At 40.5% G+C, this 57,671-nt stretch carries 53 protein-coding genes, 1 other RNA gene and 2 pseudogenes (1 of these 56 running past the window's edge); 31 read left to right on the top strand and 25 right to left on the bottom strand.

The features are described 5' to 3' along the window. On the top strand, positions 1–2,535 hold the 3' portion of the coding sequence (locus tag ABZP31_RS11570) for a DNA translocase FtsK (RefSeq protein WP_005027496.1). Its footprint begins 597 nt before the window's first position; 2,535 of the gene's 3,132 nt are visible here — the last part of the coding sequence; the start codon falls outside the window, past its left edge; it ends in the stop codon at positions 2,533–2,535. 64 nt (positions 2,536–2,599) lie between these two features. Here the strand turns inward: ABZP31_RS11570 and ABZP31_RS11565 are convergent, their stop codons facing one another. From ABZP31_RS11565 to ABZP31_RS11540, 6 genes are all read right to left on the bottom strand, one after another. Next, entirely contained in the window at positions 2,600–2,887 is a 288-nt protein-coding gene (locus tag ABZP31_RS11565) for a PA4642 family protein (RefSeq protein WP_005027494.1), read from the bottom strand. Positions 2,888–3,015: 128 nt separating this feature from the next. Continuing rightward, entirely contained in the window at positions 3,016–3,288 is a 273-nt protein-coding gene (minE, locus tag ABZP31_RS11560) for a cell division topological specificity factor MinE (RefSeq protein WP_005018909.1), read from the bottom strand. Positions 3,289–3,290: 2 nt separating this feature from the next. Further along, the gene (gene minD / locus ABZP31_RS11555) at positions 3,291–4,103 is read right to left on the bottom strand and encodes a septum site-determining protein MinD (RefSeq protein ID WP_005018911.1); all 813 of its coding nucleotides are present in this window, start codon (positions 4,101–4,103) and stop codon (positions 3,291–3,293) included. Between the two features lie 60 nt (positions 4,104–4,163). Next, the gene (gene minC, locus ABZP31_RS11550; RefSeq protein WP_005027492.1) at positions 4,164–4,865 is read right to left on the bottom strand and encodes a septum site-determining protein MinC; all 702 of its coding nucleotides are present in this window, start codon (positions 4,863–4,865) and stop codon (positions 4,164–4,166) included. A gap of 120 nt (positions 4,866–4,985) precedes the next feature. Then, the gene (locus ABZP31_RS11545; RefSeq protein WP_005018915.1) at positions 4,986–6,035 is read right to left on the bottom strand and encodes a hypothetical protein; all 1,050 of its coding nucleotides are present in this window, start codon (positions 6,033–6,035) and stop codon (positions 4,986–4,988) included. A 35-nt stretch (positions 6,036–6,070) separates the two neighbouring features. Then, complete coding sequence (locus ABZP31_RS11540; RefSeq protein ID WP_005018916.1) at positions 6,071–6,985, bottom strand: acyltransferase; 915 nt, start codon at positions 6,983–6,985, stop codon at positions 6,071–6,073. Between the two features lie 240 nt (positions 6,986–7,225). Between ABZP31_RS11540 and ABZP31_RS11535 the strand changes: the two genes are divergently transcribed. The 9 genes from ABZP31_RS11535 to ABZP31_RS11495 all read left to right on the top strand — a co-directional run bounded on the left by ABZP31_RS11535 (position 7,226) and on the right by ABZP31_RS11495 (position 16,366). Then, positions 7,226–7,855, top strand: a complete 630-nt coding sequence (locus tag ABZP31_RS11535) for an OmpA family protein (protein WP_005018918.1) — start codon at positions 7,226–7,228, stop codon at positions 7,853–7,855. A gap of 125 nt (positions 7,856–7,980) precedes the next feature. Further along, positions 7,981–10,020 (top strand): UvrD-helicase domain-containing protein, encoded by a 2,040-nt coding sequence (locus ABZP31_RS11530; protein WP_005018919.1) that lies wholly within the window; start codon positions 7,981–7,983, stop codon positions 10,018–10,020. A 39-nt stretch (positions 10,021–10,059) separates the two neighbouring features. Next, complete coding sequence (dut, locus tag ABZP31_RS11525; RefSeq protein WP_034686006.1) at positions 10,060–10,512, top strand: dUTP diphosphatase; 453 nt, start codon at positions 10,060–10,062, stop codon at positions 10,510–10,512. Positions 10,513–10,731: 219 nt separating this feature from the next. Continuing rightward, positions 10,732–12,156, top strand: a complete 1,425-nt coding sequence (locus tag ABZP31_RS11520; protein ID WP_248134912.1) for a phosphomannomutase/phosphoglucomutase — start codon at positions 10,732–10,734, stop codon at positions 12,154–12,156. Between the two features lie 10 nt (positions 12,157–12,166). Beyond that, positions 12,167–13,087: an acetylglutamate kinase gene (gene argB / locus ABZP31_RS11515; protein ID WP_005018923.1), complete on the top strand. Its 921-nt coding sequence runs from the start codon at positions 12,167–12,169 to the stop codon at positions 13,085–13,087. 143 nt (positions 13,088–13,230) lie between these two features. Then, positions 13,231–14,079: a class II glutamine amidotransferase gene (locus ABZP31_RS11510; protein ID WP_005406679.1), complete on the top strand. Its 849-nt coding sequence runs from the start codon at positions 13,231–13,233 to the stop codon at positions 14,077–14,079. A 284-nt stretch (positions 14,080–14,363) separates the two neighbouring features. After that, positions 14,364–14,810 carry a bacteriohemerythrin gene (locus ABZP31_RS11505; RefSeq protein WP_005404364.1) on the top strand — a complete coding sequence of 149 codons (447 nt, stop codon included), beginning with the start codon at positions 14,364–14,366 and terminating at the stop codon, positions 14,808–14,810. A 150-nt stretch (positions 14,811–14,960) separates the two neighbouring features. After that, a complete protein-coding gene (locus ABZP31_RS11500; protein ID WP_248134910.1) occupies positions 14,961–16,043 on the top strand; it encodes a hypothetical protein in 1,083 nt (360 codons plus the stop codon). Beyond that, positions 16,043–16,366 (top strand): RnfH family protein, encoded by a 324-nt coding sequence (locus tag ABZP31_RS11495; RefSeq protein ID WP_248134908.1) that lies wholly within the window; start codon positions 16,043–16,045, stop codon positions 16,364–16,366. Before ABZP31_RS11500 ends, ABZP31_RS11495 begins: the two co-directional genes overlap by 1 nt. Before the next feature lie 45 nt (positions 16,367–16,411). Here the strand turns inward: ABZP31_RS11495 and ABZP31_RS11490 are convergent, their stop codons facing one another. Continuing rightward, entirely contained in the window at positions 16,412–16,810 is a 399-nt protein-coding gene (locus ABZP31_RS11490; protein WP_111282133.1) for an outer membrane protein assembly factor BamE, read from the bottom strand. Positions 16,811–16,921: 111 nt separating this feature from the next. On the opposite strand from ABZP31_RS11490, the gene fur reads away from it, so the two are divergent. After that, positions 16,922–17,359 carry a ferric iron uptake transcriptional regulator gene (gene fur / locus ABZP31_RS11485; RefSeq protein ID WP_005018930.1) on the top strand — a complete coding sequence of 146 codons (438 nt, stop codon included), beginning with the start codon at positions 16,922–16,924 and terminating at the stop codon, positions 17,357–17,359. Between the two features lie 64 nt (positions 17,360–17,423). On the opposite strand, the gene ABZP31_RS11480 is transcribed toward fur, so the two are convergent. Together ABZP31_RS11480 and ABZP31_RS11475 are read right to left on the bottom strand one after the other, a co-directional pair. Then, positions 17,424–18,542 (bottom strand): PilT/PilU family type 4a pilus ATPase, encoded by a 1,119-nt coding sequence (locus ABZP31_RS11480; RefSeq protein WP_005018931.1) that lies wholly within the window; start codon positions 18,540–18,542, stop codon positions 17,424–17,426. 28 nt (positions 18,543–18,570) lie between these two features. Continuing rightward, on the bottom strand, positions 18,571–19,608 hold the full coding sequence (locus tag ABZP31_RS11475) for a type IV pilus twitching motility protein PilT (RefSeq protein ID WP_248134906.1): 1,038 nt from the start codon (positions 19,606–19,608) through the stop codon (positions 18,571–18,573). A gap of 123 nt (positions 19,609–19,731) precedes the next feature. On the opposite strand from ABZP31_RS11475, the gene ABZP31_RS11470 reads away from it, so the two are divergent. Further along, the gene (locus ABZP31_RS11470) at positions 19,732–20,427 is read left to right on the top strand and encodes a YggS family pyridoxal phosphate-dependent enzyme (protein ID WP_026444069.1); all 696 of its coding nucleotides are present in this window, start codon (positions 19,732–19,734) and stop codon (positions 20,425–20,427) included. 59 nt (positions 20,428–20,486) lie between these two features. Here ABZP31_RS11470 and ABZP31_RS11465 read toward each other — a convergent pair whose 3' ends face one another. Together ABZP31_RS11465 and ABZP31_RS11460 are read right to left on the bottom strand one after the other, a co-directional pair. Continuing rightward, positions 20,487–24,089, bottom strand: a complete 3,603-nt coding sequence (locus ABZP31_RS11465) for an AAA family ATPase (RefSeq protein WP_248123456.1) — start codon at positions 24,087–24,089, stop codon at positions 20,487–20,489. Next, positions 24,086–25,348 (bottom strand): exonuclease SbcCD subunit D C-terminal domain-containing protein, encoded by a 1,263-nt coding sequence (locus ABZP31_RS11460; RefSeq protein ID WP_248123461.1) that lies wholly within the window; start codon positions 25,346–25,348, stop codon positions 24,086–24,088. The genes ABZP31_RS11465 and ABZP31_RS11460 overlap by 4 nt, the downstream gene beginning before the upstream one ends. Positions 25,349–25,803: 455 nt before the next feature. On the opposite strand from ABZP31_RS11460, the gene ABZP31_RS11455 reads away from it, so the two are divergent. Together ABZP31_RS11455 and ABZP31_RS11450 are read left to right on the top strand one after the other, a co-directional pair. Beyond that, positions 25,804–26,259 carry an ABZJ_00895 family protein gene (locus ABZP31_RS11455; RefSeq protein WP_101161411.1) on the top strand — a complete coding sequence of 152 codons (456 nt, stop codon included), beginning with the start codon at positions 25,804–25,806 and terminating at the stop codon, positions 26,257–26,259. An 18-nt stretch (positions 26,260–26,277) separates the two neighbouring features. After that, the gene (locus ABZP31_RS11450) at positions 26,278–27,192 is read left to right on the top strand and encodes a TIGR01777 family oxidoreductase (protein ID WP_005018938.1); all 915 of its coding nucleotides are present in this window, start codon (positions 26,278–26,280) and stop codon (positions 27,190–27,192) included. A 10-nt stretch (positions 27,193–27,202) separates the two neighbouring features. Here ABZP31_RS11450 and ABZP31_RS11445 read toward each other — a convergent pair whose 3' ends face one another. Together ABZP31_RS11445 and hemB are read right to left on the bottom strand one after the other, a co-directional pair. After that, complete coding sequence (locus ABZP31_RS11445; RefSeq protein ID WP_248134904.1) at positions 27,203–28,336, bottom strand: FAD-binding oxidoreductase; 1,134 nt, start codon at positions 28,334–28,336, stop codon at positions 27,203–27,205. 15 nt (positions 28,337–28,351) lie between these two features. Further along, positions 28,352–29,365, bottom strand: a complete 1,014-nt coding sequence (gene hemB / locus ABZP31_RS11440) for a porphobilinogen synthase (protein ID WP_005027463.1) — start codon at positions 29,363–29,365, stop codon at positions 28,352–28,354. Between the two features lie 105 nt (positions 29,366–29,470). Between hemB and ABZP31_RS11435 the strand changes: the two genes are divergently transcribed. The 3 genes from ABZP31_RS11435 (at position 29,471) to ABZP31_RS11425 (ending at position 32,953) form a co-directional block, all read left to right on the top strand. After that, a complete protein-coding gene (locus tag ABZP31_RS11435; protein ID WP_034670996.1) occupies positions 29,471–29,971 on the top strand; it encodes a thioesterase family protein in 501 nt (166 codons plus the stop codon). 297 nt (positions 29,972–30,268) lie between these two features. Then, positions 30,269–31,417, top strand: coding sequence for an EmrA/EmrK family multidrug efflux transporter periplasmic adaptor subunit (locus ABZP31_RS11430; protein WP_005406605.1), 1,149 nt, complete (start codon positions 30,269–30,271; stop codon positions 31,415–31,417). A gap of 6 nt (positions 31,418–31,423) precedes the next feature. After that, on the top strand, positions 31,424–32,953 hold the full coding sequence (locus ABZP31_RS11425) for a DHA2 family efflux MFS transporter permease subunit (RefSeq protein WP_248134902.1): 1,530 nt from the start codon (positions 31,424–31,426) through the stop codon (positions 32,951–32,953). A 48-nt stretch (positions 32,954–33,001) separates the two neighbouring features. On the opposite strand, the gene glpK is transcribed toward ABZP31_RS11425, so the two are convergent. Then, complete coding sequence (gene glpK / locus ABZP31_RS11420) at positions 33,002–34,489, bottom strand: glycerol kinase GlpK (protein WP_248134900.1); 1,488 nt, start codon at positions 34,487–34,489, stop codon at positions 33,002–33,004. 129 nt (positions 34,490–34,618) lie between these two features. Here glpK and ssrA point away from each other — a divergent pair. The 4 genes and pseudogenes from ssrA (at position 34,619) to ABZP31_RS11400 (ending at position 36,787) form a co-directional block, all read left to right on the top strand. Further along, positions 34,619–34,977, top strand: a transfer-messenger RNA (tmRNA) gene (ssrA, locus tag ABZP31_RS11415). A 183-nt stretch (positions 34,978–35,160) separates the two neighbouring features. Beyond that, positions 35,161–35,634 (top strand): annotated as a pseudogene (locus ABZP31_RS11410) (tyrosine-type recombinase/integrase); the annotation flags it as partial. Between the two features lie 106 nt (positions 35,635–35,740). Beyond that, positions 35,741–35,959 (top strand): hypothetical protein, encoded by a 219-nt coding sequence (locus tag ABZP31_RS11405; protein WP_367156805.1) that lies wholly within the window; start codon positions 35,741–35,743, stop codon positions 35,957–35,959. A gap of 204 nt (positions 35,960–36,163) precedes the next feature. Further along, positions 36,164–36,787: an FMN-binding negative transcriptional regulator gene (locus ABZP31_RS11400; protein ID WP_248134834.1), complete on the top strand. Its 624-nt coding sequence runs from the start codon at positions 36,164–36,166 to the stop codon at positions 36,785–36,787. A 161-nt stretch (positions 36,788–36,948) separates the two neighbouring features. On the opposite strand, the gene ABZP31_RS11395 is transcribed toward ABZP31_RS11400, so the two are convergent. Beyond that, entirely contained in the window at positions 36,949–37,491 is a 543-nt protein-coding gene (locus ABZP31_RS11395; protein WP_248134833.1) for a cysteine hydrolase family protein, read from the bottom strand. A gap of 84 nt (positions 37,492–37,575) precedes the next feature. Next, positions 37,576–38,460, bottom strand: coding sequence for an MBL fold metallo-hydrolase (locus tag ABZP31_RS11390; RefSeq protein WP_248134831.1), 885 nt, complete (start codon positions 38,458–38,460; stop codon positions 37,576–37,578). 132 nt (positions 38,461–38,592) lie between these two features. Between ABZP31_RS11390 and ABZP31_RS11385 the strand changes: the two genes are divergently transcribed. Together ABZP31_RS11385 and ABZP31_RS11380 are read left to right on the top strand one after the other, a co-directional pair. Continuing rightward, entirely contained in the window at positions 38,593–39,570 is a 978-nt protein-coding gene (locus ABZP31_RS11385; RefSeq protein ID WP_248134829.1) for a GlxA family transcriptional regulator, read from the top strand. 36 nt (positions 39,571–39,606) lie between these two features. Beyond that, entirely contained in the window at positions 39,607–39,777 is a 171-nt protein-coding gene (locus ABZP31_RS11380; protein ID WP_248134827.1) for a hypothetical protein, read from the top strand. A gap of 883 nt (positions 39,778–40,660) precedes the next feature. On the opposite strand, the gene ABZP31_RS11375 is transcribed toward ABZP31_RS11380, so the two are convergent. Continuing rightward, complete coding sequence (locus tag ABZP31_RS11375) at positions 40,661–41,359, bottom strand: hypothetical protein (RefSeq protein WP_248134825.1); 699 nt, start codon at positions 41,357–41,359, stop codon at positions 40,661–40,663. Between the two features lie 87 nt (positions 41,360–41,446). Here ABZP31_RS11375 and ABZP31_RS11370 point away from each other — a divergent pair, with 87 nt between their 5' ends. From ABZP31_RS11370 to ABZP31_RS11360, 3 genes are read left to right on the top strand one after another with little or no spacing between them, the layout of a single operon-like run. After that, positions 41,447–41,794 carry a DUF2345 domain-containing protein gene (locus ABZP31_RS11370; RefSeq protein WP_248134823.1) on the top strand — a complete coding sequence of 116 codons (348 nt, stop codon included), beginning with the start codon at positions 41,447–41,449 and terminating at the stop codon, positions 41,792–41,794. Positions 41,795–41,799: 5 nt separating this feature from the next. Then, on the top strand, positions 41,800–42,909 hold the full coding sequence (locus ABZP31_RS11365; RefSeq protein WP_248134821.1) for a hypothetical protein: 1,110 nt from the start codon (positions 41,800–41,802) through the stop codon (positions 42,907–42,909). After that, positions 42,896–43,798 (top strand): hypothetical protein, encoded by a 903-nt coding sequence (locus ABZP31_RS11360; RefSeq protein ID WP_248134920.1) that lies wholly within the window; start codon positions 42,896–42,898, stop codon positions 43,796–43,798. The genes ABZP31_RS11365 and ABZP31_RS11360 overlap by 14 nt, the downstream gene beginning before the upstream one ends. A gap of 97 nt (positions 43,799–43,895) precedes the next feature. Here the strand turns inward: ABZP31_RS11360 and ABZP31_RS11355 are convergent. Both ABZP31_RS11355 and ABZP31_RS11350 read right to left on the bottom strand, forming a co-directional pair. After that, positions 43,896–44,134: pseudogene (locus ABZP31_RS11355) on the bottom strand (transcriptional regulator); the annotation flags it as partial. Between the two features lie 1,142 nt (positions 44,135–45,276). Continuing rightward, a complete protein-coding gene (locus ABZP31_RS11350; protein WP_111281948.1) occupies positions 45,277–46,230 on the bottom strand; it encodes an Lrp/AsnC family transcriptional regulator in 954 nt (317 codons plus the stop codon). A 98-nt stretch (positions 46,231–46,328) separates the two neighbouring features. Between ABZP31_RS11350 and ABZP31_RS11345 the strand changes: the two genes are divergently transcribed. Both ABZP31_RS11345 and ABZP31_RS11340 read left to right on the top strand, forming a co-directional pair. After that, complete coding sequence (locus ABZP31_RS11345) at positions 46,329–47,621, top strand: MFS transporter (RefSeq protein ID WP_005406742.1); 1,293 nt, start codon at positions 46,329–46,331, stop codon at positions 47,619–47,621. Beyond that, positions 47,621–48,961, top strand: coding sequence for an amidase (locus tag ABZP31_RS11340; RefSeq protein ID WP_111281946.1), 1,341 nt, complete (start codon positions 47,621–47,623; stop codon positions 48,959–48,961). Before ABZP31_RS11345 ends, ABZP31_RS11340 begins: the two co-directional genes overlap by 1 nt. 638 nt (positions 48,962–49,599) lie before the next feature. On the opposite strand, the gene ABZP31_RS11335 is transcribed toward ABZP31_RS11340, so the two are convergent. Together ABZP31_RS11335 and ABZP31_RS11330 are read right to left on the bottom strand one after the other, a co-directional pair. Further along, entirely contained in the window at positions 49,600–49,974 is a 375-nt protein-coding gene (locus ABZP31_RS11335) for a diacylglycerol kinase (RefSeq protein ID WP_248134819.1), read from the bottom strand. Positions 49,975–50,074: 100 nt separating this feature from the next. After that, positions 50,075–50,776 (bottom strand): VIT family protein, encoded by a 702-nt coding sequence (locus tag ABZP31_RS11330; protein WP_075040311.1) that lies wholly within the window; start codon positions 50,774–50,776, stop codon positions 50,075–50,077. A gap of 435 nt (positions 50,777–51,211) precedes the next feature. Here ABZP31_RS11330 and ABZP31_RS11325 point away from each other — a divergent pair, with 435 nt between their 5' ends. From ABZP31_RS11325 to ABZP31_RS11315, 3 genes are all read left to right on the top strand, one after another. After that, entirely contained in the window at positions 51,212–51,343 is a 132-nt protein-coding gene (locus tag ABZP31_RS11325) for a hypothetical protein (RefSeq protein WP_262475901.1), read from the top strand. Between the two features lie 349 nt (positions 51,344–51,692). Further along, positions 51,693–52,580 carry an NAD(P)/FAD-dependent oxidoreductase gene (locus ABZP31_RS11320; protein ID WP_248134817.1) on the top strand — a complete coding sequence of 296 codons (888 nt, stop codon included), beginning with the start codon at positions 51,693–51,695 and terminating at the stop codon, positions 52,578–52,580. Between the two features lie 87 nt (positions 52,581–52,667). Beyond that, positions 52,668–53,132, top strand: a complete 465-nt coding sequence (locus ABZP31_RS11315) for an AAA family ATPase (RefSeq protein WP_248134815.1) — start codon at positions 52,668–52,670, stop codon at positions 53,130–53,132. A 652-nt stretch (positions 53,133–53,784) separates the two neighbouring features. On the opposite strand, the gene ABZP31_RS11310 is transcribed toward ABZP31_RS11315, so the two are convergent. The 4 genes from ABZP31_RS11310 to ABZP31_RS11295 all read right to left on the bottom strand — a co-directional run bounded on the left by ABZP31_RS11310 (position 53,785) and on the right by ABZP31_RS11295 (position 57,641). Continuing rightward, positions 53,785–54,228 (bottom strand): universal stress protein, encoded by a 444-nt coding sequence (locus ABZP31_RS11310; protein ID WP_248134813.1) that lies wholly within the window; start codon positions 54,226–54,228, stop codon positions 53,785–53,787. 269 nt (positions 54,229–54,497) lie between these two features. Then, entirely contained in the window at positions 54,498–54,881 is a 384-nt protein-coding gene (locus ABZP31_RS11305) for a carboxymuconolactone decarboxylase family protein (protein ID WP_111281937.1), read from the bottom strand. A gap of 80 nt (positions 54,882–54,961) precedes the next feature. Further along, a complete protein-coding gene (locus ABZP31_RS11300) occupies positions 54,962–56,140 on the bottom strand; it encodes a thiolase family protein (RefSeq protein WP_248134811.1) in 1,179 nt (392 codons plus the stop codon). Positions 56,141–56,231: 91 nt separating this feature from the next. Beyond that, complete coding sequence (locus ABZP31_RS11295; RefSeq protein WP_005027377.1) at positions 56,232–57,641, bottom strand: TIGR00366 family protein; 1,410 nt, start codon at positions 57,639–57,641, stop codon at positions 56,232–56,234. Between the last annotated feature and the right edge of the window lie 30 nt (positions 57,642–57,671).

The following is a 57,671-nucleotide window of genomic DNA, read 5'->3' as shown; positions in this document are numbered from 1 at the left end:
CGCACTGAACAGCAACCAATAAAAAAGTCGGTCGCGATCAGAACCAGAGAATCTGCACAAGAGCAGGTTTTAGCTTCAGAAATAAAGCAGCCAGCTAAGATAGTCTCTCAACCTTCAGCAGCAGACCTGCAAGCAGAGCGTCTATTTAACGATATGTTGGCAAAAGAGCAGATACAACATCAGATGCCTTCACTTGATCCTGAAGATGAAGCAGAGTTTGAACGTACTTTAGAAAAAGCCCATCAGTTACAGCAGGACAGCCAGCGTGTGGTCGCAACCGGTGAAGTATGGCGTGCTTTACAACATGATGATAATCATGACCGTGATATTGATGCCCTGTTAAAAGCTGCCGAAGATGACAAACCGGTTACACCACATGAGCATCTGCAACAAGTGGTAGTGGCTCAGGAAGAAAGACAGCCTGAATCCCGTTCTCCTGCGTATCAGCCTCAAACATCACATGATGATGAGATATTGGACTGGAATGATGACCAGATTTTTGATGAACTGTTAGCTGCTGTACCGCCAACTAAAACGGCAACAGATGTACATACACCTTTTAACAGCAAAAATATATCAAATGGACAGGGCTCATCTGCCGCATCAGCTACTGTATCCAGTGTGACAGCCAGTGTTTCTGGGGCAGCAAGCGCCACGGGAGTTCAATCTGCACTGATGAGACAGTCTATGCAGAATAACGGCAGTGATGTTGCTGAGCTTGAGGAGCTGGTTGATTTTCTGGTGGAAGATGAAGATCACTTTAAAGATCAGCCTGTGAGAACAACAAGCAGTTATGCTCAGTCTACACCCTTTGTAAAAGCAGAGATTAAAACTCAGTTTAATGCACCAGAGCGTGAAACAGAGATTGAGCAACATCTAGATGAGCGTAAAATTCTTGCCAAAGATAAAGAAGCCTTTATTGAGGCTTGGCATGAAACGGCTGGTAAACCTCAAGAAATTGAAGAAGAATTTGATCTTGATGCGCCATTAACTGACCGGGCCGGGCGGCCGATGTCACGTGCCATGCAAGTGGTACACAAGCGTCGTGATCTATCAACTTTGCCTCCAGTTGACATTCTAGATCCGGTAGACCCGAACAAGAAAGTAAACTTTACTGCTGAGCAGTTGGCACGCCTGTCAGAACTGCTAGAAATCAAGTTGCAGGAGTTTAATGTTAAAGCCAAGGTGGTTGAGGCTCAGCCAGGGCCGGTAGTCACCCGTTTTGAACTGGATCTGGCGCCTGGGGTAAAAGCTTCTAAAGTAACCAATATTTCCCGTGACCTGGCTCGCTCAATGTCCATGGCTTCGGTGCGTGTAGTAGAAGTTATACCAGGCAAACCTTATATTGGAATCGAAGTACCGAACAGTAGCCGTGAAATGGTACGTTTAACCGAGCTACTGGAAACACCAGCATATCGCGACCCGAATGGTCTTATCTCAATGGCTATGGGTAAGGATATTTCAGGTAATCCGGTTTTGACTGATCTTGCCAAGGCACCTCACATGCTGGTGGCAGGGACTACCGGTTCGGGTAAGTCAGTCGCTGTAAATGCCATGATTCTTTCCATGCTGCTCAAATATACCCCCGATCAGTTGCGTTTAATTCTGATTGATCCGAAGCAATTAGAACTGGCTAACTATAATGATATTCCTCACCTTTTAACGCCTGTAGTGACTGATATGAAAGATGCGGTCAGTGCACTAAACTGGTGTGTTAATGAAATGGAACGTCGTTACAAGCTGATGTCCTTTATGAAAATTCGTAAGATTACTGATTATAACCGTAAGGTCGAAGAAGCAATTGCGAACGGTGAGGATCTGATTGATCCGACATGGAAACCCGGTGATTCGGCAACTCAAGAGCGTGCCCCACGCTTAACTCCTTTACCTATGATTGTGATTGTGGCTGATGAATTTGCAGATATGATTATGCAGGTGGGTAAAAAAGCAGAAGAAATGATTACTCGTCTCGCGCAAAAATCACGTGCTGCTGGTATTCATTTATTGCTTGCAACTCAGCGTCCTTCTGTGGATGTCATTACCGGCCTGATTAAAGCCAATATTCCTACCCGTGTGGCATTACGTGTTAACAGCAAAATTGACTCCCGTACTATTTTAGATGCAGGTGGGGCAGAGGACTTGTTAGGGCATGGTGATATGCTGTTCTTGGGGCCAGGTAAAATTGAACCCGAACGTGTACATGGCGCCTTCATTTCTGATGATGAAGTTAACCGTATTTGTGATGCATGGCGCGAACGTGGTGATCCTGATTACATTGACGAGATATTGACACCGTTTGATGAAGAACCAAGCTCACGCGGTTTCGAGGATGGTGGAGAAGGCGGTTCCGACCGGGATATGCTTTACGACCAGTGTGTCGCATTTGTACTGGAAACCCGTAAAGCCTCTACGTCTTCTCTCCAGCGTAAATTTAGCTTGGGTTACAACCGTGCTGCGCGCATTATTGATCAGATGGAAGAAAATGGTATTGTAAGTGCGATGGGTGCAAATGGTAAGCGTGAAATTTTAGTATAAAAGGTCTTTAAATAAAAAACCTGCTTCAAGCAGGTTTTTTATTATTTCGGTTATAAAGCTGTTTTTAAGCAAACTTAGCTAGAACTTCTAGAAATGGAGCACTTTGGCGCGGAAATTCAGCAATCACTTCATGAATACGTTGTCCCTGAGGATTAGTAGCATTTAGATCCCGGCCATCAGCAATAAACCTGTTCAGCAAACGTTCATAATCACTTGGACGCATATGCTTGAATGCATGATAGAGAACGTGAAAGTCAGCATTTATGCCTTCAGGAGGAAGCTGATTCAAATAGCCAAACACACGTTCATCTGACCATTCTTCATTGAATGTTGCTGGCTGTGACAATGCCATCACGATCTCCTCAGTATTCAAAACAAAATTAAAAAAGCAAAATACTTGCAGCAGGAGAAAGAGATACTTTCCATGCGCTGCTGCATATTTTGCCTTGATTTAATTCGGTTGCCTAATCAGTAATGAGATTAACGTTCTTCAGGCAAATTGATATTCATCTCTAGCATTTCGATGTTCGCTTCAGAACGAACAGACATCTGAATATGCTGCTCATCTACACCGCGTACATAACGGTTGACCACCTGCATAATTTCTTTTTTCATCTGGTCTATTTTGTCTTGGCTTAGACGTCTACCTAAACCCTGTTCAGAGGCCACGATGACTTTCAGTCGGTCTTTAGCTGTTTTAGCACTTGATGGTTTTTCATCACCACTAAAAAGCTTACTCCAGAATCCTGCCATAATTATGCTCCAAATAGTCGTGCTAACCAGCCCTTCGGTTTCACAGTAATGTGACGATAAGGACGTTCTTCACCAAGGAAGCGCGCAACCAGGTCATCATAAGCCTGTCCGGCACTGGTTTCAGTATATAGAATAACCGGTTTACCTTCGTTTGATGCCTGAAGTACAGTTGGACATTCTGGAATCACCCCTAAAGTCGGGACACGTAAAATATCTTTTGAAATATCATCAATTGATAACATTTCCTGACGGTCTGCACGTTCTGGATTAAAACGAGTGATACACAGATGCTTGCGTACACGACCCTCATTTTGTTCTACTTTTTTAGTCTTGCTGTCCAGCATGCCAATAATGCGATCTGAGTCTCGCACAGAAGAGATTTCAGGGTTGGTTACGATAATCGCTTCATCAGCATGATACATGGCCAAGATAGCACCACGTTCAATACCGGCTGGTGAATCACAGATAATATAGTCAAACTCTTGTGAGAGCTCATCTATAATTCGGGCAACACCCTCATCTGTTAATGCATCCTTATCACGGGTCTGTGATGCCGGTAAAATATAAAGATTTTCAATATCTTTATCACGGATCAAAGCTTGTTGTAAACGGGCTTCATTATTTAAAACATTGACAAAGTCATAAACCACGCGGCGTTCACAACCCATGATCAAATCCAGGTTACGTAAGCCTACGTCAAAATCAATAACGACGGTTTTGTGACCACGTAGGGCTAAACCTGTTGCAAAAGATGCGCTTGTTGTAGTTTTACCCACTCCACCTTTGCCTGATGTTACGACAACAATTTTGGCCACCGAATCCACTCCTGTTATGGTCCATCCCCTTAAATGGGGCTTTTGGTGATAATTTATACCTTAAAATTCCAAGGCTTCAAATTCAAGCTCTTGGTCATCATTCAAGTAAATATGTACAGGTTTTTTGGCGACATGCTGCGGGATGTCGTCTGCTACACAGTATGTGCCTGCAATAGATACCAGTTCTGCCTCAAGGGAATGACAGAAAATTCTTGCAGAGGTATTGCCTCCTACGCCGGCAATGACTCTACCACGAACACTGCCATAAATATGTATATTTCCTGAAGCAATCACTTCAGAGCCGCTGTTGATTCCGGCTTTTAGAATAATATCGCCATGGTCTTGGACCAGACACTGCCCAGTACGTAAAATCTCATCGTGATAAGAGGTAATATAACGAATACTGCCTGTTTTTTCAGCCTCAGCCTGTTGAGATACTGGCGCTTCAACTACCTGTTCTTTGGTAGGCTTGATGCGCTGTAACGGGCGGTCAGAGGCGAGTACCGGGAACTGAATGGCGCGTGCCTGATCACCTAGGATGCCGTCAATTACAGCCATAGGCTGCAAATCTAGGCTGACGAGCAGCTGGATCAGTGCAATCAGTTCCTGCTCGACTGTACTGTCAAGAATAACCAGGGCACCCTGATAAGCATTTTCATCGAGTAGAGTGTTCAGTTGCTGGCGGATAGCATCATGATCATTGGTGTCAAAGGTTAACCGGGTAAAGTTAACCATTCTGCCTGTAACCCGTATATCAGCCATAATTATTCCTTAGAGGCTTTTAACTTAAAGTTTGCCAAAGTCATGTTATTAAATAGAGCAAATCCTAGACTAAAATGCATGAATTCTCTAGCCGAAGTACAAATATTTTGACCGAGATGTTTATTCTTTGGCTACTTTGCTCTCGGCCAGAATCTGTTGCCATTGTTTAATTTTTACTTGTTTACGGATGGATTCTAAACTTTCAAATACTGCTGATTCAACCAATTGCTCAAGTGCCTGATTATTTATATTTAACTGGCTGGCTCTTTGTGCGATCAGCATATAGGTCGAGTTTGGCTGATCCAGTGTTCCATCTACCAGCGGATCAATTAAACCATAAGTAATATTTTCACCCAAGCGTTGGCCGATACTCTGTATCTGCTGTTCAATACGGCTGCCTACAATCGGTATCAGGCGTAGCAGTTGGGTGAGCTCCGGCGTTTCTTCGATGGCCCGGTTAACAATCAGGCCAACCTCTTTTGAGAGCTGATTCTGATGTTCTTTTAAGGCCAGAGCTAATGATTCCTGTAATACCTGAGCCAGAGCTGCCGCAAAAAGGTCCCGGTGGTGATCGACCAGATCATGGATCAGCTTTTTATGGGTAGTACTGGTGACCAGTTCACGATGTACACCATCTAATATGGTTAAGACTACACGACTGGAAAGTTCTTCCATTACCACGTGATAATAGAACAGCGCACGCTTATAAATGCTTTCAGGAATAACCTGATAACCCAGTTCATTTAAACGGTAAGCAATTACCCCGGCGCGCAGTAATCTTAAAAAACGTAATTGTGGAATGATGGCGAGTAATTCATACCAGTGTATAAAAGGAAAAAAGAACCAGCGTGGGTGATGTTTATAAATAATGGCAATCAGCCAGCGTACCAGAAGCTCTACCACCAGAAAGCTGGTAAACCAGCCTTCTGTTTTAATCACCCAAGGACGCAATTCAGTCTTATAAAACTGAAGGGCTTCAGGCACACGGATAAACTCAAACAGCCATTCTCCGAAGTCACTCATTAAAATGGCATTACCACTTAAACAGACCAGATTAATGACAATCAGTACCATCATGAATACGTCATAAACCAGAAACAATTTCCAGGCTAACGTATCATGTCGCACTGGAATAAAACTGGTTCTCGCTTTGACGGGCTCTTCTTGCATACAGGTCCTTAATGATTGTTCAGAGTATAGAAAAACTAGGCATATTTTTGCTGTATGGATTCAATTAACTGATCTTTTTCAGTCCAGATCTGATGTACCCAGGCTTGAAAGCGTTTACGGTATTCTTCATCTTCTTCGTAATTGCCACCTTTAACCCAAGCAGGTATTTCAATTTTACGCAGGTTTACTGCAATCCGGCTTACGTCACCTAACCAGAAATCTCCATAGCCTGGGACACCATCCGGATAAACAATAGTCATATCCACCAGCGCATCAATATTATCTTCTAAAATATTCAATGCTAATGCCAGTCCACCAGCCTTAGGTTTAAGCAAATGCTTATAAGGTGATTTCTGCTGGTCATGTTTTTCTTGGGTAAAACGTGTCCCTTCCAGATAATTGAGCAGGGTATAAGGCTGACTTACCAGTTGCTGACAGGCCTTGCGTGCTTCTTCCAAATCACGGGTTTTTAAATCAGGATTCTTTGCGATCTGCTCTTTGCTGTGCCGCTTCATCATCGGAAAACCTAAAATTTTAAAAGCCTGGCCGACAAAAGGAATAAAGATCAGTTCCCATTTGGTAAAAAAACGGGTTAGAGGCATACGGGTCAGACCAAAGTACTGATTCACTGTAGTGTCTACCCAGCTCTGATGGTTGCAGGTCATTAGATAACGACCTTGCATGCTTAAATCGAGATTTTCATCAATGGTAATATCCCATTTTAAATCAGAAAGTACATGCTCAATTAACCAGTTATTGACTGCTAACCAGCGGTTCGTAATCTCAATATTCGTTTCATCAATTTTACGCGAGTTTTTGATCAGCTTTGTTAACCCGAGCGCCAGCACAGGTGGTCCGTGCAGGAAAGTACTTCCTGTAATTACCGAGCCTACGGTCAGTCCACGTGTAATTTTTTTTAGTAAAGCTTGTTTCTTGTTTTGGGATGACATAGAAAGGTCCTGTTACCTGAACCCTGTCATCCTAAATGAAGCAATTCATGAAATGAAGTATTTCATCAAAAAAACTCATCAATAAGCGAGTATGAAGAAATTATGGGCTATGACTTCCGAAAAAGATCTAAAAGTATTACAAAATGTAAATAATCCATTATTTTTTAACAAAAAATCAATGTTATAAAAATTTTTTTTATTTCATTATCCTTTTAGACAACAAGGACAAGGAGGCATGCAATGCGTGCACTAATGATTTCAACTGTGGTAGGGGCAATGGCACTTTCGGGTTGCCAAAACATGGAATATGATAAAGCAGCAATTGGTACCGGTCTGGGTGCACTTGCGGGTTATGGTATTTCTAAGTCAAATGCAAATTCAAGTGCACAGAATAACCGTGCAGCAGCAATTGGTGCGGTGGTCGGTGCAGCTACAGGCGTGTATCTTGACAATAAAGAGAAAAAACTTCGTCAACAAATGGCAGGTACTGGGGTAGAAGTTAACCGTAACCCGGATGGTTCTGTTGGTCTGATTATGCCAGGCAACATTACATTTGATACCAACAAGTCTACGATCAAGCCAAACTTCTATACAACGCTTAATAAAGTAGCTCAAACCCTGACAGAAGATAACAAGAGTGCCATTTTGGTAACTGGTTATACTGACAGCACTGGTAATGATTCAATCAATATCCCGCTATCTCAGGCGCGTGCTCAGGCTGTAGCCAACTATCTGGCTGGCCAGGGCGTTCCACGTACCCGTATTAATGCTCAGGGTCTAGGTGCTTCTAACCCGATTGCATCAAATGCAACTGCTGAAGGCCGTGAACAAAACCGCCGTGTAGAAATTAGTATTTATGCAACCCAATAATTTAATTGAAGTTGTATAAAAACCACCTTCGGGTGGTTTTTTTATGGCTATTTGGTACCCAATTAACATTAGGCATCTGAAACAGACCTGTCTATAATCATGCTCGGATCAGGAGAGGTAGTATTATGTCGTCGGCAAGTCAGTTAAATAACAAGCAACTTGAAGCTATGAAATACACTCAAGGACCCTTGTTAGTACTTGCAGGGGCAGGTTCAGGTAAAACTTCGGTAATTACCCGTAAAATTGCTTATTTAATCCAGCAGTGCCGAATACCGGCGCACCGGATTACAGCAATGACCTTTACTAACAAAGCTGCACGAGAAATGAAAGAGCGTGTCGGTAAGTTGTTGTCACGTGAGGAAATTAAAGGACTTTCAGTTTCGACCTTTCACACTTTTGGCTTAAATATGTTGCGCCTTGAGCTAAAAAATACGCCTCTTAAAAACAACTTTTCTATTTTAGATGCAGATGATTGTAAACGCATACTGATGGATCTGATGCATCGTGACAATCTATCGGGTGCAGAAAGTAAAGAACTCATTGCGAAGGCAATGAAAAAAATCTCTGACTGGAAAAATGATCTGATTTTACCAGAACAGGCACATAGTACTTGTGAAACTCCAGAAGATGTACAGATGGCACATCTCTACCAGTTATATGAGCGCAACCTTCGTGCCTACAATGCTGTTGATTTTGATGACTTAATTGTGATGCCGACCCGCTTGTTGCAGGAAAATGCGGAAGTACGTGATAAATGGCAAAATCGGGTACGTTATCTGTTGGTCGATGAGTATCAAGATACCAACACCGCACAGTATATTCTGGTTAAGCTGCTGGTAGGCGTGATGGGCCAGTTTACAGCTGTAGGTGATGATGACCAGTCAATTTACGCCTGGCGAGGGGCTAAACCTGAAAACATGGCATTATTACAGCAGGATTTTCCTAACCTAAAAGTAATCAAGCTTGAGCAGAATTATCGTTCGACCAGCCGGATCCTGAAATCTGCCAATGCGGTAATTGCCAATAATCCTCATATCTTTGATAAACAGCTCTGGAGTGATAAAGGCCACGGCGATGTGATCCGGGTCATTACCTGCCGTAATGACGATGATGAGGCAGAACGTGTTGTAAAGGATATTTTAACGCATAAACTGATGAATGCCCGCAGCTGGAAAGATTATGCAGTACTGTACCGTGGTAACTTTCAGGCACGCGTTTTAGAAACCCAGCTTCGCCAGATGCAAATTCCTTATAAACTGTCGGGTGGCCAGTCTTTCTTTGCCCGTGCAGAGATCAAGGACGTCATGAGTTATCTGCGCCTTATTATTAATCCAGAAGATGATAGTGCCTTCTTGCGTATTATTAATACACCCAAGCGTGCAATTGGACCGGTAACCTTAGAAAAACTTGGACTATTTGCACAAGATAACCATCTGTCTTTATTATCTGCAGCCGGAGATCAGCGGCTCACGATGGTCATTCCTAAAAAAGCTGTAACACAGTTGCATGAGTTTGCTGATTTTATTGGAAATTTTACCCGTGAATTGCTGGATGATGACGAACCGGTTCCTAAAATTCGCCAGATGATGAATGAAGCAGGTTATATCGACTATATCCGGGAACAGGCAGCTACACCTGCTCAAGAAAAAAGCAAGTTAGATAATATTGAAAGTCTCTACAGTAGTATTCAAAGTCTGATTAACCGGGCAGAAGATGTGGATGATAAAAATATTGAGAGTGTCATCCGTAAAATGGTTCTGCTCGATATGCTGGAGCAGCAACAGGAAGAGGAAGATATTGATAAAGTAAACTTGCTAACTCTTCACGCTGCTAAAGGGCTGGAATTTCCGTATGTCTACATGATTGGACTGGAAGAAGAATTATTGCCCCATAAAAATTCGATTGCCAGTGAAACTATTGAGGAAGAGCGTCGCCTGATGTATGTGGGTATTACCCGTGCCCGTCAGGCTCTAACTCTAACTCTGGCAGAGCAGCGCAAGAATGGGGGACAAATGAAACAGATGACGCCAAGCCGCTTTCTGGATGAGTTGCCTCAAGATGAAGTTGAATGGTTAGGCCGCAAGAAAAAACTGGTTGCTAATGTAGACCCGAAAGAACAGGCACAGCAATATTTACAGAATCTCAAAGCTTTATTGAAACGTTAAGTCAGCCGGTCTGTACTCGACATAGAAATAGGAATACTTATGAAAGTTCAAATTAAAGTACTCGACACGCGTCTGGGTAATGAATGGCCTTTGCCAACTTATGCGACTTCTGGTTCTGCCGGACTGGATTTACGTGCCTGTCTGGACGAGGCGGTACAAATTAAACCTGGTGAGACTATTCTGGTTAAAACTGGAATAGCGATTTATATTGAGGACCCAAATTTTGCGGGGCTAATTCTGCCACGTTCTGGACTGGGTCATAAGCATGGGATTGTACTTGGTAATCTGGTGGGCCTGATTGATTCAGACTATCAGGGCGAGCTTATGGTATCTGTCTGGAACCGTAGTCAGACAGTTTTTACACTGGAACCTGGTGAACGCCTGGCTCAATATGTACTGGTTCCTGTAGTCCAGGCACAATTTGAACAAGTGAATGAATTTACTGCATCCGAGCGGGGAACTGGCGGTTTTGGCCATACCGGACAGAAGTAAAATAACAGCTTATAAACAGAGAATAGTCTGTTTGTAAGCTAATAAAACTTTTAAAAACAATTTCTTAACATTTCTTGTTGAAACATTACTGAATCTATATTAAAAAATATTCTTTTTTTAGGTATACCTTATGCATTCTGATAATAACCCGCCTACTTTTTTATTCTGAATTTTTAGTTTTTATTTCCAAGGTAGGCGCCTTGAATAAAAGAATATAGTATGGAATTAAATCATTCTCCTTTTCCAAAAGCTATTTTTCGCGCATATGATATCCGTGGAAAACTTGCTTGTTTTACCCCGGCTGTGGTCCGGGCAACTGCACACGCCTTGGCAAAACAATTCAAAGAGGCTGGCCAGTCTGAACTGGTGATTGGTTATGATGCGCGATTGAGTAGTCCTTTCTATGCACAAATTCTGACTCAAGTATGTGGTGAAGAGGGGCTGAGCGTTACTGAAATTGGTTGCTGTTCCAGTCCGCAAATGTACTATTTAGCGCGCAACTATAGTGGAAACGGTATAATGGTGACCGCTAGCCATAATCCAAAAACCGATAACGGAATTAAATGGATTATTCAGGGTGAACCGCCGTGTCCAGATATGATCCAAACCATCGCAAGTACAGCAGAAAATTATTATCAGCCTTCTATATTTGATTCTATTTTAACCTTGCCACATCAGCATAAGGCCGAGTTCTGTAGCCTTTACCAGCAGGCAATTTTAAAAGATATTCACTTAAAACAACCGCTCAAGGTGGTACTTGATGCGTTGAATGGTTCAGCAGGAGAGTGTGCAGAAACCATTTTGAAGAAACTCGGCTGTGAAGTGATCGCTTTGCGCTGTAAGCCTGATGGTAATTTTCCAGATCATGCCCCGGACCCATCTCAAGCTGTTCATTTAAAACAGTTACAGGCAAATGTGATTGAACAGCAGGCCCATATTGGTATCGCACTGGACGGTGATGGGGACCGGGTAGTACTGGTCGATGAACAGGCAAATATTATTACTGCAGACCGTCTGCTTTCTTTATTTAGCCAGATGTGTCTGGAAAACCATCCCGGTCACGCAGTGGTATTCGATGTTAAATGTTCCAGCATGGTTCGTAATACGGTTCGAAACTTGGGTGGACATCCACATATGATCCGTACAGGAAGCAGCTTTCTCAGAAAATATTTATCACAATCTGGGGGCTATGCTGTTTTTGGTGGAGAGTACGCTGGCCACTATGTATTTAATGATGGTCGTGGTTTTGGCTATGATGATGGCTTATATGCAGCGTTACGTGTCATTGAATATATGGGACATTTCCCAGACAAAAAGTTATCAGAGTTGTTGGCTGTCTATCCTGAGCGCTGCTGTACCGAAGATACTTATATCAGTACACATCAGACCAATCCTAAAACCGTATTGGAGGATATTGAAATCCTGAGTCACCGTTTTGGTGCCCAGCTGAGTAAGATTGATGGAATACGCCTTGATTTTAAAGATGGTTTTGGCATTATTCGAGCTTCCAATACTGGCGAGTACTTTACCGTACGTTTTGATGCGGACGACCGCCTGACGCTGGATAAAATCCGATATAAATTTGTTTCAATGTTAAGTGAACGATATCCTGAAATTGCACAAGATATCCTGGATGCTCAATAAGGAGAGGTGAATGCCACATCAGCAAACTAGTGCTGGCATCAACAAGGCTGAAATTCTGACCGAAGCGTTGCCGTATATTCAACATTTTGCCGGTAAAACGCTGGTGGTAAAATATGGTGGTAATGCCATGACTGATCCGGCACTGGAAAGCTCCTTTGCCCGTGACATTGTTCTGTTAAAAACAGTTGGTTTAAACCCGGTCGTTGTACATGGTGGAGGGCCGCAGGTCGATTCCTTTCTAAAACAGTTAGGCCGCGAGTCTGAGCGTATAGATGGGATGCGCGTAACAGATCCTGCGACTATGGAAGTAGTCGAGATGGTGTTAGGTGGCAGTGTTAACAAGTCTATTGTCAATCTGATTAACCAGCATGGTGGCCGTGCAATTGGTTTGACCGGCAAAGACGGTAATTTGCTTAAAGCCCGCAAACTTCTGATGGAAAAACAGGCAGAAGATGGCAGCATTCACCAGATTGATCTGGGACTGGTAGGTGAAGTCGTTGAAGTAAAAACCGATGTCATCGAAATGTTTACCCAGAGTGACTTTATTCCGGTGATTGCACCACTGGGTGTAGACGAGGAAGGTAATACCTACAATATTAATGCCGATCTGGTTGCAGGGAAGGTGGCTGAAGCTCTAGGTGCTGAAAAACTGGTACTGTTAACCAATATTGCCGGTGTACTGGATGAAAATAAAAAATTGTTAACAGGTCTTACCACACAGGAAGTTGATCATCTGATTGAAACAGGCGTGATCTATGGTGGCATGATTCCCAAAGTTGGCTGTGCACTTGATGCAGTCAAGGCAGGGGTAGTTAGTGCCCACATTGTTGATGGTCGCGTACCTCATGCAACCCTACTGGAAGTCTTTACTGATCATGGAGTTGGAACTTTGATTACTAACCGTGCCCATTTTGGTGCAAGCAGGTCATAACTGGACAGTTTAAAGAGTCACTTCGGTGACTTTTTTCTGTTTGCAAGAAATAAAACAGACATACACCAAGATTAAGATTTACAAGTTTAAGATGACTCATGCACAATAACTTCAAGATTTTATTAAGACCCTGATTAAAGATTATGTGTCAGCTTTTGGGAATGAATTGTGCAACTCCGACAGATATAACGTTTTCTTTCCGCGGCTTTTCACAGCGTGCTGGAGTAACTTCTGACCATTCAGACGGTTTTGGTATCGCTTTTTTTGAAGATAAGGCCTGCCGGTTATTTGTAGATAACCAGTCGGCAGTAGAATCGCCGATTGCTGAGCTTATCCGTAATTATCCTATTAAATCTCGAAATGTAATTGCCCATATCCGTAAAGCAACACAGGGTAAAATTACTTTAGAAAATTCACATCCATTTATACGTGAATTATGGGGGCGCCACTGGATTTTTGCCCATAATGGTGACTTGCATGAGTTTAATCCTCCATTGACTGGCCGCTTTAGGCCGGTAGGAAATACTGACAGTGAATATGCATTCTGTTATTTGCTTGATCAGCTGGTTGAGCATTTTGGCTATAATGAGCCTGCAATAGAAGAGATCTTTGCTGTACTAGAGGATGTTGCACCTAAAATTGCAGAGTACGGTACGTTCAATTATTGCCTTTCAAATGGCCAGGCATTATTTAGCTATGCCACCACCAAGCTGCACTGGCTGGTACGTGAATATCCGTTTCAGCCTGCACAATTAATCGATTTAGATGTTGAAGTCGATTTTAGTCATGTGACTACACCAGAAGACCGGGTTGCAGTTATTACTACAGAACCTTTGACTCATAATGAGATCTGGACTGCATATCAACCAGGTGAAATGATTTTATTTCAGCATGGAAAACCGGTTAAATATGCCTTTACACATATTGAACGACTCATTCGGGAAGCTAAAAATCCTGAATTAAAGCGAGTCACTAAAGCTGATCAATATTAAAATATAAGTTATTATAAAATAATAGATTTATTATATAGTCCTTAATATATAAAATATAGAAAAGCTTGTATTAATAAGATATTGAAAATTAAATATAATATAAATTGGTTAAAAAATAACTTACTCTTTTGGTCTGGTTAAAATATTTTTTATATCAAAAATAATAGTTTGAATAATAAATATGGAAATTATATTAAAACCAACCAAATTACTTCATTTTTATTTTGTTTTTTTACCGATATGATTCTCTCAGTACTTAATTGATTATAGCTGGGGCGGACGTAATGAAAATGAAATGGAGTCCAGAGTATAATACTGGTATCGATGTAATTGACGATCAACACAAGCGGATTCTGGATTATATTAACCAGATTGACCAGAATACAGATCGTCATCATACGAAACAGATTCTTGATGATATTATTGATTACACCCAGTCACATTTTACTTTTGAAGAGAGCTTGCAAGAAGAAGCCGGTTATAAATATCGTGTACCTCATAAACGTGTACACGATCTGTTTATTAAAAAGATTGAACTTTACCGTCAACAGTTTGAACAAGGGGCGTCTATTGAACATGAGTTACATGAAATCCTTTCAAAATGGTTAATTAACCATATTCAGCATGATGATGCTGATTATGTTGGCGCTGTAAAAGAAAATATGATGGGCATCCTGAAAGAGAAAGAAAAGAAAAAGGGAAAAAATTGGTTTGCTCGTTTCTTTTCATAAGAAAACTGACATAAGAATAACAAGGAATAAGTAAATAAAAAATTAGCGCTGCAAATCATCTTTCGGGGTGGTTTGCATTTTTTATTTGAGTCTTTGATTTTCGTTCATGAGAAAGGCAAAATATCGGCAGACTCATTCAAGGAACGCATCATGCAGGACAATTCTATGTCACGATGGTTATCGCCGCTGATGGCATTTTGTTTAACCTTTATTATTATTGCGACGCTTGCCCCAGTGGTGGGGATCCAGTTCGAGCGACAGTTTGATTTTTGGTTGCTCTGGTTAGGAACGATGCTATTTTTAGCCTTACCGATTACTTATCTGGAAATTGCACTCGCTAAACGTTCCAAAACTACCGCATTAAATGCTTTATCCGGGATGACCCGCGATGCAGATGCCTCAGCACGCTGGCGTCTGGTAGGCTGGCTTGCAGTTATCTTTATTCCATTCTTGGCTGGTGCCGTATTATTTAATGCTGCTCAGCTGATTCAGCTGCAAATGATTCCGGACTTTGCTCCACATCTTGTTTTTCTAGCAATGGCAGTAGTTGCATTAATTGGTTCTTTTATTCCACGCCAGTTCCTTGTTCCTGTGACAGCTTTAGGCGTTATTATTTCACTAATTACTGCAAATACCCTGGGTACGCCGGTTGCAAGCTGGCAATGGACATCAGTCGAGTTTAGCGAGTGGGGAAGTGCAACAGTACTTGCGCTTGTGGCCAGTGGCCTAGGGTTGGGCTTATACTGGCAAAGCAGTTTGCCCCGGGTACAAACACAAAATGCAGTAACAGGCACCGTTCTACCGATCTGGTTTGCACAGCTAGTCGCTGTAATTGCTTTTGGGTTCTTTGTTGCTAATGGTGAGCTTCCTGTTATTGCATTGGTGATTACTGCACTAGCAGCAGCGGCATTGTTTATTCAATTTGCCCGTGAGCAGTTATTACAACGTCAAGTTGCGATTGTTCTACAATGGGCGATTTTACTAATTGCTTTATTGATTTGGGCAATTCCAGAAATTTATTCAGCGCTAAATCTGGTATTAATGTTATGGGGTCTTATAATTTGCCTGATCTATGCCATTTTTGCTGGCTGGATCATGAAGATTAGCCATTTACGCAAATCTATGAACTTTAGTAATGAGCTGTTTTACAACTTGTGGCGTATTGCAGTGCGTATTGTTTTACCGTTATCTATTTTATTAGCTATGGTTGCGATTATCAGGCAGTTTATATAATGGTGAAGCATCAGCAAGTCTGGGTCGCTTATGCCCATCCTGAAGTACAGTTTCTGATTGCTGTTGAGTTTACTGAGGGAATGACCGTTCGGGATGCAATAGAGCAAAGTGGTATACGGAATAAGATTGATTTACCTGAAGTGCTACAGACCGGAATCTTTGGCATAAAAGTGACTGCGATGAGTCAGCCATTACAGGCAGGAGACCGGGTAGAAATCTATCGGCCTTTAACTGTAAATCCGAAAGAGACTCGCCGTAAGCGGGCAGAAAAAAATCCGGTGGGACGTTATGCCAAAAGTAATCGCCTCAGACAATTGAAATGATATGAAAAACCCCTCATCGAGGGGTTTCTTTTTATTTTAAAGCGTCTATAGTGGGGGCGCATTTAAAATCGCTTCTCTGGAAGCAGGCAGACCAGGTTGGGATTCTGGAATAGTTTCCAGTCCTTCAATTTTGGTAACGATACCTGTTTCATTAAAGTAAATCTTTAAATGCTGGCCATGTGCCGCTGGAATCTTGGCTTTCTTGGCATAGGTTCCTGGGATATAGTTGTAAATGTAATCCCAGCGTAATGGATTCAATGGATCAGTTACGGTTGGGCTTCCAAGCAGAAAACGTACTTGCTGATGAGACATACCCACCTGGACTTTTGAAGCTTGTGCCTGAGTCAATGGCGTTCCCTGAGGGATATCAACTTTATAAACGCCCAAGGTTGAACAGCCGACAAGCAGTGAAATGACGACTAACGTCAGCATAAGTTTTTGCATTTTGCTACACTATCCCAATTAATTATGATGCATTTGATCCAAGGATAAATCATACTGCATCTAAACTCTGTTGCATATTCCAACTTAAAATTTGTTGAGAGACCTTTTTTCATGGCTATTTCAAATCAAGATTTACGCAAAGCTGGACTTAAAGTTACCCTTCCACGAATCAAAATATTGGAATTATTAGAAAATTCAAAACAACATCATTTGAGTGCGGAAGATATTTATAAAACTTTACTCGAACAGGGTGAAGATGTAGGTTTAGCAACCGTTTATCGTGTGTTAACCCAGTTTGAAACAGCCGGTATTATTCAGCGTCACAATTTTGAAAATAGTCATTCAGTTTTTGAAATTATGCAGGAAGATCATCATGACCATCTGGTCTGTCTAAACTGTAATAAAGTGGTTGAATTTACAAATGATATTATTGAACAGGAGCAGCATAAGGTTGCTGAGCAATATAATTTTCATTTAACAGGTCACTCGCTCAATTTATATGGTTACTGTGGCGATACTGAATGCCAAGATGCTTTTCGCAAGAAATAACATCTACATAAATACAACATATTAAAAGGGCCATGGAGTGGCCCTTTTTTATTGTTGTTATCGTTTATTGACCGTCAAAAGTAATATTACGTCCTGCAGCCATTAACTGACTGGCCCCTTCTTCAGAAAGTTTGATTTGCAGACGTAAATCATTTGGAGCATCGGCATGTTTAAGGGCATCTTTGTAACTAATCTGACCGGCTTTATACAAATCATATAGTGCCTGGTCAAACGTCTGCATACCCAATTCACGTGAACGCTTCATCAGGTCCTTGATTTCATGTACTTCGCCTTTACGGATGTAATCTGCAAGCAGAGGGGTATTAATCAGAACTTCAATTGCAGCACGCCGGCCATTACCATCTAGAGTAGGGATCAACTGCTGGGCAATTACCGCTTTTAAGTTCAGTGATAAATCCATATACAGCTGGCTATGCCGGTCTGCCTCAAAGAAATGGACAATACGATCTAGTGCCTGATTGGCATTATTGGCATGTAAAGTTGCCAGGACCAGGTGACCAGTCTCTGCAAATGCAATCGCATAATCCATCGTTTCCCTTGAACGAATTTCTCCGATTAAAATAACATCAGGTGCTTGTCGCAGCGTGTTTTTTAGCGCAATTTCAAAGGATGCTGTATCAATACCTACTTCACGCTGGGTAATAATACAGCCGGCATGTTCATGAACAAATTCAATCGGATCTTCAATGGTAATAATATGACCTTTGGAATTATGGTTCCGATAACCAATCATTGAAGCAAGCGAGGTTGACTTACCTGTACCGGTGGCACCTACGAAAATAATAATGCCGCGCTTGGTCATAGCCAGTTCTTTTAACACCTGTGGCAGTTTCAGGTCATCCATTGTTGGAATCTGTGTTTCAATCCGGCGTAAAATCATGCCGGGTAAATCACGCTGCTGAAAGGCACTGACCCGAAAACGGGCTGTTTTTTCCCGGTTAGTGATAGCAAAGTTGCATTCACGTGTATCTGCAAATTCCTGCCGCTGTTTATCGGTCATAATTGCATGAATCAGCTGTCCGACAATCTCACCAGTCAGTTTGTTTTTTGAAACCGGAACAATCTGGCCATTAATCTTCATTGACGGTTCAACATCGGCAGTAATAAACAGATCCGATGCTTTTTGTTCCATCATCAGGTTAAGCAAGTCATTAAAGTCCATGTGCTATCTCACTTAATTACATTGCAAATTACATAAAAGCTTCGGGCTGTTTTGCTGCCATACGGGCAGTTTGCGCGCTGATGACGCCTTTAGAGACTAAAGTTTTCAGGCTTTGGTCAAGTGTAGTCATACCATGATTGGCGCCGGTCTGAATAGCTGAATACATTTGAGCAACTTTATTCTCACGTATCAGGTTACGGATGGCCGGTATTCCGATCATGATTTCATGGGCGGCTACACGACCACCACCATTTTTCTTGAGGAGTGTTTGTGAAATCACAGCCTGAAGTGACTCAGATAGCATGGCACGAACCATATCTTTTTCTTCAGAAGGAAATACGTCAATTACACGGTCAATTGTTTTTGCAGCTGATGTGGTATGCAGGGTACCAAATACCAGGTGACCAGTTTCTGCCGCAGTCAGTGCCAGACGGATAGTTTCAAGATCACGCATCTCACCTACCAGGATAATATCCGGATCTTCACGTAAGGCTGAACGCAGGGCTTCATTAAAGCCATGTGTATCACGGTGGACTTCACGCTGGTTAATCAGGCATTTTTTGGACTGATGTACAAATTCAATCGGATCTTCTACTGTTAAAATATGGTCATAACGGTTTTCATTAATATAATCGAGCATTGCTGCCAGCGTGGTTGACTTACCCGAACCTGTCGGGCCAGTAACCAGAACAATACCACGTGGATAGTCACAGATATCACGGAAGATTTGGCCCATGCCTAGATCTTCCATAGTCAGTACTTTCGATGGAATGGTCCGGAAGACTGCACCAGCTCCACGGTTCTGATTAAATGCATTCACACGGAAACGGGCGACACCGGGAACTTCAAAAGAAAAATCGGTTTCCAGCAGTTCTTCATAGTCACGGCGCTGCTTGTCATTCATAATGTCATAGACCAGACGGTGTACATCCTTATGCTCAAGTGCCGGCAGATTTATACGGCGGACTTCTCCATCGACCCGGATCATCGGCGGCATTCCTGCTGAAAGATGCAAGTCTGAGGCACCATTTTTAACCGAGAATGCCAAAAGTTCTGTAATATCCATAATGTCCCCGCCACCGTAAAAGAATTCTTGATTATTTTGTAGAATAATACGGCTTTCCCTCAGCTGAACCAACAGTTGAATACAGGGAATTTAAAAAAACTTGGCAAAATGAGAACTCAGTCAATGAATAAACTTCAAGATGCCCGTGATCAGGTTCTGGCACAGATTCGAGAAGCAAGCCACAAAGCAGGACGTGCAGATGAAGCAGTACAATTACTGGCAGTTTCCAAAACACATTCTGCTGGCGTCTTACGTGAAATGTATCAGGCTGGGCAACGCAGTTTTGGTGAAAACTATCTACAGGAAGCACTCGAAAAAATACACAGCCTGCAAGATTTAAATGATATTGAATGGCATTTTATCGGACACGTGCAGCGCAATAAAACCAAACTGCTGGCTGAAAATTTTGACTGGGTACATGGGGTAGACCGTCTTATTATTGCAGAGCGGCTGTCTGCTCAGCGACCTGAACAGCGAGCTGCTTTAAATATTTGCATTCAGGTTAATATTGATGGGCAAGAAAGCAAAGATGGCTGTACACCTGAACAGGTTGCAGAGCTGGTCAAGATGATCAGTCAGCTTCCAAACTTATGCCTGCGTGGCCTAATGGTTATACCGGCACCAGGCCATACTGATGCATTTGAACATACCCGGCAACTATTTAACCAAGTGCGCACATTTCATGCCCATCCGCAAGTTTGGGATACCTTGAGTATGGGAATGTCAGCTGACCTTGAAGCTGCAGTGGTAGCCGGCTCTACCATGGTGCGGATTGGAACAGCGCTATTTGGCACCCGGGATTATTCAGATAAAGTATAGTCAGCAACGAAGCAAATATTTTCAAATCTGCCGGCAGTTTAAAATGGAACTGCCTTATATCAACCAACAATTTGAATCCGACTGGCACCAGAGCCAACCGCTTTCACCTGAATCTGGATAGGAATACGCTCATGCATTTCCTGTACGTGTGAAATTAAGGTTACTTTACGGCCTTGACCCTGTAAACGGTCCAGTGCATCCATGACTATATGTAGAGATGCCGGGTCTAGCGTACCGAAACCCTCATCAATAAATAAAGATTCGATTTTCATAGAACCTGAAGCCATGTTGGCGATTGCCAGTGCCAATGCGAGTGAAACCAAAAAGGTTTCTCCGCCAGAGAGTGACAGGACCGGCCGGACTTCGCCGTTCATGTGGTGATCAATAATAGCCAGTCCCAGACTGTCTTCAATTCGTTGCAACTGGTAGCGTGGTGCTAATGGTTGAAGCTGCTGGTTGGCATATTCGACCAGAATATCCAAGTGATGTTCCTGAGCAAGTTTTTTAAAGCGTGCACCGTCTGCACTGCCAATCAGCTCCGAAATACGGCTCCAACGGTATTCTTCCTGCTGTACCCGCACAATCTGTTTTTGAAACTGTTGCTGCTTATGCAAATTATGCTGCTGGATTTGCAGTTTTGTTCTTAGCTGATCACGTTCCTGATAAGTATGTTCTAGCTGTATTTCCAGATTTTCAAGCAAATTCTGTAACTGTTCAAACTCATGGGCCGGTTTGGTAGCAAGATGCTGTTCAAACTGTTCCTGTAGGGTATTTAAGGCAGTTTTTGCCTCAGATAGACCCTGATCGTTCGCCTGAATCAGTTGACGTATTCGCTGTTCTTCTGTCGCATCTTGTAATACTAAAAACTCAATCAGTTCAGGGGAATAGTCAGGATGATCATTGAGCCAGTGTTGAACTTGGGCATATATATTCGTATATTCCTGCTGAACATGCTGCCGGGTCGCCTGAAATTGAGAAATTTTGGATTGCTGCTGCTGATAGTTTTGCTGAAGTCCTTCAAAATATTGCTGTTTTTCCAAGCAGGATTGTTCCAGTATGGAAAGCTGTTGCGTAAGGTCATCTAGCCAATGTTGGGCCTGTTCATAAGTTTGTCCGGCAACTTTCAGCGTTAATTCTTTAACCTGTGCAACATTATCTAGACCTTGCTGCTTGAGCTGTTCCAGCTCTTGCTCTAATTGAACAATTTGCGTATTTAAATATTGATATTGAAGCTGTTGAGGCTGTAATTTTAGGTTTAGCTGCTCTACTGAGCCTTTATGAGTATTTAGCTGCTCAAGCTGTAACAGGCGATTCTGGAAGACCTGATAAATATGTTGTGCTTCTTGAAGGCTATTGTCATGCCAGTCTGAATGTTGACTTGAAGGCAGTTTCTCTAAAATTGGAGTAGCGAGCTGTTGTAATTGCTGTGCACGGGTACATTGTGCTCGAAGCTTTTCGAGTTGCCGAACCAATTCATTATACTGCGACTGGGTCTTTTGAGTTTCTATAATATTAAAATCAAGCTGTTCACGTACTTTAAGCTGAACCTGTTGTAGCTCTCCTAGTTTTAAAAGCAATTGTTCGGGGGGCTGTTCCCATAGAAGCTCTAGCCCGGAAAAACTGTATTTGTGCTGAAGCTGCTTTTGTAATTGCTGTATCTGTTCAAGAAAGTGCTGTTGCTGTTGCTGCAAATGTGACAGGACGGTTTCCTGTTTTAGATATTGCTGCCGGGCAGCCAGCCACTGATTTTGAGCCTCCTGTTCTTTTTGCAGATAATTTTTTTCCTGCTGTTCCTGTATAACCAGCAATGATTTCTCAAGTAAATGCTGCTGTTCACGATAAGGATGCTGCTGGCTGCCGCAGACCATACACGGTTCATCTGGCTGCAGAGCTGCACGTAACTGCTCAATATTTTCTGAAAAGAGTAGACGCTGTTGCTGTAATTGCTTCTGTAACAGTTCACGCTCTTTCTTGTCATGCTCATAAGCTGAGTGCTGTTCCAGCATTGCAGTGTGCAGCTCTTGAATCTCACTTTTTAATTGATGAATATTCTGGTCGAGGCTTTGATGTTCACTATAGTGTATCTGCCAACGTTCCAGCTGGTGTTGGAGCTGTTCAAACTGATAGGTGCGTTCCAGCTGTTGCTCACGCTGCTGATACAAATCACGCAGTTCTTTCTCAAGCTGGTTGGCATTACCTGCATGTTGAACCAGTTTATGAAGTTGCTGTTCAATTGAATCCTGCTGGATTTGAAGATCGAAAATTTGATCTTGCGTGTACAGTTCCGATGCCTGTTGAGCCTGAGCTATATAGGCTTTCAGGTGCTGTAAACTGGCTTGCGGTTCACTATCAAAACCGCACAATTGCTGGCTTTGTGCAAGTTGCTGCTGTAGTTGCTGCTGTATATTTTCCAGCTGCTGATATTGTTGCTGTGCCTGCTGTAACTGTTCAAGTTGCTGCTGTTGTTCAGCAGTTTTTTCCTTAAGTTTATTGCGTACCTGCGTATACTGACTCTCAATTAGCTTCCGCTGGTCCAATAACTGCTTGGCCTGATTTAAATAGGGAGCTAATTGGTTCTGACGCAGCTTTTCATCTTCTACTGCAGTTCTGGCTGCCTGACAGCTTTTTTGTGCTGCCTGATACTGCTCACAAACCTGCTGGAACAACTGCTGGTGTTGAGAAATTTGTTTTTCAAGACTCTGCAATTGCTGCTCACAGCGTTTTTGCTGAAGCAGGACTGGACGAATGGAGGCGAACTGCTCAAGCTGTTGTAAACGCTGGCGCTGTTCACCCAGCTTCTGGTTGGCATCCAGCTGGACCTGATAAAACTCCTGCTTGGCCTGTATCTGGGTGTAGAGCAGGTTGTGACTTTTATGCCATTGCAGCTCATTTCTTAAAATCTGGCGCTGTTGCTCAAGTTGCTGCACTTGCTGTTGTCGTGCTTTATATTGATCCTCGAGTTGCGCCATCTGTTCAGTACTGAGCAGCTCTACATGGCCAATCAGCTCATTTAATTTTTCTCGCTGTACCCGGACCATTTTGGTCCGTTCAAACGCAGCCTTACCCACCAGACTGAAAATATTGGAATTGGTCAGGTATTCCAGCAGGTCAGCCCGCTCATTGTCTTTGGCTTTTAAAAACGCTCCAACTTCTGACTGCGCCAGAAGTACGGCCCGGGTAAACTGTTCAAAGCTCAGGCCAATCAGCTCCAATACCTGTTTATCACACTCTTTAGCCTTGTCTGTAAGCATGTTGCCATCAGTGACACAGACCAATGCACGTTGCACTGCCTGTAATTTACCTTCGGCATGTCCGCGTGCACGTTTTAATTCCCAGCGGGCAATATAGCGTTTCTGGTTCTGGGCGATGAACTCAAGCTCACTATAGGCATGGGCTGTTCCTCGCCGCAGGATATTGAGGGTTGAATCAATCTGTACGTCTTGGCCGCTGACATCCTTGAGCTTACCTTCATGGGTTTTTAATCTGGGAATTTTATTAAATAATGCCAGACACATCGCATCCAGCAGGGTCGATTTTCCTGCACCTGTGGCGCCAGTAATAGCAATCAGACCAGCATGCTGTAGAGGGTCAGCCTCAAAATCGATCTCCTGTTCACCTGCTAAAGAAGCCAGATTCTGGAGTTTTAGGCGTACAATTTTCATGTATTATCCGCCGTTTTCATTTTATGTTCTGACTGCTGTGCATCTTGCAGTAGTGTCATAAAATCTTGCTTGACCTGTTCATCCTGACTATAGCCCATTTTTTGCCATAACTGTTCAAAGAGCTGTTCAGGGGTTGGCGGTGCCAGATCAATTTTAGATGCATGAACTTCAGATGAACTCTGCTGTAAATATTTTCGGCTAATCCGCACCAGCCGATAGCGCTCGGGTGGGAGCAGATCTTCAATTTTTTTGCGTAAGTCAGGTGGAGGCGGAGTCAGGCTATAATATTCAATATCAAGATAATCACGCTGGTCGATATCAGAAATTTCTCCTGCAGGTAGTAAGGTAAGCTGCGTTAATACCTCATCGAGTTCACCGCTCAAGCGGTGTAGCTGTACAGTACGCGGAATATAAAGCGGATTCATCTCGAGTCTATTCTCAGATAGATCCGGATCAATATTAACCTCAAGTACCTGATGTTTATAGTTGAGTTCGCTAAATGAAAGAGGAATCGGAGAGCCACTATAACGGACATGTGGAGACTGGACTTTCTGTGGTTTATGTAGATGACCCAAAGCCACATAATCAATTTCAGGGCTAAACAGTTCAGTCGAAAGTGCTTCATGGTTGCCAATAATGATGGGCCGTTCCGACTCTTTAGATTCATCAGCACCCTGCATATGTGCATGAGACATAAGAATTAATGCCTGATCTGCAGTTTTACGCTGCAAGGCCTCCTTAATAAGTGACTGATGTATGTATTCGATTGCCTGCTGGCTGTCTTGGGTTGCTTCACCATGACCGGTAATTTCAGCCGGGCGTAAAAAGGGCAGTGCAATACACCAGGCAACTATTTCTTGATATTCATTATGAATAGGTAAAATCAGCCGGTCGAAATCAAGACGGTGCTCGGTATTCCAGCGCACAATACCGACTGTTTTTGCATTGTATTTCTCAAGTAAAGGTTCAACCTGTTCAAGACGATAACCAGAGTCATGGTTGCCGGCAATCATCAGGGTTTGCATATGGGGAGCAGCAGAGTGCGCATCGGCCAGAAATTGATAGAGCTGCTTTTGAGCACTAGATGCCGGATTAATCACATCAAAAACATCACCAGCAATTAGTAGCGCATGTGGCTGTTTGTCTTTAATCTGTTCTATAAGCCAGGTCAGAAACTGTTGATGTTCATACTGCCGCGAATGGTTATAGAAAAACTGCCCCAAGTGCCAATCTGAAGTATGAAAAAAACGTACCGCCATGCCTGCCCCAAAACTCAATGCTACCACTGCAAGGCTATACTATAAGCATTTCCGCCTGTACTTGGCTAGTTGCCAGCAGATAATCTATTGTATGTCAGCTTAAAACTTATAAGGATAAATAAATAGAAATAAAGGATTTTAAAGTAGCAAGCTAAAATATACAGGCAAAATAAAAGCCGACGATTCGAGTGATGAGTAAATCGTCGGCCAAGGAAGGAAACTTCGATGAGTGATACCAGGATATACACTCGCCATGAAGTTCAAGTTATTGCTTTGATAAGTAAAGGCCACCGTAAACAGATGCGGATGCCATGCATCGTTTGCGGTTGCTGCTGGCCTTGTACCCTATATAACGTAATGTCCTCGGATTTGGTTGACAAAGAAATGCAAAAAAATTAAAAAAACTTTTTATCCGGCTTATACTGAAAAAAATCTGTTGTTTTAGGACTGGTCAAATGCCCTCGCTTACAAGATATTATTTGCAGTTTTTCCTTTGGTGTTTGGGACTTACCTTAGTGGTAGGCGTGGTCGCTGCATTATTACCGGCGGGTCTGGGCGGTATCTTGACTATTATTCCTTATATGGCCGCGATGATCATTACCCTATACAAGTTTTTAAATCAACAGGGCCGTGCGCCAAGCCAGCGGGAAAGAAAAAGGCTGACTTTGGGATTTACCCTGATATTTTGGGGTTATAACCTGAGTTTTCTGGTTCTAGGTTTAGTGTGGTTTTCAAGAAAAGATCCGGAAATATGGCAGAATTTTATGCTGTATCTTCAGCACCCGCAATTTTTGAGTCTGGTTGCAATTATGTGTCTGCTCATGGCCATTCCTTTATATTTACTGACATACTGGTTCTATGGACCACAAGCCCAGCGTATGGCTCAGCATAAATTTGGCTCATCTGACTAAAAAATATAAGAGGACTACATGATGCAGCAGAAACCACAGGTATTAATCACCGGTGCCAGCGGTTTTATTGGCCAACATCTTGCTGCTTACCTGATTCAGCAGGGTTATCAGGTGATTGGTCTGACACGTAATCCAAATAGAAGCTCTTCTCAGGCCGGTTTGCGATATATTCACCGTTTGGAACAGATCAGTCAGGAACCGATTGATTATGTAATTAATCTGGCAGGTGAGAATATTGGCCAGTCACGCTGGACAGAAAAGCGCAAACTTGAACTGATCAATAGCCGGATTGAGACAACACGTCAAGTATTTGAATGGCTACAACAGAACAGGATACAGCCACATCGCATCATTTCAGGTTCTGCGATAGGGTACTATGGTATTGATCCACAAGAACAGTGGAGCGGATACTGTAATGAAAGCTCACCGCCGCAGGATATCTTTATGTCCGAGCTATGTCAGCGGTGGGAACATCAGGCAAAAAACAATCCCGGACAACAGGTTAGTATTATCAGGCTTGGAGTAGTCTTTGCCAGAAACGGCGGGATATTGCCACAGATGCTTATGCCAATCCGTTTTAATCTGGTCGGCAAGATCGGTCATGGCCTTCAGCCGGTAACCTGGATTCATATTAATGATGTGGTGCGTGCCATTACATTTATTTTACAGCAGCGTGAGGCAAAGGCAGTCTATAACCTGGTAGCGCCAGAACAGGGCACTCAGAGAAAATTTGCTGAAATAGCTGCTGCTAAATTACATAAAAAACCATTGTTGAGTATGCCAGCCTGTGTATTGAAAACAATGCTGGGTGAACAGTCACAACTGGTATTAAATGGGCAGTTTGTAATGCCTCAAGCTTTATTGGAACAAGGCTTTGAGTTTCAATATCCAGATTTAAATAGTGCACTTACCGATCTTTTAGATGAGAAATGATCATCTGCTTTTAGCTGGCCGTTGAGTGAACCCTATCATAACTTTGAGGAATTAAGCGTTCAGGTGAATAAACTTGAGGCTCAACCAGGGGCGGCTGCTTAAGAATGAGCTGACGCAGCAGGCGGGCAGATGCAGGCCCCATGCAGAGACCATTACGGAAATGCCCGAAATTCGCCCATAAATTATTAATATCTGGTATTTTTCCGATGTAAGGGATACCTTCTGGAGAACCGGGACGCAGCCCAGCCCACTGTTTCACAATGGGAAATTGGGCCATTTCAGGCACCATTTCCAGAGATGCAGTTAAAATACTTTCTGAAGTCTGAGGGTTTATAGAAGTATTAAAACCCTGATGAACCATGCTTGAACCACAGACAATATGGCCATCAGAACGTGGTATCAGATACATTACCCGGTTCATGCACATGGTCGGTAACCAGTTCTCCGGTGTTTTGAACAGAATCATCTGCCCATGTACCGGTTGTACCGGTAACTGGATATTTAACTGTCTAGACCACTGTTCAGACCAGGCGCCTGTAGTCAGTACAAACTGATCGGCCTGGAAGCTACGAAGATTCTGGTCTCGTACAGCCACAACCTTTCCATGTTGAATATCAAGCTGTTGAATTGCTGTATTTTCGAAAAACTGCACGTTAGGATGCGTTTTTAAATAATTCTGAATGGATTGTAATAACCGTGGATTACGAATATTGGCAAGCTGGGGGAAATAAAGGGCTTCTTTAAAACCAGATGCAATATGCGGATTAATCTGACGAAGCCGCTCATGCTGTACAAGCTCACAGATTTGCATTGGCTCCTGAAATTGCTGGCTATAACTCAGGCCCTGCCTAAAATCTTCCTGGTCAAAAATCAGCATGCCGGTTTCATGAATCTGAAAATCTATTCCTGAAACCGCTTGCAACTTCTGGTTCCATTCCTGGTATAAAGCTTTGCCAAATTGAGCCAGCTGGTTTACGGCGGGTGCATAACGCCAGGGATACATTGGAGAGAGGATTCCACCGCCTGCCCAAGAGGCACTCCCGCTGTAGGGCTGATCAAAAATATCAACTGAACAGCCCTGTTCTATAAGCTCAAGTGCCGTAAGCAGTCCACTGATTCCGGCTCCAATAATGGCAATCTTCATTATCTTGTCCGAATTTTACTGCATGGCTTTAAGTTTAAGCGCTGCTTCTTCAGCAAAATAGGTCCAGATTCCATCCGCACCAGCCCGACGGCAGCAAAGTAATGATTCAAGGATGGCACTGTCGGACAGCCAGCCATTCTGGATCGCGCCTGCCAGCATCGCATATTCGCCACTTACCTGATAAATAAAAGTAGGTACACCGAAAGTATCTTTCACCTCCCGCACAATGTCGAGATATGGCATACCTGGCTTGACAATCACCATGTCTGCACCTTCCTGCAGGTCTAGGGCAATTTCATGCAGGGCTTCGGCACGGTTACCTACGTCCATCTGGTAATTATATTTATTCCCACCTTTCAGATTGCTGGCTGAGCCTACCGCATCGCGAAAAGGGCCATAGAAACTAGAAGCATATTTTGCTGAATAGGCCATGATACTGGTATAAATATGTCCATTGGCTTCAAGCGCCTGACGGATTGCACCAATGCGTCCATCCATCATGTCACTCGGTGCAATTACATCTGCACCTGCTTCAGCATGGCTTAATGCCTGCTTGATCAGGCATTCTACAGTCTCATCATTAAGTACATAGCCACTAGCATCAATAATACCGTCCTGGCCATGAGTCGTATACGGGTCAAGTGCACCATCCGTGATAAGTACCATATCAGGTAACTCTTTTTTCAGCAGGCGAACAGTAGTTTGCACCAGACCATCTTCATGCCATGCAGCCTCAGCTGTCAGGCTTTTATCTTCTTGAGGCGTCACCGGGAATAATGCCAGCTTGGAAACTCCGAGTTCCAGAAGACGTTCCGCTTTTTTTAGTAATAGGTCTGCAGAGAGGCGCTGTACATTCGGCATGCTTGGAATATCCTGGCTCTGATTTTGTCCAGGTAACACAAATACGGGATAAATCAAATGATCAGCTGTTAGTTGCGTTTCCCTGACCATTGATCTCATTTTTTCATTTTTTCGAATACGACGCATGCGGGTGGCAGGAAATGCAGGACGATTGAACGTATAAGTCATAACAATCTCGATCATCAGTATTAAACTACCCGCTATTGTAGACCCATAATCTGGGTTTAGGGCGACGGCATTTATTTATTTATTCAATAAAGGTAATTCGGGCAAATGGTTAACGAGACAAATAAAAGCTGGACTGGCAATATTCATCTGGGCTCGAAAGTCGATATTGATGTGGTGCTCAAACAGTTATGCAAGGCATTTAATAGTTCTCCCTATTTTCAGCATAATGGCATGACTATGCGGGTCATTGAAGGGCAAATTGAGGGTTACATTGAAATGCAGCCTTATATGATCGGTAACGTGGCTTTCCAGATTCTGCATGGCGGTGTGGCTGCAACTTTGCTGGACAGTATCGGTGGTATTGTCGCCATGGGTGAGCTATATAAGCGCGCGCCTGCAGAGCAACTGGTAGATACCATTAAAAAAGTCTCCCGACTGGCGACTGTTGATATGCGGGTTGATTATCTGGCTCCGGGCCGTGGACAGCATTTTATTGCCCGTGCTGAAACGCTCAGATTAGGACGTAAAGGCTGTACCATGCGTATGACTATGATCAATGATGAAAACAAGGCGATTGCCACAGCAATTGCGTCTTATGCCTATTAGAAAAACAGTTAAAGCAAGATGGCCTGATGCAGATGAGATAAAACCGGCTTTGGAGTTAAATGCTAAAACTTCTTTAAAATTGTAGTTTCTATTTGGAGAATCGGCAGAGCTTTCTCATATAAAGAGAACTTGCCAGTTACATTTTTTTTGCGACATTTATTTTAAAGCTGCATTAAAATCCATCTCCTTCTCCAAAGCCCTGCATGAAAAACAAGCCCCCAATAAAAGTTGGATAGGCTCCAGACAAGGTCTTTTCATCCATACAGTGCTTTGGTCCATATTCAAAAGGAATAGCCTATGACTGATGCTCAAGCTCATGATCTCGACCCGGCGCAAGTCACTTCTTCTGGCGATCTCCCTCCTCCCAATAAAAGAAAAAAACTTCTTAAAATTGTAGCGATTCTTTTTATTGTCGCGGTGCTGATCTATGCATTGTGGATGTACTTTGCCAGCCGTTCGGTTTCTACAGATAATGCCTACGTAGGGGCCGATACTGCCCAGATTACCTCTATGGTGAGCGGACAGGTTACAGAAGTGCTGGTCAAGGATACCCAACAAGTCAAACAGGGAGATGTACTGGTACGTATTGATCCGCGTGATGCCAAAATTGCTCTGGCGCAGGCACAGGCAGAACTGGCCAAAGCCAAACGACAATATAACCAAACCTCGGCCAACAGCCAGTCACTAAATTCACAGGTATCGGTACGCGCTGATGAGATTGCCAGTGCTCAGGCACAGGTTAAGAAGGCAGAGGCTGATCTTGCTAAGGCTCAGGCTGATTATGAACGCCGTCGCAAGCTCTCAGAAACAGGCGCAATTTCCAAAGAAGAAATGAGCAGTGCGCGAACCGTGTTAGATACCGCACGAGCTAGTTTAACCTTGGCACAAGCAGGTCTGTCTCAAGCTGAGGCTAACCGTAAAGCAGCACAAAGCACACTGGCCGCCAACGAAGCACTGATTCGTGGTGCCACTGAACGCTCTACTCCTGATGTGCTAATTGCCCAGGCACGGGTAGAGCAGGCGATGCTCGATCTGGAACGGACAGAAGTACGTGCGCCACTTGATGGTGTGGTCAGCCGCCGTAATGTGCAGGTCGGACAGCGTGTAGCACCGGGAAACTCACTGATGGTGGTGGTTCCTGTGGCCCAGCTTTATGTCGATGCTAATTTTAAAGAAAGTCAGCTGGCAAAAGTCAGAACCGGTCAGGCTGTAGAGCTGATATCAGATTTCTATGGTGATGAGGTGGTTTATCATGGCAAGGTTTTAGGCTTCTCCGGGGGAACTGGAGCTGCCTTTGCTTTAATTCCAGCCCAGAATGCCACAGGAAACTGGATCAAGGTGGTTCAACGTCTACCAGTACGGATTGCACTTGACCCGAAAGAGCTGGCACAGCATCCGCTCAGGGTAGGGCTGTCCATGAACGCAACGGTTGACCTGACCAGGTAATTCAATATGAACAGCCAAAGCACACCTTTTGCCGACCTTAAAGGCGGACGGCTGCTGATTGCAGCGCTGGTGCTGGCACTGGCTAACTTTATGGTGGTCCTTGATACCACCATCGCCAATGTCTCATTACCACATATTACTGGAAGCCTTGCTGTTTCAAGTACACAAGGTACCTGGGTAATTACTTCCTATGCTGTTGCCGAAGCAATCTGTGTACCATTAACCGGCTGGCTGGCTGGCCGCTTTGGAGTGGTCCGTACCTTTGTTGCCTGCGTCATCGGGTTTACTGTCTTTTCAGTATTATGCGGCCTTTCAAACAGCCTGGCCTTACTGGTCATTTGCCGTATCGGGCAGGGGCTTTTTGGCGGGCCGATCATGCCACTGAGCCAGACTCTGCTTATGCGGATTTTCCCGCAGGAAAAACATGCACAGGCGATGGGTCTCTGGGCGATGACTACCGTCATTGGACCAATTCTTGGACCAATTCTTGGCGGTACAATCAGTGATAATATTTCTTGGCACTGGATTTTCTTTATTAATATTCCAGTCGGTATTATTTGCGCTTTAGGAGCAGTGAGCCTACTCAAAGGTGCTGAAACTCCATTAAATAAGCTCAAGATTGATCATATCGGACTTATCCTGCTGGTAATCTGGATTGGTGCCCTGCAATTGATGTTGGATCTGGGTCATGAACATGACTGGTTTCACAGCAATATTATCAACAGTCTGGCTGCAGTTGCGATTGCCGGATTTATCGTATTTTTAATCTGGGAAATTACCGAACATAATCCGATCGTAAATGTACGGGTCTTCAGGCATCGGGGATTCACGATTTCAGTACTTGCCTTATCGTTTGGTTTTGGTGCATTTTTTGGCAGTATTGTGCTGATTCCACAGTGGCTACAGATCAATATTGGCTATACTGCGACTTGGGCCGGATATGTGACAGCAACAATGGGTTTTGGCAGCCTGACCATGTCTCCTGTGGTTGCCAAGCTTTCTACCCGTTATGATCAGCGTGCCTTGGCGTGTTTCGGTCTGTTAGTCTTGGGCGGAGTAACCTTTATGCGAGCACTCTGGACCTCGGAAGCAGACTTTATGGCATTGGCAATTCCACAGATTCTACAAGGTTTTGCAGTGCCATTTTTCTTCATTCCATTGTCGAATATTGCTCTGGCATCGGTATTGCCTCAGGAAATAGCCTCTGCTGCTGGTCTGATGAGTTTTATGCGAACGATGGCAGGTGCAATAGGTGCTTCTATGTCTGCCACGATGTGGGATGATCATGCTAAACTGGCACGCAGTGAAATTGTGTCGAGCTTGAATCCTGAACCGACACAACATGCATTAGTCCAAAGTGGTATGAGTCCGGAAGGTGCTTTAGCGATGATTTCCAATCTGGTAAATAAAGAGGCACTCACATTAGCGGCTGACCATGTGTTTTTGCTATTTTCACTGGTATTTGTTGTATCTGGCCTGATTATCTGGTTGTGTCCAAAACCAAAAACAGGCGCTGCAACGGGGCCAACACACTGATGAAAAAACCAGGCTTGGCCTGGTTTTTTATTATTTACTCTTGTTGAATTAGCTTAGGTCGGACCGTACCCGCTGTAGGGCATCTTTCCAGCGCGCTAAATGTTGCTGACGCTCATCTTCTGACATTTGCGGTATAAATTCTCGCTCCAGTTGCCAGGAAGCTGAAAGATCATCCAGACTATTAAATACTCCAGCTTTTAGCCCCGCCATGGCTGCGGCGCCCCATGCCGTCGATTCCTGTAGTTTAGGCCGTAACACTGGTACATTCAGTAAATCTGCCTGAAACTGCATCATCATATCATTGCAACTGGCTCCACCATCTACACGCAGTTCTTTTAAGGGCTGATCCAGATCAGCCTGCATTGCAGATAATACATCAGAAACTTGAAAAGCAATTGCTTCTAGCGAGGCACGTGCAATATGCGCTTTTGTAGTTCCGCGTGATATACCACAAATCATTGCCCGTGCTTCACTATCCCAATGCGGTGCGCCTAATCCGGTAAAAGCAGGCACTAAAACTACACCCTCACTGGATTTAACCTGTGCTGCCAGTTTTTCAGTATCACTACTTTTTTGAATGATCCCTAAACCATCACGTAGCCACTGCATAATTGCTCCCGCCATAAAGACACTCCCTTCGAGTGCATAATGGGCTTGATTCTGGCATTGCCAGGCTAAGGTGGTCAGCAGCTTGTTCTGACTGAACTGGACGTCAGTGCCTGTATTAAATAACATGAAACAGCCTGTACCATAGGTATTCTTGGCTGTACCTGCCTCAAAGCAGGATTGACCAAATAGTGCAGCCTGTTGATCACCTAAAACCCCCATAATTGGAATGGTTGAGCCCAAAAGTCCCTTGGCGGTATCTGCAACATAGCAGTCAGACGAGATAATTTTAGGTAATACGGAACATGGAATATTAAACAGCTCTAAAAGCTCTTCATCCCAACTTTGGGTTTGCAGATTCATGAGCATGGTTCGTGAAGCATTACTCGCTTCGATGACATGTTCAGCACCCTGCGTCAGATTCCAGATTAACCAGCTGTCAATTGTTCCAAACGCTAAATGTCCCTGATCAGCCAGTGTACGCAGTCCCTCGTCATGTTCGAGTAACCAGACCAATTTGCTTGCACTGAAATAAGGATCAATTCGCAGTCCGGTTTTTTCCTGGATTAACTGCATGTGGCCCTGTTCAATCATCTGATTACACCAGCCAGATGCACGACGGTCCTGCCATACAATGGCAGAAGTAAGTGCCTGACCAGTACGTTTATCCCACACGACCGTAGTTTCACGTTGGTTGGTTAAACCTAAGGCTTTAATATCCTTCGCCAGCAAATTTGCTGAGGCGAGTGCCTGCTGAACTACGGCAATTTGTGTAGTCCAGATTTCCTGTGCATCCTGTTCCACCCAACCGGAATGAGGAGTCTGTATATGAATTTCACGCTGTGCAGTGGCATGAATGCGGCCTGATTCATCAAAAACAATTGCCCGGCTAGAAGTTGTTCCCTGATCGAGTGCTAATAAATAACTCATGTTTTTATAAGAAGAACTTGAAAAATAAAATACTACCGCAATTATAGTATTAAACCTATCTTGCTCTTGATTTTAATGAATTACGGCATGGTAAATCAGTAAAAGTATGCTAAGATAGGAACGTAACTTGGGGGTGTCTCTGGCTTCGACGCTGGTGATGAAACTCATAGATGCATGCCGAGAGCGCATTTTCTCTCGTAAATCAAATTTGCATTTTTTAGTCGCAAACGACGAATCATACGCTCTAGCTGCCTAAGGGCAGCTTGTCCGCCTCTCTGAATACTTGTGGTTAGGGAGTCCGACTGAAGCGCACGCACACAAGTCCGTATAAAACCAAGCCTCGGGGTTTTGTACTAAATTAAGAGGATCGCGATTTGTACCCTGTTCGTCGGGTCACAAAGAGTTAAAAAAGTAGACGATATCTAAGCATGTAGTATTCTCGAGTGTAGTGCTGGCGGACGCGGGTTCGACTCCCGCCACCTCCACCAAAATTCTTTCCGAATTAATCCATCGGAATCTAAAAAAGCCTTTAAACTCAATGTTTAAGGGTTTTTTTATTGGCTGTGTTGTCCGACCTTGTCCTAAGCTGTTTGACCCTATTTTTGCTTTATGAGGGTCAAAATTGGGACAATTTGACCCACTAAATAAGTTTAATTATGTGGGACAAAGATATGTCGCTTACCGATGTGCTGTGTAAAAAAGCATTACCGCAGGAAAAACAGTACCGCCTTTCTGATATTAATGGTCTGTCTTTACGAATCGATCCAAATGGCAAAAAATATTGGTCTATCAGATACACGGAAAATGGACAAAGGAAGTCCAAAGCATTAGGTATCTATCCTGAGCTAAGTTTAAAGCGTGCAAGGGAGATCGCGCTTGATCTGAGATATAAACTCAAAAATATAACTGAGGTCGAGCAGGAGCAGCCTTATTTTAAGGAAGTCGCAAAAGATTGGTTCAATAATCAAAAAGAAACCTGGTCATCCAAACACATCAGTAATGTTCGAGCTTCATTGGATGAGTTTTACATTGCTCTTGCTAATAAGCGTATTAACCAAATTCAGGCACCTGAGATTTTACAGGTCATTAAAAAAATTGAAGCTAGAGGATCTCTTGAAATTGCAAAACGTATCTTATCTCGTTGTGATATGGACATCATATTTATATCGTGACATGCCAAGTTATGCTAGACAACAGGAAAAAAAGATATAGTAGCCACAGGAATAGATAGCATCTGAAAAAACAGTTTACTTGCTCGGTTTGGGAGAACTAGGAGCTGCTGCCGCTATTAAGTTGATTGATAATAGTTCTAATGTATATGGATGGCGCAGAACATCTAAAAGTATTTCTATTATAGAATGTTATACAGGAAGTGAGGGATTAAAGAGCATTTTTGCCAAAACAGATATTACTATTTCTATGCTAGCATTTACGCCAGAGACCGCACATAAAAAGACAGATTGGAATTGACTGCATTTTGGTAAGACAATGTAGCTATTCAGATCAATTACCACTCTTCCTCCACTTTATTATACTCTTTGATAAAAAGGGCCCAGCTCAAAGCCATGTTCTGTGAATTCGTATAACTTGTATCATATTAATTTTGGGAGAATTAAATTATATTTTAACGAATCCAAATTCTATTTTTAAATTAGAGTTGAGTCAGATAAGTAAATGTATATTCCAAATGATTTTCAAGAAGTACGCACAGAAGAGATAATGAACCTTATTAAAAATTATCCTTTAGCGTGTATAGTTGCTAATACTAAAGACGGGCTTATTGCAACACATGTGCCCTTAATTATGAAAACGGATAATACTTTAATTGGTCATATTGCAGTAAATAATGATATGAGGATACTTGTTTCTGATGATCAGGAAGTTCTATGTATCTTTAAGGGTGAGGATGCTTATATTTCAGCAAATTATTACCCAAGTAAATTTAAAGACCACAAAAAAGTACCTACTTGGAACTATCAGGTTGTTCATATATATGGAAATATAACTTATTTCACAGATAATAAAAGTAAATTATCTGCTGTCGGCATGCTAACAAAAATAAGTGAAGAAAAAGCTAATGGTAATTCAGGATGGAAAATGTCGGATGCCCCTAAAGAGTATTTAATGGATCAATTAAAAGAACTAATTGTTTTTGAAATAAATATATCTAAGATACAAGCTCAGTCAAAATTAAGCCAAAATAGAGAAAAAAGAGATTTCGATTCTGTAATTAAAAATTTAAAGGAAACTGGTAAAGAAAATCTTGCTAAGAGTATGTTAAAACTCGAAAGAAATTAAGAAAATTATTTATTTAATATAAGCGTGCTTATATATACTTAAAAAAGCCTAGATATGCATCTAGGCTTAAAATTTATAAAGCATATATAAATCAATATATTAAACCAAATTTTTCAGCCTTCTATAAACAGTATTATGTTAATTTTAGAAAATGTTAATCTTTAGTTAATATAATCTTCAGTTGATATCACTTGAGCATATGCAAATTCAAAAGCGGCCATGAATGTTGCATGGACATGACCAGCAGGCACTTTGACGCCATTAAATTCTAAGTCTAGCGTCGCACAGGCATCATGAATCACTTTTACCTTATAACCAAAATCAGAAGCAGCACGTACAGCAGCATCAACACACATATGGCTCATAGCACCAATCACGACTAACTCAGTCACTTGATTGCTATCTAAAATTTCTTTGAGATTTGTGTTTAAGAACGCATTGATGTGATTTTTAATGATCACAGCTTCATCTTCTTGCGGCTTAACTGTATCCTGAAATTCAATACCGTTTGAGCTGGGTTCAAATATAGGAGATTCAGCATCAGCAATATGTTGGACATGAATCACTTGAGTGCCTTGTTCACGGGCTTTAGTAATTACTTTTACTGCATTAACAGCGGCTTGTTCAATATTTACCAATGGTAATTTACCTGTAGGTAGATATTCATTTTGTAAGTCGATAACTAATAAAGCTGATTTTGACATATCTGTTCCTTTACTTAATTAATATTTGTTTTGTTCTGCTTAGGATTTTAAAGAAGTGGAACGCTTCCACTTCTTTAAGTTACTTTAGAAAGAGAGCGTTTCACCATCGATAGGAATTAACACCTTATCTTGGATCCCTTTGTCTTCTACATATTCTGCAAGCTGAGCACGTGTTACCGACATGTGGTTAATGGCATCCATGTGAACAGCAATTACTTTGGCATTTGGTGCTTTCTGAGTTGCGAGATAAGTATCTTCTTTCCCCATAATAATGGATTCTTTAAAGCCATTAACCAAGGCGTTACCTGTATTCAAGACAATCACATCAGGTTTAAATGTTTGAATCGCTTGATCAACTTCAGAACGCCAGATGGTATCTCCTGCTACATAAACAGTTTCATAGCCAGTAGCTTCAAATACCACCCCCATTGCTTCGCCTAATCCAGCTTTAAGCTTAGGAATACGATACATGGCATCAGTACCGTGTTGGCCACCAGTTTTAGTGAGCTTAATCCCTTTAAAAGTCGCTTGCGTTAATACACGAACATCTTTGAAGCCTTGTGACTGAATGACTTTCTGGTATTCTTTATTCTGTACAAACACAGGCATGTTTTTCGGAATAGTCGCTTGTGCTGCATCATCCCAATGATCTAAATGGGTATGGGTCACGATTACCGCATCTACACGTTCTAAAATCGTTTCGGGCTTGATGGGTAAATCGACTAATGGGTTCCGTAAATAGCTACGATGAGTATCAGGGAAACCTTCATAGAACCCTTTTTTAGCAAACATTGGGTCAATTAAAAAAGTCGTATCAGCATAGGTTACTTTAATCGTTGCATTGCGAATTTCTTGTATATGCGTAACTTTAGAAGTATCTCGCTGAACCACCTTATCATTCGCATATAAATGGACTGAAGCCATTGCCAGAGAGAGTGCAATAACAGAGCTACTTAAAGTTTTATTCATGTTCCAGATCCAATCATTTAGTCATACTTGAATCATGCTTAAAAGCATCAAACAAAAAAACTGTCCTTAAGGACAATCATCGAAACTATTGGGACAACATGCTATATTTATTATTTTAGGGAGGTAGATCGAATGACTATACCAGTGATTGGATTGTTTGTTTATCCCAATATAAATCCATTTCACTTCTCTATCCCGCATATCATTTTCAATATCAAGATTGAAGATAAACGCTTATTTGATCTGAAAATTTTTTCTTTAGATGGCCAACCGGTAAAAACCGAACAGTCTATGATAATTATCCCGGATGGTGGGATCGAACTCATGAAAGAGTCGGATCTTATTATTATTCCTGGATGGGATGATTTTAATCATGAGCCTGAACAAGTGCTTATCGATGCCCTAAATTGTGCATATCAGACTGGAATTAGAATTGTAGGGTTATGCTATGGAACTTATGCATTAGCATATGCTGGTTTACTTGACCATAAAAAAGCAGCTACGCACTGGATGGCTGAACAAGATTTTAGTGAGCGATTTCCACAGGTTCAGCTTGATAATGACGCCCTATATGTAGAAGACCAAAGGATCGTAACCTCTGCTGGAACAGGCGCAGCGTTGGACTGCTGCTTGTATTTGGTACGTGAAATCTATAATGCACAAATTGCCAATAAAGTCTCTAGAGTAATGGTGATCCCATCTCACCGTGAAGGTGGACAAGCTCAGTTTATTGAACAGCCAGTCGCAGAATCGAGCCAAGATGCACAAATTAACCTATTACTTGATTTTTTAAGAAAGAATTTAGCTATACAGCATAATATTGAAAGCCTAGCTGAACGAACACATATGACACGTAGGACGTTTACACGGCATTTTAAGAAAGCGACAGGTATGACCCTAGTCGAATGGCTGAATACTGAAAGAATCAGATTAAGTTGTGAACTTTTGGAAACGACAAACTTGTCTATCGAAAAGATAACCGAGCTTTCAGGTTTTAATAATACCGTGTCATTCAGAAAAAATTTTCGTGAAAAATATGGTACCAGCCCTCAGGCATGGAGAAAAGCTTTTGGGATCAAAAATGATGATTATCAATTCCACTTAACATAATGGCTGTTATACGAAATAAAAAAGGAAGAAAAGGCAGTGGAAGATTTTTTAATATTTATTGGATTAATTATCAGTATTGCAGGAACGTTTATTGGTCCTCATGTATTGCGTGAAAAAGTAAATAATCATATGGATACAAAGGCAGCAAGCTTCTTAGGGATGTTAACTGGTGTATTAGTTATGTTTGTTAGTTCTTTCTTTAAATAAAAACCCTATAGCCATCAAGTATATCTTTAGAGTGAATAGCTACCGATTTTGTAGGCACTCTTTAGTTAGATAAAATGGCTACTTAACATAAAATCTCTTATGCGAGGCTAAGACAATTAGCTTTTCTGTTTTACTAAATGTACTTCCAGCCAATGCTCAATTCTTTCATAATTTAAGCCGAATAATAAAAATATTATAAAGATTGAGCAACTTCTCAATATGCTGAACATTTCACTAAGTTCATTATTAATTAGATAATTTAGTGCTAGTCCTAAACCTAAAGAGATTAAAGTTAAAATAGAAAACAAAGAGATATAAGCCTTTAGCAAATATTGGAATTTCTTGGATTTCATTTTATTGATCTAATAATGACTTATTTCAACCCTATATAAAAATACAAGTAGATTGAAAAGTTATAATTAATAGACAATAAAAAACCCCAGCGTCCTGCCGGGGTTTTTCGTATCGGGTGATTAGATATAACTCCTGTTGTATCTTACGATCCTGGTGCCTGAACCTATCATTGTTGTTTTATGTTCTGGAACATCCTGTTCCTGTATAAGTTCATCATAGGAAAATTTTAATATGACGAATAGTCGCAAAGCTCCGATATTGTTGTACGCTTTTACCTACAAAAACGTCTAAATCTTATTCACGAGAAATGGGGATGATTTTAGTACTTAAAGCTAAGTAATCAGGATAAAAATCTTAAAATTGATTATTTTTTTAATCAATTTTTATGGCAAAAATTTACAGATTTGGGTAATAAATCATCTTATTGTTTCAGAACTGCTGATTGGGTTTATATTGAAGTTATGTAAAATATATAGCTAATTGATTTAAAAGTTTTTTATCTAAAGCATTTTGTATAAAAGCCATTATGTTAAACAGACTTTAAATTAGTGGAAATTTCTTTAAATTCTAGGGCTATTTCCTGGGTATTTGGAATATGGCCAAACATATATTCATTCTTCGTTTGGAAAAAGAAATCAAAACTTTGACTCATTAATGAATCTTGTTGGCTTTGCTTTTGGTAGATTGGTGCAATTCGATTGATATAGTGATTCATCCAATCAGTTTGGTTGGCGAAGGTTGAGTAATCTTGAAGATCGAGATATAAGGTTTTTAAATCTGCTGTTATTGTTTCTACATTAGGATTGAACATCCAAACAGTAATGTCCATCGGCTCTATAGCTGTCATGTTATAGCTTTGCATATCATCTATGCGTTCGACTTTATACAGTTGAGCACCATGTTTGCTGTAGCTAGAGCATAATAGTTTGGTGTTTTCCACTTGAAAATGCCCAGAACCAATTTCGCTTTCCCGAAGTTGACGTGAAAGTTCTAAACAAGAAGGAAGTGAAGTTAATTTTGATTGATTCACTTCCTTAAATAAAGTGATGCAGCGATGAATCACATAGTATTCACCTGTGCCCGTAACAATACCCTCACCCCATGCATGAAGTTTTGACGTTGAGCGTTCTAGAAGCTCATTTGATTGGTCTTCTTTGAGTATGACTTCTTTGTTGTCTGCTGCAACAATAATGCTATCATTCAGTTGAATGGCGATAATGAAAGTCATACTTTGATTAAAAAAATAAATTATTAGAGGTTTATTTTAGACTAAATCTAAGCTTAATTTCTGAAATTTATCAAGATAGGTAAATCCATGGCAGGCGGTTCTCAAATCATAATTAATAAGAATGGGATTACATTCATTACTCCAGGAAAGTTTGAAGCAAAGGCTGGACAGCATCTTTTTAAAGGGGGAGCTGAAGTAGGCGTAAACATTCAAGGCTTACCCACCTGCGAATTATATAATGAAAAATTTCAAATGCTTTTACCTTCAGGTGATCCATTGAAAAAAGTTAATTACAAAATTTCAAATGGTCAGAAAGAATTTATTGACCAAGCAGATAATAAAGGTAGATCTAAACGGATTAATTCTTTACAAGCAGAAAATTTAAAAGTCGATTTAAATTGGATTTCTTTAGAAAAAGAAGATAGAGAGGATTAATCGTAATGGGAAGTTTAGATTGGGAAGGAAACACCAATACTGAAGAAAATAGCTGTAAAACTTTGCTATGTGATTGCTTAACTTATTGGGAAATACATCAACAAGAGGCAATGAAACACGTATCTAATTTAATGGATGCACGAAAAAATCTCTATAAACTCGAACCAGGATATGAAGCAAGAGCTAGAAGAATAGCCTCGGTCTATGCCAAAATTTACCTTGAACAGGAAAATCATGGAGATAAGCAGCTTATAGGTCGTTATTATTGGATGGGTCTAGGCGCATTTGCCTCAAAAACAGTTGCAGCAGTGTTTAAACATGGACTCACCGCATGGGGATATAAGTGGATGCCACTCAGTGTGATTCGGGATCCTGTACATTCTTTTGCAAAAGGAAATTTATGGTTATTCATGGATATTACTCCATGGCACTACGCTTGGAGTATGTCATCTGCATCTTTTAACCAGTGTAGAACTCAACGTGATGTCTCAAAATTCAACCATATAAAAGAAGAAGTAAGAAATATTCCTTGGTCAAGTTGCTTACCGATAATTAAGCACTTACAAAGTACCCCTGAAATTACACAGGCTTTTGAGTATCTTCCAAAAATTGAAAATGTATTTAAAAGAAAGAATGAATCAAGACAAGATAGATTTAAGTTGTCTAGTAAAAATCTTTTAAAACATTTGATGTCGATTGCAGTACAAGAGCAAAGAAATATTTTACAGGAATTGGTATGGAAAGATTGGAAAGTACAAGCACAGGCAACGTTACAAAGCTATACCAAGCTCCCTGATAGTACCTTAGTCTTATCTAGTGATTATGGCATTGATACAGTCAGACCTAATAAAAATGGAAACTATAAAGGTCGTCATGCAGGAGTTATTAATCAACTCCCTGAATCTGTCTATAGTGAGCCTTTGCCACATACTAGAGTTCAAAACTATGATAGCCGTATGGAATGGATTCAAAAAGCAGCAGAAAAATATCATCTTTTAATGTTGAGTAACAAAGGACGTCCATTTTTAGAAAAGGAACTCGCAATTATTGCAGGATGGGGTAACAGTAAAGCTGATTTTAATGTTGGTAAGGACAGTAATGATGGAAAAATTTAAGATCTATTTTAACTTGATCTTTGTCTTCATATTCGGACTCCTCCTTTTAAGCTGTCAACCTCATCCAAAAAATACAGAGAACAATACAATGAATCAGCAACCTTATTCACTACATTTTGGTCCACAAGGTTTTAAAGATTTTGCTCACTACAATCAAGGGAAGGTAGATAATCACCCAGTAGCGAGTTTTCGAGAATTAGATTTTTCACTACCGAACTTAGGCCAAATTAAAATCGAGAATAGTACAAGTAGCTTGACCATTAATCATGTTTTTTCAGTACTCGGAGCATCTTTTCATGGAGAAGAAGGTATTGAGGTGATGACTATCAATGCAGGCTTAAACAAAGAAGAGTTTGTACATCCTGAACAAGCCTATCAAGCTTATGTTGATTTAATGAAGAAGATTAATCAGGCCGAGTGGAAAAATTATTTCTATCGTTTTTCTGCACGAATAGCAAAAGAAGATAATATTCGATATCTAATGGAATCAGGTGATGTCATTGATCCGACTTATATCTTTAATTATGAAGAATGGAAAAAAATAATAAATACAGTTGGAGGAAACTCGATCGGCTACCGCTTATATGGCAATGGTATCCTTTTGGATCTGAGTATAAAACAAACTAAAAAAACTGAAGATGATAAAGAACAATACATGGTTCATTATACTTTCAATACAATTCGCTATGATGAAAGAAATTCAATGGATGATTCAGAGAATAATATTGATACTTATAAAATGACATCAAAAGAGTTAGAACAAGCATTTACAAATGAGTTGAGAAGAAATAAAAAATCAAGAGAAATTGATGAAAAAGAAGTTATGGCACAGGGCTACCATATTGATGAAGATTATGTTGATCCTGTCGTTTGGCAGTATATTAAATAGATCAATTATGGTTATTTGATTTTAAGAAATTCTAAAATTAATATGATGGGTGTTATATGGAGTTGAAAATGGGAGCCTAAAGCTCCCATTTGTATTGTTAAACATTGACTTTTATAAATTTTCCTATTAAAAGTTCTACATCAATATGTAGCTTTCCTCGCATTGCTTCAATATGGTTTTTCCTGGTCGAAATTTTCAAATCATTCCCACGATTTTTAATTTTTAAAAGCGATGGCTGTTTTATTCCTAGGGTTTCAGCAAACTCTTTTGTTAGATTTTAAGTTCTTCACGAATAAGGTAAAGCTGATTTTCTAGTAGCAATTCACCAGCTTCTTTAATAAAAGCAACCAGATCATCAAATAAGTTGTTTTTATGAAATTACTCCTTAACTAATTGACACAGGATCATGATATTTTATCTAAGACCTTATCTTTCAAAAAAAATGGAAAATCGGTTATTAATATGGGTAAGTTCTTATAAATTCTGAGTTTGAACAGGGTTTAAATAATCAAGTTATTGTTCACCAATACATTATTAATTTTTTAATTTAGTAACAGAGATTTTATAAGTAAAAATGTGAAATTTTTTTATTGTTATATAAAGTATATAGAATAGAGCTATAATAATTACTTTCAAGTCTTAAGATTATATTAGGTATTTTACGAAACTTTTTTTCAATTAAACTAGCATCTCATTCTTTTAGAAAAACTTTCTTAATCATATGTAAAATATAGGCAATGAAAAAATTATTGATCCAAATTAGATTTAGTATTTTGGGTCACTTTAAAATCTTGTCCTAATACAAGATTATAAAATCGAATTTCTATTTTCGTAATAGTAAAATTATTTCTTCTATTTTAGTGTAGTGTACTCTCCAACCTCATACTAAGCTGTGTAATCCAGCTTTCACCCTTTATACTTCATAATTAAAATATTATCATCTGTTATTGATTTATAACCTAGTCAGGGAACAGAGAGATAGATATTCCACTGATCAGTTCTGGAGATTATTACAAAGTATTAAGAATAATAGGGGTACTACTATTGTTCTAATATATTTGAATATGAACAATTTTTAAGATAATTAAAGATATCACTTGCTATTTTTCTATATTTATATAAAAACTATTACGATTAAAATATTATCTGGGCATGCGTAATATATTACTAACGAATGTGCAAAAACAATTAATAGCTCTAGCAGAGCTTATATTAATATAGTGGTCTTAGGCATCTGACATGTCTATGAGAATAAGAAATAGCTGTATGATGTACTATGAAATTTTAAAAACTTCCTCGAAAGGAAGCATTTAATACTTTTATTTAAAAGTAATGCAGCATGATCTTAAAAAGACTCTTGAATGCAAAAATGTTGTTATAGAAATACTTTAAATAAATAGACTAATACCCAACTGAAAACTTGAAAGATTTGGTTCCAATTGGGCATTGCTATTTAAGCTTGGTATTTTATCGTTGCTTTAGGGAAATTGCATATTGATTCCTTTGCGCATAAAACCAGCACGTTTATAAGCGTTGGTAATCATATTCGTATTACAAGACTGAATTCCTTCTAACTGGCCCAATTTTTCGGTAGTCAAATACCATAAATCTGCTAGATCATTACACAATACATGCCAGAAAAATTGTGATTCACCACTAATCCCAAATAAACAACGGGTATTTTTAAGTTCGCAGAGTGCTTTTACAATTTCATTAACAGAGTCAGGACGGGCTTTAATTAGTACAATTGCCTCAGTATCATAGCCCAGTAGTTTTGGTTCAAAGTCTAACCGCAATGAAAATACTTCTTCTGCTAGCAGATCATTCATCATTTTCTGGGTTTTATGTTCACTCATCTGAATAGCGTCTGAAAGGCTTTTCATTGAAATTCGGCCATCTTTTGCTAATACCTGGATCAGTTTTAATTCATCTGAAGATAATAAGTGTTGAACAGGCATAGATGAAGCTACAGGATTATTCTTTAGCTTGCTGGCCCAAGTAAAGGGCTTTAAAACCACCTGTGTTTCCACTGTTTTAACATCCGGAAGCTGAGTAACGAAATCATGCATCCAGGGATATAAATCGGTAGCTTTTTCCAAGCCAATTTCTAAAAAAATATCAGCTAATCCTGTAGTTAAAAAAACAATTCGCACTTCAGGCCTTTCAGAGAAAAAATGTGCAATCTCTTTTACCTTTCCCGGTTTAACGCTTAGCCAGACATGTACAGTAAATCCTTTATTAACCACCAAAGGATTCAGTTCAACTACGGTACGAATGATTTGCTCATCAAAAAGCTTGCTAATGCGCCTGGATAATTTTTTTTCAGGAATTTCACTCGCCAAGCTTAGTTCCCGCCATGAACCTCTTGGGTTCTCTAACAAAGCATTAATACACGCTTTATCAATATCGTCCATTTTAAAAGATTCATTCATAATAATTGACTTGTCTAAAAATTAAATATAATCTAAATTTGAGTCTGAAAAATAAAATTAAATGGAATTATTTGTCTAAAATCAAATTTAAGGAAATCATGGATGAACCAAATATGAAAAATTCAACCTCTAAGCTTGAAAATGTATCACAAAAGAAAGTCATTCTTGCAGGAACAGTTGGAAATGCTGTTGAATGGTTTGACTGGACTATCTATGCAACATTTGCGGTTTTTTTTGCCAAACAGTTTTTTCCCTCTACAGATCCAACAGCATCTTTATTAGCGACTTTCGCTATCTTTGCAGTAGGCTTTTTTATGCGTCCGTTAGGCGGAATTGTATTGGGAATCTTTTCAGATCGATATGGCAGAAAAGCAGCACTTGCAGCCACCATTATGATGATGGCGGGTGGTTCGTTAATGATTGGTCTGTCTCCCACTTATGAAGTAATTGGTATTTTTGCCCCTATTATTTTAGTTTTGGCCCGGTTATTACAAGGCTTATCTTTAGGCGGAGAGTTTGCTTCAGCAGCTACGTATCTATCAGAAATGGCACCAAAAGAAAAAAGAGGCTTTTATTCAAGTTTTATGTTCTTTAGTGCAGCCATTGGTATATTAATGGCATCGAGTTTGGCATGGTTATTAACCACTATTTTAACCGAACAGCAGATGAGTGATTACGGGTGGCGTATTCCTTTTCTCTTGGGTGCTTTAGGTGGACTGGTCGGAATGTGGATACGCCGCTCTGTACCTGATAGTGAAATGACTCATGCCAAGGAAAAAGTTAAAAATCCATTAATTTTCTTAATTAAAAATCATCCTAAAGAAACCTTACGAATAGTTGGTATTTCAATTTTAACTACTTTTGCATTCTATATATTTATTGTGTATGTCCCAAGCTACGCAATTAAGGCTTTGGGTGCAGAACCGAAAGTTGCCTTTGCTGCCAATACTATTGCTTTGGTGGTATTTATGCTATGCCAGCCTGTATTTGGATGGTTATCCGATAAAATTGGACGTAAGCCGCAGTTAATTGTTTTCGCTGTAGGGTACTTACTGTTTTTCTATCCCATAATTAAGTGGATGGATAGCTCATTTAGCTCAATTTTATTGGTCGAAATATTTGGTCTATTGCTTTACGCATTATATACATCTATAGGTCCTACGCTTATGTCTGAACAATTTCCGACAGAAGTTCGAGCTGTGGGAATTGGTGCACCGTATAACTTAATGGTCGCATTGTTGGGTGGCACAACACCTTATATTCTTACTTGGTTGCAAAGCATTGGAAAACAGGACTATTTTTATTTTCTGGTGATTATTGGGGCCGCTTTAACACTGCTTACTTTTATTAAAATGCCTGAGACTGTGGGTAAAAAACTGGAAGATATTTAATGAACTTACTTAATATTTCAGCACTTGAGATTGCAAGAAAAATTTCAAGTAAAGAAGTGACAGTAGTTGATGTGGTTGAGTTTTATATTCATCGTATTAAAACGTATAAAGACTTAAATTGTATTTCAGCGCTATTTGAAATTGAGGCACTTGAGCACGCCAGACAACTGGACACATTAAATATAACCTCTAAGCGTTTAAGTCAGTTTCATGGTATACCCATTCTTTTAAAAGATAATTTAGATGTAAAAGGCTATGTGACCAAAGCGGGTACTGTTTATTTAGACCAAATTGCACAAGAAAGCTGCGCCTTGGTACGACAACTTGAAAGTTTAGGCTTTGTGATTCTTGGTAAAGTAAAAATGACAGAGTTAGCCTTTGGACTTTCAGGACAAAATCCACTGCAAGGCACACCTCATAATCCCTGGTCTAAAAAACAGTTAGCACCTGGCGGCTCTTCTTCTGGGTCGAGTGTTGCTGTTGCTGCTGGTTTGTGTCCTCTGTCTATTGGTGGTGATACGGGCGGGTCTATTCGTACACCTGCTGCATTGAACGGTATTTTTGGATTCAAGCCCTCAAGTGATCAGATTGATGCTTCAGGGGGAGTTCCTCTGTCAAAGACCTTAGATACATTGGGTCCAATTGCCTTAAGAAGTGAAGATATTCTTGAGCTGTATGCATTACTTGCTAAGACACATGTTCCCCACCTGCGATCCGATCTTAATCAACTATACTATCTAGCCGAAGAGGATTTTCCATATCCATTAAATGATGAAGTTTTAAGTTTATGGAATAAGTTATTAGCGCAATTAAAAGAGCAGGGCTTTACACTTAAAAAATGGCAGCCTCCTGCAGGTTTTAACTTTGAAGAATTATCTACCAGAACATCAAAAATTATTGCTTATGAAAGTTATTTATATCATGGCAAAGATGCTGAAAATGAACAGACTAAAATGTGGCAGGTGATACGAGACCGCGTATTGCATGGTAAAACAATTACAGCAGATGACTACCAGCAAACCATCAGAGAGCGCAGTATATTTCAAGATATATTTAAAAAATCTTTAGTTGAGAATCTATGTTTACTGCTGCCTGTTAGTCCAATCTTTGCTGTTGAACTGGACGTACAGGATACCCAGTTTATTCATGTAGGTGATTATACGAGACCTTTTAATTATCTCGACGCACCATCTTTTACCTTCCCGATCGGTACTAGTTCCACTCATATGCCTATGGGTGTACAGTTAGTTTCTCATCAAGCTAATGATCATCTCGTGTTAGAACAAGCTCAGGCAATTATTTCTAAGCTTAATATTCAACCTAAAGTTGCTAATATTTAATCCAATAATATAAGATTGAAATAAAGAACTACTATTTTAATAGCAGTTTTTTGCGTGATAACTTAAATATCATTCATTAATATTTAAGTTATCATAATTGAAATTTTTATATTGTAGGCAGTTTTTAATTGGCTCAAGATCTTAAAAAAATTATTACTTAAGGAATTAAAATTAGAGGTATAAGTTAAGCTACTATTTATGTAATTATAATTTTATAGGAATACCTAATAGCATATTTAAATTAAATTTTTATAACAGATTTATAATATATATTTTTATAATTATTAAAAAAATTAGTACTATAATTAACTAAAGCCTCTATCTAATTATTAAGCTGTTAATTTAATTAGATATTATTTTAGCTCATTGATATAATAGATAAAAAAGATGAATCCTGATAATAGATATCACTCCCAAAGGCTCTTTATACTACCTTCTATACAGCTTAAATATTAAGATATAAAAATTTTAATCTACTATATTGGTTTTTAATTGATTATATTGATTTTATATTTTTATAATGGCTGATTAATTAATTTTAGACTATAATTTTAATTTCAATACCTATTATATTAACCTTAATTCAATCAAATAAATTGAGATCGAGAATTTAAAAAATATCTTATAAATTAAAAGATTTAATGACTTAAAATAATTAGCCAAGTACTAAGAATAATAAAGATAGCAATTAGCTGAGCTGCACTTCCCATATCCTTCGCATTTTTAGAAAGAATATGTCTTTCAAGAGAGATCCTGTCAACTACAGCTTCAAGCGCCGAGTTAAATAGCTCAATCACAATTGCTAATAAACATACAGCAATCATGAGTGCACGTTCTATACTGGTAACATTGGTAAAAAAACTTAAAGGAACCAGTATCAGGTTCATCAGTATAATCTGACGAAAAGCAGCTTCATGCTGATAAGCTATGATGAGGCCTGTTATCGAATAATAAAAAGCATTTATAATACGTTTGACACCTTTCTTACCTTTATATGGGGAATATAAGCTCATAACCTGATCACATAAACATACTATCTGGATTATGGTTTTTCTTGCTTAAAATAAAATTAAAAGAGTTATAAGGGTACAATATATTTATATGATTTATTGCCTAAACAGCTGTGACATTAAATAATGAACCCACCCATGCACTAAACAGCATTGCAATAATTCCCCATATCATAATACGTATTGCACCTTTCCAGATAGAATTGCCACCGGCATAGCTTGCCAGCGCACCCAGAACTCCCAGACTTAATATACCAATTATAATAATGCCTGATTGGAGTATAGATTCAGGAAGAAAAATAATTGCAGCAACAGGAAACAAAGACCCCACTGAAAAAGCCAGAGCTGATGCGACTGCTGCAAGAACAGGATTTGCTGAAGTCTGTTCTGAAATACCAATTTCATCTCTTGCATGGGCGTCCAGAGCATTATGTGCAGTCAGCTGTTGAGCAACCTGACGGGCAAGGTCAGAGTCTAAACCGCGACGTATATAGATATCTTGGAGCTCCTTTAATTCATGGGCCGGATGAAGATCTAATTCTCGTGCTTCCATATTCAAATCACTCTGCTCGATATCCTGCTGGGACTTAACTGATATATATTCGCCGGCTGCCATTGAGGCAGCGCCAGAAATCAGGCCGGCTATACAGGTAATTAACAGGGTATGAGTGGAGGCCCCACTTGCCGCTACGCCAATGACAAGGCTGGTAACAGAGATAATCCCGTCGTTTGCACCCAGTACAGCAGCACGTAACCATCCCGCACGCTCCATATAGTGCTGTTCAGCATGATAAGAATGACGCATAGAACATTCTTTTATTGTTAAGGTTGTTAAAATAGAGGGAATTTATTTTAGCTATATATTAAGGCTTATAACTTCTGAATTGAATATATTTTTAACTTATTGATTTTAATAAAAACTAAAATAACAAGACAATTTCTATTATAGTCAGCCTTAAAAATCTTATTTGATAAAAATATTTTTTAAATATTGAGAATTTTAACACTGAATAATATGGTATCAGAGAAGGTTAAATATTAAGAAATACAAGATCGATACTTAAGATGCTATCTATTCTCATGATCAGGCTAGAGCAAGTTTTTTAGTGACCAGTTTAGGGGAGTTACCCCTGAAGAAGTAGTGCTAAATTATAAATCAAGTGATAAATGAAGTAATAAGCACAGCCGTCTTATAAGGAAAAACCGTGTTGATGCCGATCTGTAGAGATCTGAACAGGCAATTGCTGTAGGTTATCAGCGGATTGTTGATAACAATACTAGCCTGAGCATAAGTGGTGCATGTACTCAAAAAGAAAGTTCTGCTGGTGTAGGGGGTAGGTTTAGGTTGGTAAATTTATATAAAATGAAATAAAAATAAGGGCTAAATAGCCCTTATTTTTATATAAAGTGTTTAGTTTCGATATATTATTTAATTGAATAAAATAATAAGTAAAAAAGTACATATATAGTAAATATATTCATTAAAAATAACTGGTTAATTAAAATTAATATTTGGGGTAGGTGTGATCTGCTATAGATTTAAATTTTCTATTTTTAAAAAAATGCTGCTTGAGATAGCCATTTCACTTTAAGGTGATAAAGAAATTCAGTTAAGCAAACAAAATAATCATAAAGTTGCATTTCTCATAAAGGACATCAACATTGGTATAAGCTAGAAGTATTAAGCTAATTCCTGAAATGAGATTTTCGGAGTTATCAAAATGATTTATGACGTTGCAATTATTGGCGGAAGTTATGCCGGCTTATCTGCGGCAGTACCTTTGGCAAGGGCACGTCGAAATATTATAGTAATTGATGCAGGGCAGAGACGGAATCGATTCGCCGAAAACTCTCATGGTTTTCTTGCACAAGATGGAATTCAGGCGCTGGAAATTATAAAAAAGGCACGGGAACAATTACAGCGCTATAAGACAGTCAACTGGCAACAGGGCACGGTCCAGCGGGTAGAAAAAAATAATCAGGATTTTTATTTGTGTCTGGATACTCAACAGTCAGTTCATGCCAAAAAAATAATCATAGCCTCCGGGGTCACTGACCGCTTACCGGATATTTCAGGTCTAAACGAACGCTGGGGGAAATCTGTATTTCATTGCCCGTATTGTCATGGCTATGAACTCAATCAGGGAAATATTGCAATTTTAGCCAGTTCTGCCCATGTTACCCATTTGGCCATGATGCTTCCAGACTGGGGTAAGACTACACTCTTATTAAATGGTCAGCCAGACCTGTTGAATCTGAAAGCCAAACAGCAATTACAAGAAAGAGGCGTGACCATAGATGACCGTTCAATTAAGCAGATGGATTCTCATGCTGATGTAATATTTACAGATCAGAGCATCACACACTTTGATGGATTGTTTATACAAACTAAAACCTTTTTAGAGCAAGGCTGGATCAAGGATTTGGGTTGTAAAATTGAAGAAGATGAAACAGGGGAATTCATTTATACAAATGACCTAAAAGCAACTCCAGTTGATGGGGTGTTTGCCTGTGGAGACGCAGCTCGGCCCGGCGGTTCAGTGTCTTTAGCTGTAGGTGATGGGGCACTGGCAGGAGTAAGCGCACATAATGCTTTAATTTTTGATTAAATTAAAAACATAAAATAGAGAAAGTTATCAGTCAAAACCTGATCTGCTACGACTATAGTCAGAAATGAAAGAAAGGGAAAATAATAAATGCCTGAAAATACTATAATTCCAGTTCTTTATTTAATGTGTGGATTACCAGGTTCAGGAAAGACTACATTGGCTAGAATTCTAGAAAAAGAATATGGGGCTATTCGCTTTTCACCAGATGAGTGGTTGTATGATCTCGGTTTAAGTTTTTACGATGATCAGGCAAGGATTAAGGTAGAGCAGCTCCAGTGGCAGCTCGCCCAGCAGTTACTTAAACAGGGCCACAGTGTCATTCTTGAATATGGATTCTGGTTAAGGACGGAGCGTGATCATTATCGCGCTGTAGCCAAGGAGCTCGGTGTTATAGCCAAAGTCTGCTATTTGAAGGCATCTATAGATGAGCTGAAGTCACGACTGAAAAAACGTAACCAATTGGGCATCGATAGTATACCTGTGGTTGACTTGGAAAAACTGGATCAATGGATAAACCGCTTCGAGGAGCCTGCTCAAGAAGAGCTGAATTAATTCTGGTTGGATCATTTATTTTTTGTAAGAATATAAAAGATGGCTAGTGAGCAGTTCTCTCTATGCTTTAAAAAGATCTTAAATATTTAGACTGCTGAATATTATTGCTTGGGTATTGGGTCAGCAGTTTCTAGTTAAGTAAAAAATCAGCTTTACTCAGGATTTTTATCTCAGGCATTGTTTTTCTGACTATATAAATAGCCTCTAAAAATGAAATATAGAAAGCTAAATGAATAATAATTATTTATATGTACAAGGCCGTACTCATGCTATTTAAATCGCTCCTTATTCGTATAACCTGTTGAGTGATGATCCTGAATTATTTTAGATAAAATAACAGCAGAAGGTTTGATTTGAGCTACAGCTTTTTCTGAATCATGAAGAAGGTGAGCAAAGTCATATTGAACAATCAGTATGCCGGGACTCGGCAGTTTTTACCTAAAGAGAAAGGAAGAAATGTTATCTAAGTGACCTACAGCAATAGTTGGGAGTAGTGCAATCGATTGAAGATAGAATCGAGATTTAAGGTACTCATCAGAATCGATATCTTAGAAAGTCATGTGAGGAAAATGAGCTGAATAGTCTTTAAAACTGTCTAGGCTTATTTTCCTCTCCTGACCTGAGATTCAAATGCAATTAACAGGTCAAATAATTATTGTTTGATAATCATGACTGGTAAATGTGTTGCTGCCAATACACTCTGGGCTACACTTCCGAGAAAGATTTTCTTGATGCCTTTACGGCCATGTGAACCCATAATAATCAGGTCAGCATTTATCTCTTCTGCGGTATTGATAATTTCTTTATAAATTTCCTGTCCTTCAGTCAGATGGGTTTCTACTTCTACTCCTTCTGCGGCAAAAAGGGCTTTGGCCTGATCCAGAGTTTTCTGTATTTCCTGTTTAGCTTTGTTACGATAGTCTTCTACCAGCGTCTGGGTATCGACAAATTCAACAGCAATAAAAGGTTCAACTGAAAGTACACAAACTGCTGTAACCTTACTGCCAAAAGCCTTGGCAATGTCAGCTGCCTGTTTGACTGCAGCGAGAGAAGTTGGTGAACCATCTACGGGAACTAAAATATGTTGATAAGTCATGGTGCTGACTCCTTAGGGAATAGTTCTTAAAAGGATACTTATTATTAGATGTCTTAATATTATACGCTGTCCATCAGTTAAATATATGAGGAAAACTTAATTTATATAACTGATGTCCATTAATTTCAAAGCTAAGCCATCAACTTAAGGCTAACACACTTCCAGCAAACAAAATGCTTTTCTAGCACTAAAGTTTAAATAATAACCATAAAATATTTATATTAATAAAAATAAAAAATGCAGGTTAAGGGCCTGCACTTTATACAGTTTTACGAATTATGGTAGTCATTAATCACTTCAAGCGCAGCCCGAAAGGCTTCTTGGGCTGCTGGTGCTCCACAATAAGGTAGGCTGTGCAATAAAACTTCTTGAATCTCTTCAACTGTGGCACCGTTATTGAGTGCACCACGAACATGTCCCTTTAGTTCGGTAGGGCTCTTCTGGGCAACCAGAAATGCAAGCGTAATCAGAGAACGGTATTTGCGTGGCAGTATATCTTCACGTTGCCAGGTCGACCCCCATGCATGTTCATTAATCCAGTCTTGCAGCGGCTGGGTAAATGGAACGGTGTTGTTTTGGGCACGCTGTACAAATGCCTCACCCATAACTTCAGTGCGGACTTTCAGGCCATTTTCGTAATCTTGCTGAGACATGATTGTTTCCAGAGTCAGAATATGAAAAAGGATATACCACACTCGATGGTATATCCTGCAGAAAACTGACAATACTCAGATCAGGCCATGATTTCAATCGCTATTGCAGTGGCTTCTCCACCACCGATACAAAGTGCTGCAATACCTTTACGCTTGCCAGTGCGTTTAAGTGCATAGATCAGTGACAAAATAATACGTGAACCTGATGAACCCAATGGATGACCTAGGGCGCAGGCACCTCCATGTATATTAACTTTTTCAATATCCAGCTCAAAGGCATCAATCGCGGCCATCGTTACCATGGCAAAGGCTTCGTTAATTTCCCATAAATCAACTTCTGCTGCATTCCAGCCGGCTTTCTTCAGAACTTTTTCAATTGCACCCACTGGAGCAATTGTGAATTCAGAGGGATGTTGTGAATGTGAAGCATACGCTACAATTTTTGCTAGTGGTGTCAGACCACGCTGCTGTGCATTTTCTTCAGTCATGACCAGCATGGCTGAAGCGCCGTCACTAATTGAGCTAGCATTAGCTGCCGTAATTGTTCCATCCTTGGCAAAAGCCGGACGCAAGGTGGCGATCTTATCAATTTTGGCATTAAACGGATTCTCATCCTGAGCCACAATGACCTCACCTTTACGACTGCTGACAGTTACTGGCACAATTTCATCTTTTAAATAACCTTCGCTAATAGCCTTTTGCGCACGAGTTAAAGAACGGATCGCAAACTCATCCATCTGTTCGCGGGTATAACCCTTCTGGTTAGCCATGTCCTGTGCCAGTGAACCCATCGAACGGCCGGTTTCTGCGTCTTCAAGACCTTCTAAAAACATGTGGTCCTTGACCTCACCATGACCCATGCGAAATCCTGCACGTGCTTTAGGCATCAGATATGGAGCATTACTCATTGATTCCATCCCGCCTGCCACTACAATATCAGCACTACCTGCCTTAATTGCATCTGCTGCCTGCATGACAGCTTTCATGCCTGAACCACAGATTTTATTGATAGTGGTGGCGCCAACATGGTCAGGCAAGCCCGCCAAACGCATTGCCTGACGGGCCGGACCCTGTTTTAACCCGGCAGGGAGTACACAGCCCATAATCACTTCATCAACCTGATCGGCTTGAACACCAGCGCGTTGTAGAGATTCCCTGATGACGGCTGCTCCCAGCTCAGGTGCAGTTAAACTGGATAAACTACCCTGAAAACTTCCCATAGCAGTACGGCTACCAGAAACAATAACAATCGGTTGCATATTTGAATTCCTATTCAGACCATAACGAAAAAACGCAGTACAGTGTTGGTAAAAATGAAAGGCTCTTTTGTTCTTGAAAAAGCCAGTACTATTAAAATACAGGTGGGGTATAAGCCAGAGTACGCCCCAGTATCCACAATAAAAAAAGAACCAGCGGAAAATGCACGACCAGCTGGGTTACGGTAAAACCAATCACATCTTTAGGTTTAAGTTTCAAAATACCCAGCATCGGCAACATGAAAAATGGATTGATCAGGTTCGGTAAAGCCTCAGCAGCATTATAAATCTGCACTGACCAGCCCAAATGTACTTTCAGGTCATTGGCAGCTTGCATAACATATGGGGCCTCTATGATCCATTTTCCACCACCTGAGGGTACAAAAAAGCCAAGAATAGCTGAATAAATTCCCATCACTACAGCAAAACTTTCCTTGGAAGCAATAGAAACAAAAAACTCGGCAATATAGTGAGATAAAGAAAGATCATTGCTGTTCATGGCATGAGTCATGATAAAAGCAATACTGCCGTATAAAGGAAACTGGATTAATACGCCAGAGACCGCAGGTACTGCCTTGGACACGGCATTAAGAAAATTACGTGGTGTCCCATGCAGAGCCAGACCCAGCATCAGAAAGACAAAGTTATAGGTATTTAAACTGGAAATAGCCAGAATTGGATTCTGCTGGGTAAATTCGAGAATCATCCAGCCTATACCAATCGCCACCACTAGTATGGTTAAGATTGGTGAATTTTCTAGCCAGTCTCCCGGGCGGCTAGACTTTGATTCCGGCTTTTTCTCAGTTTCAAAGTCCAGTTTAAAATCCTGCATGGTCTTGACGTTTTCACCTTTAGGGGCAGACCAGTAGGCAATTGCAATTGAGACAATGATCAGTACCAAAGTCATAACGATGGATTGCCACAGAAAAATTGTTTCAGTGAAGGGAATAACCCCGGTAAGCTGATAAATAGATTCAGGTAAACTGTCTTTATTGGCTTGTAGCTGGGCAGCAGATGAACTGATACCCAGTGCCCAAGTCGCACCCATACCAATAATAGCTGCAGCAGCCGCGGCCCGGTAGTCCATTCGCAGTTCAGTACGTTTTGCCAGTGCAATCACTAAAAGAGCCGTCAAAATAGTACTCACGGCCCAATTGACAAGGGAAATCAGCAGACTGACGGTAGCAACCAGTACAATTGCTCCACGACCGGAACTGGGTATAAGAGCCATTTTCTGAATAAGGAGTTCGACGGGTCTGGAAACCGAAACCACATAGCCGACAATAATCAGCATGGTCATTTGTAGGGTAAATGGAATGAGACTCCAGAATCCATCACCAAAAGCTTCAGCTACAGCTTGGGCTGGAGCACCGATCGTCATCGCGGCAATTGAAACAATGATGACTCCCAGTAAAGCGAAGATATAAGAGTCAGGAAACCATTTTTCTGACCAGTTACTGATACGAAGAGCGAACCGCTCAAGTAATCCTTGATGTTTATACATAGTTTTTGAAATCCATTTGTCTGTTTATTC

Source organism: Acinetobacter sp. FL (assembly GCF_040744925.1).
In the GTDB taxonomy this organism is placed as follows: Bacteria; Pseudomonadota; Gammaproteobacteria; order Pseudomonadales; family Moraxellaceae; genus Acinetobacter; species Acinetobacter radioresistens.
This window is presented reverse-complemented; position numbering and strand designations above follow the sequence as displayed.

Bases quoted from the DNA above. Each gene is read 5' to 3' on its own strand.
- ABZP31_RS11565 (WP_005027494.1), bottom strand. From the start codon at position 2,887: ATGGCATTGTCACAGCCAGCAACATTCAATGAAGAATGGTCAGATGAA.
- minE (WP_005018909.1), bottom strand. From the start codon at position 3,288: ATGGCAGGATTCTGGAGTAAGCTTTTTAGTGGTGATGAAAAACCATCA.
- minC (WP_005027492.1), bottom strand. From the start codon at position 4,865: ATGGCTGATATACGGGTTACAGGCAGAATGGTTAACTTTACCCGGTTA.
- ABZP31_RS11545 (WP_005018915.1), bottom strand. From the start codon at position 6,035: ATGCAAGAAGAGCCCGTCAAAGCGAGAACCAGTTTTATTCCAGTGCGA.
- ABZP31_RS11540 (WP_005018916.1), bottom strand. From the start codon at position 6,985: ATGTCATCCCAAAACAAGAAACAAGCTTTACTAAAAAAAATTACACGT.
- ABZP31_RS11535 (WP_005018918.1), top strand. From the start codon at position 7,226: ATGCGTGCACTAATGATTTCAACTGTGGTAGGGGCAATGGCACTTTCG.
- ABZP31_RS11530 (WP_005018919.1), top strand. From the start codon at position 7,981: ATGTCGTCGGCAAGTCAGTTAAATAACAAGCAACTTGAAGCTATGAAA.
- dut (WP_034686006.1), top strand. From the start codon at position 10,060: ATGAAAGTTCAAATTAAAGTACTCGACACGCGTCTGGGTAATGAATGG.
- ABZP31_RS11520 (WP_248134912.1), top strand. From the start codon at position 10,732: ATGGAATTAAATCATTCTCCTTTTCCAAAAGCTATTTTTCGCGCATAT.
- argB (WP_005018923.1), top strand. From the start codon at position 12,167: ATGCCACATCAGCAAACTAGTGCTGGCATCAACAAGGCTGAAATTCTG.
- ABZP31_RS11510 (WP_005406679.1), top strand. From the start codon at position 13,231: ATGTGTCAGCTTTTGGGAATGAATTGTGCAACTCCGACAGATATAACG.
- ABZP31_RS11505 (WP_005404364.1), top strand. From the start codon at position 14,364: ATGAAAATGAAATGGAGTCCAGAGTATAATACTGGTATCGATGTAATT.
- ABZP31_RS11500 (WP_248134910.1), top strand. From the start codon at position 14,961: ATGCAGGACAATTCTATGTCACGATGGTTATCGCCGCTGATGGCATTT.
- ABZP31_RS11495 (WP_248134908.1), top strand. From the start codon at position 16,043: ATGGTGAAGCATCAGCAAGTCTGGGTCGCTTATGCCCATCCTGAAGTA.
- ABZP31_RS11490 (WP_111282133.1), bottom strand. From the start codon at position 16,810: ATGCAAAAACTTATGCTGACGTTAGTCGTCATTTCACTGCTTGTCGGC.
- fur (WP_005018930.1), top strand. From the start codon at position 16,922: ATGGCTATTTCAAATCAAGATTTACGCAAAGCTGGACTTAAAGTTACC.
- ABZP31_RS11480 (WP_005018931.1), bottom strand. From the start codon at position 18,542: ATGGACTTTAATGACTTGCTTAACCTGATGATGGAACAAAAAGCATCG.
- ABZP31_RS11475 (WP_248134906.1), bottom strand. From the start codon at position 19,608: ATGGATATTACAGAACTTTTGGCATTCTCGGTTAAAAATGGTGCCTCA.
- ABZP31_RS11470 (WP_026444069.1), top strand. From the start codon at position 19,732: ATGAATAAACTTCAAGATGCCCGTGATCAGGTTCTGGCACAGATTCGA.
- ABZP31_RS11465 (WP_248123456.1), bottom strand. From the start codon at position 24,089: ATGAAAATTGTACGCCTAAAACTCCAGAATCTGGCTTCTTTAGCAGGT.
- ABZP31_RS11460 (WP_248123461.1), bottom strand. From the start codon at position 25,348: ATGGCGGTACGTTTTTTTCATACTTCAGATTGGCACTTGGGGCAGTTT.
- ABZP31_RS11455 (WP_101161411.1), top strand. From the start codon at position 25,804: ATGCCCTCGCTTACAAGATATTATTTGCAGTTTTTCCTTTGGTGTTTG.
- ABZP31_RS11450 (WP_005018938.1), top strand. From the start codon at position 26,278: ATGATGCAGCAGAAACCACAGGTATTAATCACCGGTGCCAGCGGTTTT.
- ABZP31_RS11445 (WP_248134904.1), bottom strand. From the start codon at position 28,336: ATGAAGATTGCCATTATTGGAGCCGGAATCAGTGGACTGCTTACGGCA.
- hemB (WP_005027463.1), bottom strand. From the start codon at position 29,365: ATGACTTATACGTTCAATCGTCCTGCATTTCCTGCCACCCGCATGCGT.
- ABZP31_RS11435 (WP_034670996.1), top strand. From the start codon at position 29,471: ATGGTTAACGAGACAAATAAAAGCTGGACTGGCAATATTCATCTGGGC.
- ABZP31_RS11430 (WP_005406605.1), top strand. From the start codon at position 30,269: ATGACTGATGCTCAAGCTCATGATCTCGACCCGGCGCAAGTCACTTCT.
- ABZP31_RS11425 (WP_248134902.1), top strand. From the start codon at position 31,424: ATGAACAGCCAAAGCACACCTTTTGCCGACCTTAAAGGCGGACGGCTG.
- glpK (WP_248134900.1), bottom strand. From the start codon at position 34,489: ATGAGTTATTTATTAGCACTCGATCAGGGAACAACTTCTAGCCGGGCA.
- ABZP31_RS11400 (WP_248134834.1), top strand. From the start codon at position 36,164: ATGTATATTCCAAATGATTTTCAAGAAGTACGCACAGAAGAGATAATG.
- ABZP31_RS11395 (WP_248134833.1), bottom strand. From the start codon at position 37,491: ATGTCAAAATCAGCTTTATTAGTTATCGACTTACAAAATGAATATCTA.
- ABZP31_RS11390 (WP_248134831.1), bottom strand. From the start codon at position 38,460: ATGAATAAAACTTTAAGTAGCTCTGTTATTGCACTCTCTCTGGCAATG.
- ABZP31_RS11385 (WP_248134829.1), top strand. From the start codon at position 38,593: ATGACTATACCAGTGATTGGATTGTTTGTTTATCCCAATATAAATCCA.
- ABZP31_RS11375 (WP_248134825.1), bottom strand. From the start codon at position 41,359: ATGACTTTCATTATCGCCATTCAACTGAATGATAGCATTATTGTTGCA.
- ABZP31_RS11370 (WP_248134823.1), top strand. From the start codon at position 41,447: ATGGCAGGCGGTTCTCAAATCATAATTAATAAGAATGGGATTACATTC.
- ABZP31_RS11365 (WP_248134821.1), top strand. From the start codon at position 41,800: ATGGGAAGTTTAGATTGGGAAGGAAACACCAATACTGAAGAAAATAGC.
- ABZP31_RS11360 (WP_248134920.1), top strand. From the start codon at position 42,896: ATGGAAAAATTTAAGATCTATTTTAACTTGATCTTTGTCTTCATATTC.
- ABZP31_RS11350 (WP_111281948.1), bottom strand. From the start codon at position 46,230: ATGAATGAATCTTTTAAAATGGACGATATTGATAAAGCGTGTATTAAT.
- ABZP31_RS11345 (WP_005406742.1), top strand. From the start codon at position 46,329: ATGGATGAACCAAATATGAAAAATTCAACCTCTAAGCTTGAAAATGTA.
- ABZP31_RS11340 (WP_111281946.1), top strand. From the start codon at position 47,621: ATGAACTTACTTAATATTTCAGCACTTGAGATTGCAAGAAAAATTTCA.
- ABZP31_RS11335 (WP_248134819.1), bottom strand. From the start codon at position 49,974: ATGAGCTTATATTCCCCATATAAAGGTAAGAAAGGTGTCAAACGTATT.
- ABZP31_RS11330 (WP_075040311.1), bottom strand. From the start codon at position 50,776: ATGCGTCATTCTTATCATGCTGAACAGCACTATATGGAGCGTGCGGGA.
- ABZP31_RS11320 (WP_248134817.1), top strand. From the start codon at position 51,693: ATGATTTATGACGTTGCAATTATTGGCGGAAGTTATGCCGGCTTATCT.
- ABZP31_RS11315 (WP_248134815.1), top strand. From the start codon at position 52,668: ATGCCTGAAAATACTATAATTCCAGTTCTTTATTTAATGTGTGGATTA.
- ABZP31_RS11310 (WP_248134813.1), bottom strand. From the start codon at position 54,228: ATGACTTATCAACATATTTTAGTTCCCGTAGATGGTTCACCAACTTCT.
- ABZP31_RS11305 (WP_111281937.1), bottom strand. From the start codon at position 54,881: ATGTCTCAGCAAGATTACGAAAATGGCCTGAAAGTCCGCACTGAAGTT.
- ABZP31_RS11300 (WP_248134811.1), bottom strand. From the start codon at position 56,140: ATGCAACCGATTGTTATTGTTTCTGGTAGCCGTACTGCTATGGGAAGT.
- ABZP31_RS11295 (WP_005027377.1), bottom strand. From the start codon at position 57,641: ATGTATAAACATCAAGGATTACTTGAGCGGTTCGCTCTTCGTATCAGT.